Origin of the sequence: Zhenpiania hominis, from assembly GCF_014333425.1 — a bacterium.
Lineage (GTDB): Bacteria > Bacillota > Clostridia > Peptostreptococcales > Anaerovoracaceae > Hominibacterium > Hominibacterium hominis.
This window is the reverse complement of sequence record NZ_JACRYT010000018.1, coordinates 1-57,671: the sequence shown is the minus strand read 5'-3', so window position 1 is coordinate 57,671 and position 57,671 is coordinate 1. Positions and strand designations below refer to the sequence as shown.

The following is a 57,671-nucleotide window of genomic DNA, read 5'->3' as shown; positions in this document are numbered from 1 at the left end:
ATACGCCTCTTACTTTTCCCAAAATCCGTACATCCTGGACAATAATTGGACTCATGGACGCGTTTTCCGGCTGAAGGCGGATATGGCCGTCTTCTTTATAAAAGGTTTTTACTGTAGCTTCACTTTCGAAACCGTCAACCATAGCTACGACAATGTCCCCGTTTCTGGCTGTTTGCTGTTGCTGAACCAGTATGTAATCACCGTCCATGATTCCCGCTTCGATCATACTTTCTCCCTTTACAACCAGCATGAAGTTCGTGCTGCTGCCTAGAAAACGGGAAGGTATGGGAAAAGAGTCCTCGATGTTCTGCTCGGCCAAGATTGGCGTTCCGGCAGCGATGCGCCCGACAACCGGGATATCTACAATATCCGTGCGCCGCGCATTGTCAATGTGGGGTTCGGGAGTCAGGTTGGGTTCGTCCTGATCGACTAGCATCAAAGCGCGGGGCTTGGATGGGTCCTTTACGATGAATCCCTTTTTTACCAGACTGTCAATGTCCTTATGGGCAGTGGAAGTGGACTTTATATGAAGCGCGCTGCATATTTCGCGTACCGTTGGGGGATATCCCTTTTCCCTGATTTCCTCTTTCATATAATCCAGAATTTTCTGTTCGCGTTCTTTTAACATAACGGCGCCTCCAAAGTTCATTTATTTTTAATAGGATACCATAAAAAGAACAAAATGTAAACAAATGTTCACGATCAAAAAAAGAACGCCTCAAATATGAGACGCTCTTAAAAGGAGTACTTTTCATGATCAAGCTAACTCTAAAACTATTTAATCATGTTGTCAACTGAATCCATAACTCTATCCAGGATTCCCATAGCTTCTCTCAGTTCTTCTTCCGTAATAATGAGAGGCGGAGCCACGATAATCATATTTTCATGTGAATATGTATAGAATCCTTCTTTTTTCAGCATTCCTATAATTTTATTCATCAGCCCCTGTGGATCCTCGTTAAAGGCGACAATCGGCTCCCTGGTCTGCTTATCTTTGACAAGTTCAAAGGCGGAAAACAGTCCAATATATCTTACTTCACCCACGCAGGCGTGCTTTTCTTTCAGATCTTCCAGAAGCTGACCCAGAACTTTGCCCTGCTTTGCTACATTATCAGCGATATTCAGGTTCTTATATTCGTTCAGAGTGGCCACAGCGGCCGCGCAGCCGATGGGATGGGCGCTGTAGGTAAGACCGCACATCATTTTGTGATCATCGAAGTATTTAGCAATCTTTTCACACGCGATAACGCCGCCCAGAGGTACATAGCCGCAGGTGCAGCCTTTGGCAAAAGTGATCAGATCCGGCTCGATTTCAAACTGCTGAAAGGCGAAGCAGGTTCCTGTTCGATACCAGCCGGCCATTACCTCGTCACAGACAAGGAGAATTCCGTATTTTGTACAAAGCTCCCGAACACCTTTTACATATTTGGCGGGAGGAATCAGAATTCCATTAGAACCGACAACCGATTCCATAAAGATTGCAGCGATGCTTTCCGGGCCCTCATATTTTACCTGGTTCGTCAGAAGCTCCAGATAGAAATCCGCGACATCATCTTCATTTTCGAATTTGCACGCTTTCGGAGCGCGGTAGGCATAGGGACCGTCGTATTTTACAAATCCCGCAGGGCCCGGCTCGTTGGCGAAATGTCTCGGTTCGCCTGTCAGCATACCCGCGCCGGCAGAAGACCCATGATAGCAGCGGTACATGGAAAAGATCTTCCATCTTCCAGTGTATTGCTTTGCCATTTTTATCGCGTTTTCATTGGACTCCGCGCCGGCGTTTGTGAAGAACACTTTCGCCCCTTTCAGTCCGGATGCCTCGACAATCGCCTCAGCCGCGTCAGAACGCACATCAAGCGAAAATCCCGGTCCGATGAACGGAATCTTATCCGCCTGCTCTTTGATCGCGTTTACGATGGCTTTATTTCCATGCCCAAGATTGGAGTTTACCAGCTGAGCGGACATGTCGTAATATTTCTTTCCATCTTCATCCCAGAAATAAATGCCCTCGGCTTTTGTGATAACGGTCGGATCGATCGCACCCTGAGCGCTCCAGGAATGCAGATTATATTTTAAACTCTTTTCTTTAATTGCTGACATTTTTAATCTCCTTTTATGGGAAAGGAGATTAAAATAGGTCTCCTTTCCCTAACACTCAAATTATTTTCGCGAAATACCGCTCTTATTTGTCCACTTTTTCTCTGAGCTCTGCCGGGAACAATTCGTTCGGATCCGGTCTCCAGTTCAGAATCTGTCTGGATACATAAGTGAAGTTCAGCAGATCTTTCCAAGTCGCATTGTGGGAAACACTGTTTCCACCCCAGGTTCCGCAGCCCAGAGTCATGGATACCGGATATCCGCAGTTCCAGCCGCCGGAGTTCGTCAGACACTGAGGCTGATTTACAACTACCTTCGTAACTGGAACGACAGCAGCCAATTTTGCTACCAACTCGTTATTGGCTGTATGGATACCGCAGGAATGGCCTTTCCCCATGTAATCCAGAGTCTTCATTAACTTATCGACTGCGTCGTCAAAATCTTTCGCCTTCTGAATCCCGGATACTGGAGATAATTTTTCCCCTGTGAACGGATGATCCAGCCCGAAGCCATTCAGTTCTTCGGCCATCAGAACTTTTGTTCCTTCCGGAACGTCAATTTCTGCCAGCTTGGCGATTGATTCCGCGTTCTGCGCGACAATGGCTCTGTTCAGAACGTGATCGTTTGGCGTGTTTGGCCACATTGTTTTCTGTAATTTCGCTTTTTCTTCAGAACCTTCCTTAAAGAGAACCGCGCCGTGTTTTGCCATTTCTTCTACAAATTCGTCATAGCAGCTTTCGAAAACAATAATATTATTTTCTGTGGAACAGGAAGTGGCATTGTCATAAGCCTTAGAGCGTACAATCATTTCCGCTACCTTCGCCATATCCGTTGTGCCATCGACGATAGATACGGTGTTGCCGACGCCGACGCCGATAGCCGGAGTTCCGGAGGAATAGGCGGATTCTACCAGTGCTTCACCTCCGGTTGCCAGAATAAAGTCACACTGCGCCATTAATTCTTTAGAAGTTTCGATCTTTACCCATTCCGGTTCAACGGTTTGCACCAGATCTTCCGGATAGCCCAGTTTTTTTATAGTGGCGCGGATATCTTCAACGATTTCCCAGTTCGTTTTCTTTGCTTTCGGATGAGGGGCGAGGATAATCGCGTTTCTCGTCTTCAGCGCCATATTGGCTTTTACAACCGGTGTGGCTTCCCCGTTTGTTACAGGCATGATGCCGGCGACAACGCCCATTGGTTTTGCCCATTTTTCAATTCCCATAGCTCTGTTTTCTTCCACAAGGCCAACGGACTTTTCGTCTTTCATCTGGATATAGGCACCCCAGATTTTTCCGTACATTTTCTGTTCTTTATCTTCCGCAATGCCCATTCCGGATTCTTCTACCAGCATTTCGCCGTATTTCAGGGCTTTTCCACCCTTCGTAAGATTATAGGCAACCGCAGCAGTCAAAAGGTCAACATCTTCCTGCGTGAAGTTGTTGGCGACAGCCTGTGCCTTTCTTCCCTTTTCGACCAGAGAAGCTACATAATCATGTGCGTTCATTGACATTTTTAAGTCCTCCTTATACATTATTCTTTAAATCTATGCGAAGCGGCATCAATACCAATTGCTGCCACTTTATAAGTGAGCAATCAGCGTGCCAAATTTGAAAATAAAAGTAAGAATTTTCCGCAAAATTTGGGGAGGCGATGAAAACATAAGCGGAAACGTTGAAAAGACAAGCAGTTTGGATGGAAGTAAGGGAAAAATATAATGTATACATGAAAAGTAAGAGATGGGAATTTTGGAAAGCGAAAAAAAGGAAAGGAAAAAATCGATACAAAAAAGTATCAAAATGGAGAGAAAATAATGAAAATAAAGAAAAATATTGAAATTTAAATGAGGCTGAGTGTGATACAGAAAAGTATCGTTGATACAAAAATGTATCAATCGTCAAAAGAGGGTTAACCCTCTTTTGGCGTCAGCCCGTATTTATGGAGTTTTCGTACAATCGTAGGCTGGCTTACCTGCAAAGCTTTCGCGATTGCGCGGGTAGACTTATATTCTGCAAGAGCTCTTGTAAGAACTTCCTTTTCCGCCCGTTCCATGGAAGCACGCAGAGATGTATGCTCCATACTTTGGACAGGTTGTGCCTCAGCTGATGTTCGAATAAATACGGGAAGGTTTTCTTCTGTGATAAGATTGTCTCGGGTGGTGAGGATCAGTCGTTCCACAATGTTTTGCAGCTCACGGATATTACCGGGCCAGGAGTAGTGCAGCAGGACGGCCAACGCTGCCGGTTCCAGGGTTTTGTTTTCTCCCAGTTGATTGTTGTATTTTTCCAGATTAGATTGAATTAGCGGCAGGATATCCTCAGGGCGTTCCCGCAAAGGCGGTACGTTAATGGGTACTACATTTAAGCGATAATAGAGATCTTCCCGGAATTTTCCACTCTTAACAAGGAGGTGCAGATCCTTGTTTGTGGCAGAAATGATGCGTACGTCTACAGGGATCCGATTTACCCCTCCTACTCGGGTGAATTCTCGATCCTGGATCACTTGGAGGAGCTTGACCTGAAGGTTGAGAGGGAGCTCCGAAATCTCATCCAAAAAAATTGTTCCTTTCTGCGCGGCTTCAAAGAGCCCTTTTTTTCCTTCTATGCGGGATCCGGTGAAGGCTCCTCGTTCATAACCGAACAGTTCCGATTCGATCAGGCTCTCAGGAATTGCGCCACAATTTACAGTAATAAATGGAAATTCCTTTCTGGCGCCGTTTTCGTGCAGCAGCTTTGCGATAACTCCTTTCCCCACGCCGGACTCTCCGGTAATCAAAACGGTGGAATCTACCGAAGCAAGGCGGAGGGCAAGCTGCATTACATTCCGCATGGAACGGCTGCTGGCGATAATCGGTTCGCTAGAAGAAATTTCGATAGACTCAAATTGTTTGAGCGTATTCTGGACAAATTCAAGTTGTTTCTGAAGACTGGTTAGTTCTGTGATATCCCGGGATGTAGTAATGATTTTCGTCATTTGACCGTCGGGATCAAAGATTGGGGTTCCGGTTGAAAGTATTTTTTTTCCGTCCCTGTTCTCATGGATGATCGTTATCTCTTTTCTCTGTTCCATGACCTGCTTTGCGACAGAAGGGGTAAAGATACCCCTTTTTTCGAGTTCAGAAATATGGATACCGTGAATTTCTTCCGGAGTTACTTTATAGAGTTCCTGGCAAGCATCGTTACACCACAGGGAATAGCCATCGCTGCTGTCGATGAAGACGGCGTCTTTAACGCTGTTTAAAATAGGAATTAATTCACTGACCGAAAGAGTTTCCAAAAAACGTTCCATAGTTAGAATCTTCGTCCTTTCCAGAATTTGATACAAATATTATAGTATGAAGAAAATTTTTTCGCAAGAATGGAAAATCGGCTTGATTAGGAAACCATTTTGTGGGTATTATAGATAATAACGAAAGGTAAGGAGGACGGAGAAATGGCGGTTATAACAATAACAAATGATAATTTCGAACAAGAAGTTCTAAAATCGGACAAGCCGGTACTGATCGATTTCTGGGCGGCGTGGTGCGGACCCTGTAAAATGATGGGTCCTGTCTTTGAAAATGTGGCGGAAGAACATGCGGATGTAAAGATGGGAAAAATCAATATTGACGAGCAGCCTCAGCTTGCGCAGAAATACGGAGTTATGAGCATTCCGACGTTGATCCTCTTTGAAAAGGGACAGGTAAAGGATACTTCGATTGGGCTGGTTCCAAAAGAAAAGATCGAAATGATGTTAAAATAAAAATGCTGAGAAAAGAATGGAGGAATAAAAATGAAAGTGAAGTTTTTTAGATGTAATCATTGCGGGAATATTATTACTATGGTAATTGACAAGGGCGTGCCGGTAATGTGTTGCGGAGAAGCTATGGAAGAGCTGAAAGCGAACACCACTGACGCGGCGACAGAAAAGCATGTTCCGGTTGTAAAGACAGAAGGGCATAAGGTTTTCGTAGAAGTAGGCTCTACACTGCATCCGATGACAGAGGAACATCTGATTCAGTGGATTTACCTGGAAACAGAAAAAGGCGGACAGCTGAAAACGCTGACAGCGGCAGACGAGCCGAAAGCGATTTTCTGCCTGGGAGAAGACAAGCCGGTGGCTGTATACGAGTACTGCAACCTGCATGGTCTGTGGAAAACGGAGCTGTAAAAACAGTCAGCAGAAAATTTGATAAAGTTGCTTTTTTTAAAAGACAATTTGTATGTACGACGCATCTCACAGTCTGTGAGGTGCGTTTTTTAGGTTTTCTTAAAAGAGGGAGAAAAAATCTTAATTATGTGAATAATTTCTTAATAATAATATTTTGTCGAATAATCTTTAAAATTGTACTCAAATATGAGACGATAGACGAGTTTGGCAGGGGTCTGAGCCTTGAAACCCACATGTCACAATTAAAAAACATGCCCACGCCACTCGAAGCTGTGCATGGTTAATAAGAGAAAGGAATTTTGTATATGCAATTCTTAGATTACTCATTCTGGTCCATTATTCCACCTTTATTGACCATCTTTTTAGTTATCAAAACCAGAGAGGTTATCCTCTCCATGTCCATTGGCATCGCTTTGGGATGCTTTCTTCTCGCGGATCTGAATCCGCTGGGCGCCCTCGAAACGTTTGTTGAGATGCTGATTGGAGCGCCGGCGGAAAATGGTACGTTGACGCCGGGAGCGATTACGGAAACGGATAACATGCTGGTGTTATTGTCCATGGTGATGATCGGCGCGCTGATTGGCCTTCTGGTAAAATCCGGGGCGTCCCGGGCGTTTGCCAACTACCTGGGGCATCGCGTTAATACGAAAAAAAGAACCGGCATCATGGCAAGTGTCGTCGGAACTCTGCTTCTGATTGACGACTACTTTGACAGCCTGACAAACGGAGCGATTATGAAGGAGATTTCCGACAAGAATAAAGTTCCGAGAGAAAAACTGGCTTATTATCTGGATTCCACAACGTACGCGGTCTGCCAGATTTCTCCGATTTCAAGCTGGGTCGCCTTTATCGCGTCTCTGCTGGCGGCAGGTATGATGTCTGCCGGCATAGAGGGCAATGCCTATCAGATGCTGCTCCATTTGGCGGTGAAGAAGAGGACGCCTACGCGGGCATGAAGCTGGCAAACGGAAAGCCCAGAGATCTGATTATCCCGGTTGTGGTACTGATTTGCCTAGTGCTCGGATTTATGATGTATACCGGCGGATTCTTCGAGCATCATAATATTTCTCAGACCATCGGACAGATGGAAGGCATCCGGTCTATGTCTTACGGATTCGTTGTTACGATTCTCTTCACAATGGTTTATATGAGAATACGGAAAGTCGGAACCGCTCCGGAACTGGTTTCCGCGGCATTTGTGGGAGTGAAATCCGTTCTCTACGCGGTATTTGTTCTGTCACTGGGATGGACACTTGGAAATATAGCGGAAGGTCTTGGAACCGCGGATTTTATGATTTCCGTGTTCCAGGGAAATATTCCGCCTGCTGTAACTCCGGCGATTCTCTTCCTGATTTGCGCGGCGATGATTTTCGCCATCGGAGGCGGATGGACGACCTTCGCGATTATGATCCCGATTGTGGTTCCGTTTACTGTGGCAACCGGAGCGGATCTGTCCTTGTGTCTGACAGCGGTAATCGGCGGAAGCGGTCTGGGAGCTACCTGCTCGCCTCTTGCGGATACCTCCATTGTAGCGTCGACCGCTGCTGAAATCTCCATTATCGATCATATTAAGACGCAGCTTCCGTATTCTCTTGTCTGCGGAGCGATTGCCCTGATCGGATATCTGGTAACCGGGTTCAGCGGCAGCTTGCTTATCGGCTATGTTGTTGTCGCGGCTCTGTTTATCGCGGCGGTTATCGTGATGAAGAAAAAATGGGGAGCGTCAGAAAGAACAACAGAAAAAGAAAACTTGACATCGGCGGAGTCTTCTGATATAGTATTCGAGTAGTAAAGAAGAAGTTATCCGCTTCTCACCTCGTGGTAAAGGCGCTGCTGGGGTTCAATAGAGCGTATCACACATATGTATGTGTATTTTAGAGCGGATAACTGAGTTTATCCGCTTTTTTATTTATGGAGGTACGAGACAATTAGTAAGGAAAACCAGATCAACGAAGAAATTCGTGATAAAGAAGTCAGAGTGATTGACAGCGACGGAACCCAGGTGGGGATCGTAAGTCTGAACGAAGCGCTGGACCTGGCGGCGGAGCGCAAGCTGGACCTGGTCAAAATCGCGCCGAAAGCAAAGCCGCCGGTATGCAAAATCCTTGATTATGGAAAGTACAGATATGAACTCCAAAAAAAGGAAAAAGAAGCGCGCAAAAAACAGAAGACCATGCAGGTCAAGGAAATCCGGCTCAGCACATTTATTGAAGAACATGACGTAGAAGTAAAGGCGAAAAACGCGGCGAAGTTTCTGAAGGCTGGAGATAAGGTCAAGGTAAGTCTCCGGTTCAGAGGCAGAGAGCGGGACTACACCAGCAAAGGCATGGATGTTATGAAGCGTTTCGCGGAAGTTGTGGCGGAAACAGGTGAAATTGAAAAGAAGCCTTCTTTTGAAGGAAGGAGCCTTATTATGATTCTGGCACCAAAAACGGATAAGAAGTAAACACATTAAATTAACATAGGAGGATAATCACCATGGCAAAAAACAAGATGAAGTCTCACAGAGGCGCAAGCAAGAGATTCAAATTAACCGGTTCCGGTAAAGTGAAGAGAAACAAGGCCTATAAGAGCCATATTCTTACAAAAAAGAGCCCGAAAAGAAAAAGAGGTCTGAGAAAAGCGACAACTTTAACAGGCGCGGATCACAAGAGAATTAAATCTGTTTTGAGCAAGTAATTCAGGAGGTAGGAAAATGGCAAGAGTAAAAAAAGGTGTAAACGCACATAAGAGACATAAAAAAATCTTAAAGCTGGCAAAAGGTTATTATGGACAGAAGAGCAAGGTGTTCAGAGCCGCGAACCCGGCTGTCATGAGAGCGCTGCGTTCTGCGTATGTAGGAAGAAAGAACAAGAAAAGAGAATACAGAAAACTGTGGATCGCGAGAATCAACGCAGGCGCGAGAATGAACGGAATTTCTTACAGCAGACTGATGGATGGACTGAAGAAATCCGGAATTGAAATCAACAGAAAGATGCTTTCCGAGATGGCGATTCATGACGCTCCGGCTTTCGCCCAGCTTTGCGAAACTGCGAAAAACGCGGTAAACAAATAAAGAAAAACTTCGACAGTTCATTTTGACAAAAAATGACCTCCTTTAGGACTATAATCGAAAGAAAGAGTCCAAAAGGAGGTTTTTTCTTTGACCGTTTACGGCGAGCTTCTGTTTCTGGAAAACTTCATAACAGGCATGGTGATTTTGTATCTGACCGGGAAGCTTTGCGGGCGAAAACGGAGCAGATCCGGTATGGTTTTAGGGGGGCTGATGTGCGGATCCTATTCCTTTGTGCTTTTTGTGCCGATGGTCTGGCCGGCGGCGCTAGCGGGAAAGTTGGCCTTTTCTCTTATGGTAATTTTGGCGGCTTTTGGCTATGGCGGAAGAATTCAGTATTTAAAGACGGTCGCCGTTTTTTATATAGTCAGCTTTCTTATGGGAGGCGTCACGGTAGGGCTGATGTATGTGACCGGAGCGCCGGGGCTTGCTGCTAACGGCAGTGTTTATCTGCATCAGGCAACTTGGATGCAGGTGGCGGCAGGTGTTTTCGTTACATGGGTTCTGGGAAACTGGCTGGCTGACTTTATTCGTGGAAAGTTGCAGAAAGAAAAGGTTTTTACCAGTATGGAGGTGGAAATTTCCGGGAAAAAATGGGAAATGAGGGCTTTTGTCGATACAGGAAACTTCCTGAGGGATCCGGTTTCCGGAAAACCCGCGGCTGTGCTGTCCGCGTCCTGTGGGAAAAAGTTGATGGAGGAGGTAGCGGGAGCGGGGGAAGAATCCCTGAAAACACGGATCTGCGTGATTCCCTACAGTACGGTGGGGGAGAAAGGAATCCTGCAGGGGGTAAGGCCCGATCGGGTGATCGTGGAAGGAAAAACGATTGAAAAAATCGTACTGGCAATCAGCAAAGAGGACTTTAAGCGCTGGAACGGTCAGGAATCCTATGAGGTCCTGTTGCAGCAGCAGATTATAGAGGAAGGGGCACTGGAATATGCAAATTGACACATGGAAAAGAATGACGGCATGGGAACTGGTCAGAAGGCGAATCCGCAGACTTTTGGGAGCAGAGGAATCCTCTGATATACATTATATCGGAGGGAGCGACGTTCTGCCGCCGCCGCTTGATTCCGAAGAAGAGCATAAGGCGCTGATCGCGTTCATGGAAGGAAGCGAGGAAGCGAGAGCAATGCTGATTGAGCATAATCTTCGACTGGTAGTATACATAGCGAAAAAATTTGAAAATGCCGGGGTGAATGTGGAAGATCTGATTTCTATCGGAACCATTGGGCTGATTAAGGCGGTTAATACCTTCAAAATGGATAAAAAAATTAAATTAGCGACGTATGCTTCTCGCTGTATTGAAAACGAAATTTTGATGTATCTGAGGCGCAATAGCAAGACGAAAAGCGATGTTTCGCTAGATGAGCCTTTAAATGTGGACTGGGACGGAAATGAACTGCTGCTTTCCGATATTCTGGGGACGGATACGGATGAAGTGTATACCCATATTGAGGAAGAAGTGAATAAAAGCTTGCTGGCCTATGCTATGAACAAACTTTCAAACAGAGAAAAAGAAATTATGGAGATGCGTTTTGGACTAAAGGGAGGAAAAGAGATGACGCAGAAAGAGGTTGCCGATGAAATGGGAATTTCCCAGTCATATATTTCTCGGCTGGAAAAAAAGATCATAGGCCGACTGCAGAGGGAAATCAAAAAACTGGGATAATCAAGGGAACTTTAGAATAATAGCAAACAAAAACCGGCAGAGCCTACTGCCGGAAAAGAGTTACTTTCTTTTTCATCAAAATCATATTAACGAATTGTTCCCTGCTGAACACATTCATCGATCAGTTCCGCGCAAGTTTCCAACTCATGCTTAATGGCTTTGATCGCATTGATGATTGTGTTTTTGGTAGCAGTACTCATAATATCCCTCTTTTCTTTTTTTGTCTGCTCTAAGTTTTCTTACAATTCTATTATATTGCTTGTTTTGCGCAGTGTCAAAGGGCAAATGAAGATTAATTTGCGAACATATAAAAATTAGTTTGTTTGAAAAAAGGATTTATTTGCGTTTGTATGCTGTTATAACAAATGACGTACAATATCCCGGCTATAAAAATACTGACCGGCAGGCGCGGCGCTGTTGATAGCGACAAGGGGGACGGTACGTTCATAAAGAGAACCGTGGGTCCTGACCTGATTTGTATGAAGCTGGCGTCCCTCCACTTCTCCGAAAGCACAGTCTTTTGCGGCGAAAACCATATAATCACCAATTTCACCTTCTGGCAGGCGATAGAGCCGCGCGGCTTCTTCGGAGGAAAGTGTCCGCTCAACCACGGGCAGATCGGCCAGCAGCTTTAGAACCGAACCTTCCTTCTTTCTGTTTGAAAGGTACAGATACAAAGCGCCGCCTTCTTGGTAAATATGGTTTTCGATATAGCGGTCCTTTAACGGTGGGACGCAGACTACAGGGAGGCATGCCTCGTCAAAGATATTCTGCAGATTGATGATTGTTGTTTTTTGATTCATTCCATGATCCGCGGTAATGTAGATCTCCCGATCCGGATCCAGATTATGGATTTTTTGTACATAATGATTCAGTGTACAAATTTGCTCCTTGGCTTGAGGCGCGTCAGGTCCATAGTGGTGCATAACGAAGTCGTTGGTGGTACAGTAGACCAGATCCGGACTTTCTTTTTTTATGCATTGGTAAGCGGCGTGAAAAATCCACCTGCTGCTGTCCGGGCTTTGAACCTGCGGAGGGGGAGCCAGTTCCAGTTTTTCCAGAAGGGAAGGATCTGGATTCTGCACGCTGAGCCCGAGATGAACGCCTTCTCCGAATACCTCCAGTACTTTTCCTTTTACAGTAAGCAGGGCCGTTTTTCCTCCGGCGGCCTGATAGCGCTGTAAAATTGTAGGTGCTTTCATAAAACCGTGAGATTCAATAAAGCCCTGTTCCCCGGTTTGCCGATTGTAATAGTAATTTCCGATTACATGTGTATCCTCGGGAAAAGCGCCGGAAAGAATACAGGCATGATTGACATTGGTCACAGTCGGAACTGCGGCCTGAACTGTTTTGACAAAACCTCCGTCCTGCTTCGCCAGCCGAAAAATATCTGGCGCAGTCTTTTCTGTTAGATACTCCGGAGCACAGCCGTCAATAACGAAAATTAAAACCTTTCTCATAAAGCACCAACCTTTCTTTTTGTTCAGTTTACCGCAGAATTAACGGATTGTAAAGAAGGCTAGGAAGCAGGGCAATTCGGAAAAAGGAGATTCACTTTCTTGCGGGAACGTGTTAAAATGGAGCGTGGAAAGGGAGGGTTACAAGAGAATGTTTGAATTGATACAGGCCGGTGAGAAAACTTATTATATTAACAATCGCAATATTATGGGGCTTTATTGCCTTAACGATAAAGAAGTGTGCCTTATTGACACGGGGGACGGGGAAAAAGCGGCGGCAGCTATTCAGGAAATTCTGGAGGAAAAGGGATGGAGCCTAAAGTTTATTATTAATACCCATACGCACATTGATCATTTGGGAGGGAATGCTTATCTGATGGATAAGTGGAAATGTCCGGCTTATGCCACTAATGTGGACAACGCGTTCGCGAATCATAAGATTCTCGAAGCGTCCTATATGTTTGGAGGATATCCTTGCGAAGAACTGCGTCGGATTTTCGCGCATCCCGGACCGCTGGGATTTCGGGATATTGAAAATTTTGAACTCCCCCAGGGATTGGATATGATCCATCTTCCGGGGCATAGTTTTGGCATGATTGGGATTAAAACCTCTGACGATGTGTGGTTTATTGGGGACAGCGTTCTCAATTGGAAGTCTCTGGAGAAATATCAGTTCGGGTATCTGGTAGATGTGGAAGGCTATCTGAATACTCTGGCGCTTTTGAAGACCCTGGAAGGGAACCTTTTTATTCCCACACATGGCAAGGCTGAGACCGATATACGTCCTCTGGCGGATGGAAATCAGAACAATATTAAAAATAACATGGACGTAATTCTTGAAATCTGCAGAGGGGGGAAAAATTTTGATTTGATTCTGCGGGAGATTTTTACCCACTATAGAATTGCGCCGCGCATGTCTCAGTATGTTTTGATTGGCTCGACACTTCGATGCTATCTGACCTGCCTGCAGGAAAGGGGAAAGCTGAGGTTTCGTTTTGAAAACAATATTCTTATATGGGAGACATTATAAAAAAAGAACAGGCTCGCTCATTCTGCAAGGACCAGGATAAACGCAGCCTGTTTTATCAACCGATTATTTTAAAGATTCCATGATCGCGGCGGAGGCGCTGCATCCGATGCGGCTTGCGCCGAGACGCAACATCTCTCTGGCGGTGAGAATATCTCGTATTCCTCCGGAAGCTTTTATCTGCGCTTTGTCTCCTACCGTTTCTTTTATCAGAGAGACTGCGTGGGGAGTTGCGCCTGCCTTTCCAAATCCGGTGGAGGTTTTGATATAAGCGGCGCCTGCTTCGATGGCCAGATGACAGGCTTTTACGATTTCCTCATCTTTAAGCTCGCAGGTTTCCAGTATGGTTTTCACAATTCCCTTGTGCCTGCCGGTGGTTTTTACCACTTCCAAAATCTCTTGTCGGACATAATCATAGAGGCCTTCTTTTAAAGCACCGATGTTGATCACCATATCGATTTCCTGGGCGCCATTTTCACAGGCCCATTCGGCTTCGTACTTTTTTGTCTGGGAAGAGTTCATGCCAAGAGGGAATCCTGCTACAGTAACGACTTTAATTCCTGTTCCCGCTAGTTCTTTCGCGGCCAGAGGAACGTAGCAGCTGTGGACACACACACCATAGAAATCGTACTTTTTCGCTTCTTCGCATAGGCGCAAAATATCCGTGTGAGGAGCATCCGGTTTGAGATTTGTGTGATCAAAGTATTTATTCAATGGCTTCATCGCTTCGTCTCCTTTTATTCTCGTTTTCACTGTCCGTATATTTCTATTATATCATACTTTCGCTGCCGGATTACGGAAAAATCTTTACAAAAGACGGAGTGGGACCTTCCATACCTCCCTTTCAGCCCTGTATTGACTTTTTTTGCCAGGGTTGCTATACTTACAATTAGAATATTCTCGATTATCGTTTTTCAGGAAAAGGGGGATTTTTTGTGCCTGTTGGGCTAAGTTTGATTTTAGTCGTTTTCTTTTTATTTATGAACGCGTTTTTCGTAGTGGCAGAGTTCGCGCTTGTAAGGGTCCGCAAGTCGCAACTTCAAATTGCGGAAGAAGAGGGCAGAAGCGGGGCAAAAGCGGCCCTTCGGGTAGCGAATAATGTAAACGCGTATCTTTCCGCGTGTCAGTTGGGTATCACATTGGCGTCTTTGGCTTTAGGATGGCTCGGGGAACCGGCTGTCTCGGAATTGATTCATCCGGCCCTGGGTCTCTTAAACCTTCCCAAATCAGTAATTTCCGCCATTGCAGTCGCGATCGGATTCGCGTTAATCACAGCTCTGCATATTGTAGTGGGGGAATTGATCCCCAAATCACTGGCGATCTTTTCCACGGATCGTTACGCGCGTATGACCGCTCCGCTTCTCGTCTGGTTTTATCGGCTGACCGCCCCGATTATGTGGCTGTTTAACTCCATTACAAACGGAGTGATGAAGCTCCTGGGGCACGATATCGCTAATGAGCATGAAGTGTACACAGGTGAAGAAATTCAGATTCTCATTGATGAAAGCACGCAGAGCGGGCTGATTGATCCTAAGCAAAATGAGCTGGTTGATAATATTTTTGAGCTGTATGACAAAGAGGTCTATTCGATTATGACTCCGAGGACCGATATGGAGTGTTTTGATTTAACCGTTCCGTATGAGGAAAATCTGGAGATGATCAAACGCTGTAAATATACCAGGTATCCGGTGTGCAGAGAAGATAAAGATCATATCGAAGGATTTATTCATATAAAAGATCTCTACTGGAATGATGAAACCATCAGCGGGACCAATTACGAAAAACTGTCTATAAGGGAAATTACAGCGGTATCGGAGTCTCTCTCCGTGGATCGCCTTTTACAGATTATGCAGGACAAGGAAACAAAATTCATGCTGGTGGTGGATGAATATGGCGGCACAGCCGGTATTGTGACATCGTCGGACGTGATGTCGCAGATTTTGGGAAATGATGATGATGAATATATTCAGAACGAAGAGTCGGAAGTGGTTGCTCTCAGTTATGATTGTTTTCTCATAGATGGTTCCCTTCCGGTTTCGGAAACAGTGGAATTGATCGGATTTGAGCCCGAAAAAATTGAGGAATGTGAGACTGCCGCGGGACTGATGCTGAATGTTTTTGGAAGGATTCCAAGTGAGGGCGATCAGATGTCTGTGGAACACAAAAATACGAAAGTAACCTTTACGATTGTAAAAATGGACAGGCATCGAATTGATAAGATCAGTGTGAAAATTGAAAGAACGCAGCAAGAGGAAGAAGAGTCCTAGTCTGGGAATGGGCGGGACAGGCAGAAAAAGCAACCGCTGCTTAAAGCGGCCGGATGGGAGAGACGCTGCCTTGCTGATATTGCTTTAATACCCGTTCGATCCGCAGATTTAAGGATTCTACGACACTATGAATATCGCGATCTGTTCGCTTGATCCAGAGATGAAGATTCTGGTATCTTGCGGCAGTTCGCTTTTTCTTTTGGGGCTGCTTTTCTGAGGCCTGGATTTTGACCAGCGCCATCTTATGCTCGAAGAGGGGAATGGCAATGTAATACAGGCGATCATCAGGAAAGGAAAGGTATCCCAGTACCCGTCCCGCTTGGTTTTTCAGATATAGTCGATGATTTTTGACTCCGGCGGGAGAAAGCTGTTCTCCCGGTTTCAGGCAGGTGGGGCTGCCTGAAAACTCCAACATGGCGGGCATGTAAAAAATCGGATTGCCCTGGGAATCCGGAGTTTCGGATCTCGCAAATTCTTTCAGCAACGCGGTGCCGTCTATAAATTGCTGCGCCAAAAGATAAGTCAGTTCACCGTGAATCTGCCGGCGATTCGTGGGAGGTTCTTTTCTGCGGAACTCCAGGTCGATTTCATCCAGCAGTTCTTTGCCGCACTGGTAAACGCTGAGCAGGAATAACGGAAAATCCTCATCTGTTTTCCACAGATACTTTCCGTGGGCAATCGGAAAGGAGCCCAGCGCCGATCCATTGGAGTCTTCCGCGTAATGGAGGATTTCGCGCTCCGTATAGGCATGGGAATTAATTGGCGCGCTCCAGGCGCCGGTTTCTTTTTTCGCGGGGGATTGGGAGGAAGTTTTTCCGCGGGCCTGTGGTGTATCGGCATTTCCGGCAAACCTTTTTTTCAATACGGCATAAGCATGGTTGATTCGCTGAGCATGGCGGGTATAGCGTTCCTCGGAAGAGCCGTGAATGTCCGGATGTACCTGCCGGATCAGCTGGCGGTATTTTGTTTTGATTTCCCTCTCCCCGGCATCGGGAGAAAGCTCTAGAATTTTTAAGGCTTCTCTTTCTGTCATAATGGGCTGTGTCTCCTTTACAGACAGTATAGATCATTTTGCAAAAAAAGAATAGAGACCCTCCGTGAAAAAAGGAAAACTTCATTGCTGAATCGGACAGTGTAGATTATAATAGGTATGGAAATTCCGGCAGAGACCGGAACCGTATCTGCTTTGGAAAGGAACCTGTTTTATGGGAATTCTGGAACTGATTTCAGCCTTAATCAAAACCTTTATCATTATTTTCCCCGGATATATCCTGAAAAAGAAAGGAATTTTAACAAAACAATATACCGAAGGACTGTCGTCTATTATTACTTATATTACATATCCTTGTCTGGTAATTAACGCCATGCAGAGAGAGTTCTCCATGGAAGTGCTGAATAACTGCAAATATGTAGTGCTGATTTTCATGGGCGTAGTCCTTGTGTCCATGCTTCTTTCCAGGATTCTCACGCGTTTTATCCGGCTGCCGCTTTCACAGGTCGGGATCCTTTCGTTTATGATGGTATTTGGGAATACCGGCTTTATCGGACTTCCGGTACTAAACGGAATTTTCGGTTCAGAAGCCGTTTTTTACGGAGCTCTCTGCGACGCGTCCTACGATGTATTCATGTTTACCATCGGAATTTCTTTGATTCAGAGTTCTGCCGCAGGTGGAGAAAAGAGGAAAATCGGAGAGATTCTGAAGGGAATTTTAAATCCATGCTTTTTCGGTGTGATGATTGGACTGATTTTGTTTGTTTGCAGGATCGATCTTCCGGATCTTATCGGAAGCCCGATCGAGTCTGTAGGCGCTATGACCAGTCCTATGGCCATGCTCATCGTCGGATCTCATCTGGCGGATATGAAGCTGAAAGAGTTGTTTGCGAGCAAGTCTGTGTACCTGGTTTGTTTCCTGAAGCTGATGATTTCGCCGTTGATCGCGCTGCTTTTAGTGAAGATGTTTATCGGAACCGGTTCTCTTATCGCTTCGGTTTTGATCTTGCAGGCAGCGATGCCGGTGGCAATGTGCAGTGTCATTTTCTCAGAGCAGTATCGGGCGGATGTGAATTTCGCGGCAAAGGGCGTGCTTCTGTCCTCACTGCTGTGCATCTTTACAATTCCAGCTTTTGCTATTCTGCTGCAGTATAGTTAAAAGGAGTATATGTTATGATTGAGATAAAAAAATGGACAGAGCAGTTCCTGGCCGCGTTGGAGGAAACCTTTGGCGGACGGATCTGGTTTTTCGGGCTTCAGGGCAGCTATGGACGGGGAGAAGCGACAGAGGACAGCGATATCGATTTGGTGGTGATTCTGGACGAGCTTTCCCCTGCGGATATACAGGCATACAGCCGCATGCTGGAACGGTTTGCCGAAAGACCTTTCCTCTGCGGTTTCCTCGCGGGAAAAGAAGAGCTGCTCAGTTGGGATGCCGCCGATCTGTTCCAGTTTTATTATGATACCCAGCCGATCAAAGGCAGCTTGGAACAACTGCTTTGCCGAATTGATCCGGAGGCGGCAAATCGAGCGGTTCAAACGGGAGTCTGCGGTATTTATCATGCCTGTGTTCATAATATGCTCTATGAAAAGGATGAAGCGATGCTGCGGGGCCTGTACAAATCCGCGTCTTTTGTCATCCAGGCGGTTGTTTATCTGCAGACCGGGCGGTATGTCAGAAAGCGGGAAGAGCTGATGGAAGCCGCCGGTGAAGAGGAGAGGCGTATCCTCCGCACGTTTGCCCATTTGAAGCAGGGCGGGGCGATAGAGTTCGGGGAAATGTCGGAAACGCTTTTTCTGTGGACAAAGAAATGGATTGGGAAGGAAAAATTATCATAGAAAGAGAGGAAGGAAAGAATGGAATGCAGTAAAAAGAGAAAACATGGTGTGAGGGCAGTTGCCTTCATTTTATGCGCAGTTTTTATGGCAGGGCTGCTGAGCCCGCTGAACGCAAGACAGGCGCAGGCAGCTTCCAAGCAAAACTGGAGGAGTGCATATAAGGGCATTCTCGCGGATTGGAGGAAGGTAGAACGCTATCAGGATACCAGCTATCTGAAACAGTACTTTGGTGAAGGCTACCGGTTCGATCGCTATTATCTTTATGATCTGGATAAGAACGGAACGCCGGAGCTGTTTCTCAATTCAAGAGGTATGGGGCTTACCGTTGTGCTGACTTATAAGAATGGCTTGAAATCTCTGGGGTATGAGGCGCTGGATCGAATACACAAAGGTAAAAAAGAACTGATTGTTCACGGGCACTGGCACGGAGCAGGCGGTTCCGGAACGGATGAATGGAGCATTTACCGGGTTTCCGGAAATAAGTTGAGCCTGACCTACTATATCGATCACATGGCCGGGTATTACTATGTCTATGATTATCGGAAAAATACGTCTTCGGACAGCCGCGGCGCTTATAAGAAAATCTATAAAGAACATGTAAAACCGGCGTCGAGCATCTCCGGATTTAAAAAATATAAGTTGTCCGATCAGACCGGTCTTGCCGTTTACGGAAAGAAACCGGCAAAGACCACAGTCCGCGGCCTGACTGCCAAAAAGAAGGGATTTCGCGTAAAATGGAAAAAGAGAAAAGTCAATACAAAGGGCTATGAAATCCAGTACGCGGGAAACCGCAAGTTCAAAAACGCGAAAAAAGTTACAGTCCGGAAAAAAGGGTCCACCGCAAAAACGATCCGCGGACTTAAAGGAAAAAAACGTTATTATGTGCGGGTTCGTGTATACAACACCGTAAAGGTGAACGGAAAGACAAAGAACGTTTACTCCGGATGGTCGGCGAGAAAAAGCGTAGTGACAAAGAAGTAGATAAAAACTACTGGTAGGAAGTAGAGCGCAAGTGAGAAAGTTTTATATAAATGTAATGAATAAGTGAAAAATGTGAAGAAATGATATGAAATTTTTTGCTATAAATTCACATATGTGATAAACTTTAAATATCATACTAATTGAATTTACGGAGGGAAACGGATGAAAGGAAAAAGAAGAATTGTGATTCTGACTGCGCTCATAATGTGTATAGGCACTATTTTTGTGCCAGTGAGCGGATATGCCGCTACTGCGGAGAAAAAGGGATACGATAATGTGGCTCCAACAATTAATAATGTTACGTTTGCGCAGTCTGTAACAAAGCCGGATGTACTGAAAGTTAGTTTTGACTTGAAAGAAGAAGATACGGGTGCAGTTGGGGTAAGTTTTTATTTTCATAACAGGGAAAACCTAAATTATATGTATTCTAATGTTGGTATCTGGAATAATGGGAGTGAGGGGAATTGGTCTAAAAATCCTAAATTTACCGGACGATATACAGTAAATGTGCGAATACCATCAACAGCTCCAGAGGGAGAATATTTTCTAAGACAGATAGATGTTGCAGATCAGGCAGGAAATCAACGACAATATTTTGAAACTAATCTAGGCGATGAAAATGATATCCAAAATGTGAACATCAACAATGGGCGGAATTCAGTAACTGTAAAAAATGAGTTTGATGTTGCTTTTCAGACATATATTACAAACAGCACGATTCTTTCCAGATTAAAGTCCATGCCGACCGGGACATGTGCGATGATTAATTTCGACAAATACAATCATACCGCGAAAAAAGCATGGTTTGATGCCATTAGAGGGCAGAATAAAACAATCGTCTTTTCTGATGACGGGATTCAGTGGATGATTAATGGGCGAGACATTAAAAAGAAAACCAAGGATGTGGACTTAAATGTGAAGGTAAAGCGGGAGCTTGGGACCTCATATGGGACAAAGGATAATATTGTATCTTTAGACTTTGCATCGAACGGCATTCTTCCGGGAAGCATGACGGTAAGAGTAAAGACTAATTATGTTCTGGGAACTGGCCAGAAGCTTTACTACTATGATGACAACAATTTGAAACTGGAGTCAACGAAAGTGTTGGGATATCAAGATGGGGACAGTACATGGAGTGAACTAAAATTAACACATAACTCGAAGTTCCTATTAAGTAAAAAGGACTTGGTTAATTCGCCTAAGAAATTGAAAACCATACGAAAAAAGGGAAGAAAGCTCCAGGTGAAATGGGGAAAAATAAAAGGTGTAAAGAAGTATCAGGTTCAGTATTCGACCAGCAAAAAGTTCGCGAAAAAGAAAACCAAGACAAAAGTCGTAAAAGGAAATAAAGTAACTTTAAAAAGACTTAAAGCCAAAAAACGTTACTATGTAAGAGTAAGGGCAGTAAAAAGTTCAAAGGTATATGGAATTTACAGTAAGAGCAAAAGAACTGGAAAAATAAAGAGATAGCTTGAAGTGCTCCCGTCCTTCTGAATGTGTATTTTCAGAAGGACGGGAGTTTTGGTTTTCGATTCCCTATTTCCCGAAAATATTTCCCTGATTCAGGAGCATCTCCGGATCTAAACATTGTTTTACTTGTTTCATAGCGCGAAGTTGTTCCTCCGAATAAAGCGTTTTCAGAAGGCCGGCTTTCAGCTTGCCGACGCCGTGCTCTGCCGAAACTGTGCCGCCCATTTGGACGATCGCTTTGGCCCAGGTCTCAAACAGCGTTTTGCCGCGGCTGTATTGAGCCATATCATGGGGAATCAGATTGACATGTACATGGTTATTGCCAATGTGTCCGAAGACAGCGGACTCAAATCCGCCCACCTGAATCCCTTCCCGGTACAGGGAGAAAACGTCTTCCAGACGTGAGTCCGGGACAGACATATCGGTTCCAAGTTTCGTAATCTGGGGAACCGATTTTTTAATTTCGCGGATCTTCCTGTTGACACATTCCGGCGCGGCGTGGCGAAACTCCCGCAGTTTTTCGATATGGGAGGCATTAATCGCGGCCCAGGAGCGTGCCGGATCGCCGCCTGCCGCGGAGAGCTCCCGGCAGACCGTGGAAAAGGCATCCATGAGCAATGCGCGGTCGTCTGCTGTAAATTCCACATAGACCGCGCAGTCCGCATCCTCGCGGATTAATTCGGATTCCCGCAGGACAAGACCGCGGCGCTGATCGTGGCGGAGGAGATTCAGAGTATCACTTCCAAAGAATTCTAAAGCCTCCAGAGGAAAAGCGGAGTCATCCGTTTTGTTTCGCAGCGTTTTAACAAGGGAAAGGGCGCAATCCTCTTTCGGAAGAAACAGAACCGCTCCCCAGCGAAGTTTTTTCCGTGGCAGCAGTCGGAGGCGCGCCGACGTGATAACCCCAAGGGTTCCTTCCGCGCCGATAAAGAGATCGATCAGATCCATGTTCGGCTTGATAAAATAGCCGGCGGTGTGTTTTTTTACCTTTGGCATAGAAAGAGCGGGAAGGGCTCCGCTGATCAGGCGTCCGCCGCGGGTTTTAAATTGAAATTGCAGACCGGACGCATGTTTTTTTCCGCGTACCAGATGAAGCTTGTCTCCGTCCGGAAGAATGAGATCCAGGGCGAGCACATAATCGCGTACCGCCCCATAGCGAAAGCTGCGCGCTCCCGAAGAATTGCAGGAAATCATTCCCCCCAGAGAAGCGGTGGATTCCGTGGGATCCGGCGGAAAAAAGAGGGGGAGGGGATGCGGATGCCGCTGGAGATACTGGCGCAGGGTCTGCAAAAGAATTCCGGGCTGAACCGTAATGCTGCCACCGTTTTCAGAGGGCTGAAAATCCAGAATTTGATTCATGCGTTCCAGGTTGACGGTAAGGCCGCCTTCCGGGACACAGCCGGCGGTCAGGCCGGTTCTTGCGCCTTGGAGTGTCACAGGGGTGTGGGGATTTTTCCGAAAGACAGCGCAGACATCCGATTCGTTTTCCGGAAAAAAGATGCGGGTGGATGTGCCGGTTTTACGGGATTCATCCTGTAAATAGCTTTCCAGAATTGATGTTTCACTGGTTGATTTCAAAAGAGACACCTCCCGATTCAAAGTATATTCTTATCCGGATTGCGCAGGCAGAGCCGGATCTCTTCCTGAACCTGCTGCAGAAACTTTTCCGCTGCCTTTGAAAATACCTGATATTTTTTCCAAACGAGATTCAGATTCGCTTTCAGAGGCGGGGAAAGGGGGCGGAAGCAGAGCGGACTGTCTCCGGTGGTGTTGACAAGTTTGTCCAGAGCCAAAGCGTATCCTACGCCCTCCTCTACCATGAGTGCCGCGTTGTAAATTAAATTGTAAGTCGCGCGGATATTCAGCTTTTCATAGTCGAAACCCAGCCAGCCGGCCATGGTATTCTCTACAAGCGTCTGGCGGGAGCACAGGAGAGGCAGACTGGCGAGATCCTCTGGATGTATGAGACGGCGCTCAGCAAGAGGGCTGTCCTTTCGCATTAAAAGTCCCCAGGTATCCTGGCGGGGAAGCTTCAGATAATCATACTTTTGGATATCCGCGGGCTCAATGAGCACGCCGAAATCCAAAAGCCCCATGTCCAGTTTTTCTTTAACCTCATCTCCGTTTCCACTGAAAATATGGTACTGAATATGAGGGTATTTCCCCTCCATTTTTTTTACCGCGCCGGCAATGAGACGCATGGCGTCTGTTTCACCGCCGCCGATATGGACGGAGCCGCTGATAAAGTCATCGTCAGCATGAAAGTCGTTTGCGGTTTTATCGACGAGCTCAATGATCTCCTGGGCTCGTTTTCGGAAAAAGACCCCTTCTTCCGTCAGTGTGATTTTTCGGTTCCCGCGGATCAGGAGCTTTTTGCCGAGCTCTTTCTCCAGATCCATCAGCTGGCGGGAAAGAGTCGGCTGTGTAACGTGCAGAGCCTCCGCCGCGCCGGAGATGGTTTCTTCTCTGGCGACAGCGAGAAAATAGCGCAGAACCCGGATTTCCATAACGGTTGTCCTCCCTGTATGTTCAGAATGAATTTTGCCTGTGTCGGCAAACAGCTACCTGTGGATCACTATAGCACGGAAAAACTATGCCTGTAAAGCATATATTGATATTTTTTATAGGTATTTGCTATTTATCTGAACCTATATTAAGATGAGAAGAGAAAACTGATTCAGGGGAGGATGAAAATGAATTTACAGGAATATCTCGCGCGTTTAAATCGGGGAGAAAGCGTGCGGGGAGGCTCGGAAATGCACGCGTTTATGACAGAGATGAGTCATGAAGCTATGAAAATTACCGCGGAGCTGAATGGCAGCTACCATACCGCGGAGGAAATACGGCAGTTGTTTTCCGAACTGATCGGTAAACCGGTGGACGCGTCTTTCGGTATGTTCCCGCCGTTTTATACGGACTGCGGAAAAAATATTACCGTAGGAAAAAATGTATTTATTAATACAGGCTGCCGTTTTCAGGATCAGGGAGGTATCCGCATCGGTGATCATGTTCTGATTGGGCATAATGTTGTACTGGCGACTTTGAACCATGATTTCGCGCCGTATAACAGGGCAACCATGCATCCGGCTCCGATTCATATCGAAGACCGGGTTTGGATTGGCGCTAACGCGACGGTTGTCCCGGGGGTCACCATTGGTGAGAATTCCATCGTCGCGGCCGGCGCGGTCGTAACAAAAGACGTGCCTCCGAACACCATTGTAGGCGGCGTGCCGGCGAAGGTATTAAAGCGGATTGACGAAAACGGAAATCCGGTATAAAATTGTCTTATGAACAAATTAAAAATTATTTGCCAATTATGATGAATAATCAGTTAAGGCTCCATACTTTCGAGTATGTGGGCCTTTTTTCATCGGACGCCACAAAAAATCAAGACTGAAAAACTTAGAAAAGTTTTTATTTTTTTGAACCGATCACGCACCTTTCTTCGTCTTAATATTATAGAAGACTATATAGAATATGCAAAAGAACAGGAATCCCCATGGTGAATCAAAAGAAAGACTGGTTAGAAGAAAAAGCGATCTTACTTTATGGACAAATCTATCAATACGCATTGGCAAAAGTAAAAGAGGTTGAGATTGCGGAGGAAATCGCGCAGACAGTCATGGAAGTGGTCATCCGGAAAAGGAATACATTAAAACATCCGGAAGCATTCAAACGATGGGTCAAAGTGATTACCACCAATAAAATCCGGGATCATTTCCGAAAGCTGAAAAGAGAGCGGGCAATCTATATTTGGGAAACGGACACCACAGAGTGGATTGCCGATATTCAGGATTTTTCAGTAGTGGGATACTTGTCAAAAGAAGAAGGGACGAGAGTAATTGAAGGAATCGTCGAACAAAAATGATGTGAACCAGGGCAATATAGGAAAGCCTCCGGAGCAATGATGCTTTTGGAGTTTTTTTTGTTTCTGTCCGAAACAGGATGAAAAACAAGGATTTCGTACGAATTTGGTGGGCTGGAGGGATTGAGAACCGAAGGCACAGGAGGATCCAGACGGCTTGTCGGATTGGAGAGCCGGTAAACGGGAAAGTTTCGTCCCAAACCTTGAAGATTCATCTGGTTTAGGACGGAAACCAGAAGTGGGAAGATGGAAACTGGAAAAGATGCCGGGTACTCGGAAGAAAAGGCTCTCCGCACGTTGGCAGAAGCGGAGCACGCGCTGATTTTGAACCGATCAGCTGCTTTGGATCGTCTTTTATAGAAGGGTAAATTGAATGAAAGCTTTCCGGGTAATCTTTATCAACCGAAACTTATGATACAGGGAGGAAATGTGAAAACCCTATGTCCGGCAGCTGTTGGAAGAGTTTGTTCTGCAGCCGGAACGGATTCTTCTTTTATTTTAAATTGCGCTTTTATTGCCGGGTGTTTATAATATCAGTAACAGATCCGTTCCGCGGACGGAGCGGAGTCTGCCTGCGAATGAAAAGGAAAGGAGAGCTTTGATGTTCAGAGAAGTAAGGAGAAACAAAAAACAGATTCTATCAGAGGCAGAAAGCCGCGGCATCCTTAATAAGGCAACTTCCGGCGTGCTGTGCGTGCTGGGAGATGAAGCGTATCCCTACGGCGTTCCGATGAGCTATAGGTTGGAAGGGAATCGGTTGTATTTTCACTGTATGCCGGTCGGCCATAAAGTGGACGCGATGAAACGGCATGATAAAGTGTCCTTTACCGTGATTGAGACCGATCAGATTGTTCCGGAAGAATATACGACTTATTTTCGCAGCGTGATTGCCTTCGGTAAAGTAACGTTTATAGAGGAACCGGATGAAAAGCGCAGGGCGCTCCGGATTTTAGCAGAAAAGTATTCGGCAGAGTTCCTGGAAGGCGCGGAAAAAGAGATCGAGGACAAGCTGAGCGCGGTCTGTATCTTTTGCCTGGAAATCGAGCATCTTTCTGGAAAAGAAGCGATTGAGTTCGCGGAAGCCAGGTAGGGAAACGACAGACCGGGAGTCTGCGTGTTTGGATGGAAAAAAGAAAGGGGCTGTTCGCGGCGCTGCCTGACAGGAATATCAGGGGAAGCGCAGCGAGACAGTCCCTTTTTCACGGAGCGGATTTTCAACCGTTCAGAATGGCGTCTTTTCGATCCAGCAGATCGTCAGAAAGAAGCTGTTTTTCTACATTCTCAAATCCCAGGCGTTCAACGGTCTGGGCAAAACGTTCTCCAGGCTGACCTTGTTCTTTGAATAGGAGGATCGCCTTTTCGATAATGGCAAGAGCCTCCTTTCGTTCGGTGAACTTCTTTGACAGAGGCTTTCCGATGGCGATTTGTTTCCCCCATCTTCCGCCAATGTAAATCTTGTAGCCGCTGATACCCGTTTCCACCGCTTTGAAAGGACATTTGCCGACACAACGTCCGCAGCTGGTACACCGATCCGGATTAATACGGGCAAGTCCGTCGATCACAGTCGGGATATGAAGAGGACAGGCGGTTTCGATGCTGCATTTTTTACATCCTTTGCAGAGGGCTTCATCGAGAACCGGCGTGTACTGGCCGATAATTCCCACATCATTGAGGTTCGGTTTAACGCAGTTATTAGGACATCCACCCACCGCGATTTTGAATTTATGGGGAAGTTTTACATCCTGATAACCTTCAAAAAATCGTTTATGGATTTCCTCGGACACGTCAAACGTATCAATTCGGCCGTACTGGCAGGTCGTTCCTTTGCAGCTTACCACAGGACGAACCTTCGCTCCGGTGCCGCCGGTTGTCAGGCCGGCTTTGGCGATATAGCGGCGAAAGTCCTCGATTTTATCATAAGGAACTCCCTGACACTCTATCGTGAGCCGGGTTGTCATGGTCACGATTCCATTTCCATAACGCTTTGCGGCTTCCGCGATACAGATACTCTGATCCGCGGTGATTTTTCCGTTTACAGTAATAACACGGGCGGAAAAGCAATCCGTACCCTTGTTTCTGAGAAAGCCCAGAGCTTTTACTCTTTTTTCCTCACTTGCAGTAATTGTCATGTTGATTCTCCTTCTGTCTTTCTTTTAATTTCTCAGCAATATCGGTCTCTCTTTGCGGATCTGTTAGAATTTTAACCAGAAACACAATTATTCTACTTCCTATTATACACATAAATACGGGAAACAAAAGGAGAATGCAGATGGAAAGGAGCGATTCACATAAAATAGAGGCAGTGGACGCAATACCCTAAGGGGCAGGCGGTTTGAAAAAAGGCGGGAATAATTGTTAAAAAATAAACAAAAAAGACAAATTAATAAGAAAATAAAGCAAAATAGTTTCAAGAAAAGAAAATGGAATTACTGGAATGAAAAGGACAAAGAACGCATAAATACGACAATTTCTCTTATAAATATAGAAAAAGACTGTCTATATTAGAATTTTTTGCATATTTAAAAACGTATTGCAAAAACCTTGCCAATAAAGTAAAATATTCATTGTGAAAAAGAAACGTATAGAAAAACAGCTTGATAAAGCGGAAAGGCAGAGGAGTATGGACGTAAAGAAAGTATTTGTAATCGGTGCCGGATTTATGGGTTCCGGTATTGTGGAGAATGTAGCCGCGAAAGGACTGGAAGCAGTCGCTTATGATATTTCTGAACAGCAGAGAGAAAGAAGCCGCAAGAGCATTGCCAAAAACCTGGAGAAGCAGGTTGCCAAGGGCAGACTGAAAGCGGAAGAAAAAGATGCCGTTCTCGACAGGATTGAGTACGTATCCGAGATTTCCGCCTGCAAGGACGCGGATGTCGTGATCGAAGCGGTTGCCGAAAATAAAGATATCAAGGTCAGCATCATGAAGGAAATTGAAAAATACGCGAAAGAAGAGGCGGTGATCGCCAGCAATACTTCGTCGATTTCCATTACATCTCTCGGCAGCGTGTTTCAAAACCCGGAACGTTTTATAGGAATGCACTTTTTCAGTCCGGTTCCGAGAATTCCGCTGATGGAAATTGTAAGAGGATACCAGACCGGAGAACGGGCAATTAAAATCGCCAGCGATCTGGGAGAATATATGGGAAAGACCTGCATTCTGGCGCAGGATGAACCCGGTTTTATCGTGAACCGTATGCTGATTCCGATGCTCAATGAAGCGTGCTTCCTGGTAGAACGGAAAATCGGGAGCATCGAAGAGATCGATATGGGTATGAAAATGGGTCTGAATCATCCAATGGGCCCGTTGGAACTGATGGATATGATCGGGATAGATGTCGAACTTGCGGTAATGGAAGTGCTCCATGAAGAGATCGGTGACTCCAAGTACAGACCCGCGATTTCCCTCAAGCGTATGGTGGATTCCGGATTCCTGGGAAGGAAAGTGGGAGTCGGATTTTATGTTTACCATGAAGACGGAACAAAAGAGCCGAATCCGAAGCTTCTGGAAATCCGCTAGGCCGGTACAACAGCGGAACCGGCGCCGGAGAAACAGAATTTAAGCAACAGCGAAAGCCCTCCTTTTATCAGAAATTCTTCTGAAAAGGGAGGGCTCTTTTATTGTCCTGATCGTTAAAAAATGATATACTTTACAAAAAGACAGAAAAAGAGGGAAGCGGGTAGATGGATTTAAAAGATTTTACAGATTTGGGAAACGATATCGGAAGGCGTGTCAACGACGCCATTTACCATATGAATTTTGACCAGCTTAACAGGGACATCCGGAATAAAGTCGATCAGGCTTTCGGAGATCCGTGGGCGAACGGCGGGTTCGGCGGGTTGGATGGGAAATTGTACCATGGGGAAGAATTCGACGGAACTGAAACCGGATCCGAGGACGATGGGGTCCGCGGGCGGCCCGGAAGGCACAGTGAAAAAGCGGCAGATACGATCCGGCCTTCAGCAGCCGGAGTTCCGGTTATTTCAAAAATCCCGGGGAAGGCTGGGAGCCTTGTCATGCTCATCACAGGCTGTCTGATGATGGGGATTTTCGGGATTGCGGTGGTGACTCTGGGAATCCTGAGCGTGACCATGACATCGGTGGGAACGATCCCCTCCGCTGTGCTGGGAGCTGTGGCAGGGGGCATGGTGATTCCATTTCTTGCGGGAGCGTTTCTTGCGGTTTCGGGCGGAAAAAAACGCGGTCTGACTCGCCGGTTTTACGCCTATTTATCGGTTCTCAAGGGAAGTAAATTCTGCGAGCTTCAGAAACTGGCGAAAAAAACCGGAAAAAGCCTGCGCTTTACGGCAAAGGATCTTCAGAAGATGATCGATAAAGGATTTTTCCCGGAGGGGCATCTGGATGACCACAGAACATGCTTTATCGGAACAGAAGAAATGTACCAACAGTATCTTCAGGCAAGAGACAGCGCCGCCCGCAGCAGTGACGCGGGGATGCGGGAAAGCGCGGAAGCGGACAGCGCGGCGCGGGAGCCGGACAGTCGACTGGAGCAGATTATTCGTGAAGGAGAATCCTATATACAGACCATTCGGGAGGCGAATGACGCGATTTACAACAAAGAAATTTCAGAGAAGTTGTACCGGATGGAACGCATTGTAAAGAAAATATTCGAGTATGTGAGAGAAAACCCGGAACAGGCCGATCAGCTGAGACGGTTTACGAGCTATTATATGCCGACGACGGAAAAGCTGGTAAATGCCTACCGGGAGATGGACGAGCAGCTTGTACAGGGAGAAAACATGAAAGCGGCAAAACGGGAAATCGCGCAGACGCTGGATACAATCAATGAAGCTTACGAAAAGCTGTACGACAGTATGTACGCGGAGGTGGCGATGGACGTTTCCAGCGACATCGCGGTACTAAAGAGCCTGTTTGCCCAGGAAGGACTGACAAACGACGAATGGAACGGAGGGAAAAAGAGATGAGTGATTTTAGCACAGATTTTAACATAGGAAATACACCGACGCCGGAACCGGAGCAGCCGGCGGCAGCGCCGCAGACAACGCAGACGCTGACCGCGGAACAAGAATACGCCAAATACCCCCTCAGCGACACGGAAAAGCAGCAGGTGGAGGAGTTCGCGAAAAAAATCGATCTGTATGACAGCCAGACGGTGCTGCAGTACGCGTCGGGGACGCAAAAGCAGATCGCGGATTTTTCGGAGCAGGCATTGGAAAATGTGAAAACCAAGGACTTCGGAGAAGTCGGAGAAACGTTGACGCGGGTAATCGGCGAACTGAAAAGCTTTGATGTAAAAGAAGAGCCGAAGGGGATTTTCGGCTTTTTCAAAAAGAACGCCAACAAGTTGGCTGCTATGAAAACCAGATATGAAAAAGCGGAAACCAATATCGAGAGTATCTGCAAGGTACTGGAGGAACATCAGATCCGCCTGATGAAAGACGCTGCCATGCTGGATAAGATGTACGAGATCAATCAGGAATATTTCAAGCAGCTGACCATGTATATCATAGCGGGAAAACGCAGGCTGGAATACGCCAAAGACGCGGAGCTTCCGACCATGATGTCCCGGGCAAAGGCCACAAAATCCAGTGAGGATCTGAACGCGGCCAATGATTACGCTTCTCTTATCGCGCGATTTGAGAAAAAGATTTACGATTTGGAACTTACCAGAACCATCGCCATGCAGACGGCTCCACAGATTCGCCTGATCCAGAATAACGATGTTCAGATGTCTGAGAAGATTCAGTCCATGCTGGTAAACACCGTACCTCTTTGGAAGAGCCAGATGGTGATCGCTCTCGGTATTGAGCATTCCAATAAAGCGGCGCAGGCGCAGAAAGCGGTAACGGACATGACCAACGAACTGCTGCGAAAGAACGCGGAGACCTTAAAGACCGCCACTGTGGAAACGGCAAAGCAGATGGAGCGGGGTGTTGTCGATGTGGAGACTCTGGAACATACTAATGAACTCTTGCTTTCTACCATTGATGAAGTGATGCAGATTCAGGAAGAAGGCAGACAGAAGCGCGAAGCCGCGGAAAGCTCTCTGCAGAAAATGGAAAATGATCTGAAGCAAAAGCTGCTGGAAATTAACAGTTAAAAAGAGCAAGGAGGAGCATGAATGAACCAGCAACCCGTATATATTGTCGGACACAAGAATCCGGATACCGATTCCATCGCGTCCGCAATCGCTTACGCGGATATTAAAAATAGAACCGAGGAACGGACCTACATAGCGGCCAGAGCCGGGCAGCTCAATGAAGAAACCGAATATGTCCTGAAGCGTTTTCAGGTAGAGCCTCCGGTATACCTTTCGAATGTAGGCACCCAAGTGAAGGAAATGGAAATCAGAAGAACGCCCGGAGTGAGCCGGGAAATTTCCATTCGGAACGCCTGGCGGATTATGAAGGAAACGGAAGCTGTTACCCTTCCGGTTACAACCGAAGACGGGCATCTGGAAGGAATCGTAACTACAGGCGATATTGCCAAATCCTATATGGACGTTCACGACAGCATGTTTTTATCAAGGGCCAAGACCCGTTTCCGCAGTATCGCCGATACGGTAGGCGGAAAAGTAATCGTAGGAGATGAGAATGGAATCTTCTGCAAGGGCAAAGTAATCATCGGAGCGGCCCATCCGGATAAAATGGAAACCTATCTGGAACCGGGGGATCTCATCCTCTTGGGAGATCGTTACGAAGACCATCTGCGGGCGGCCGAACAGGGCGCGGGATGTATGATTATCTGTGTCAACGCGAGAGTAGGTCCCAGTATCCGTACTATTGCCGAGCGCAACGGATGCGTGATCATCAGCGCGCCTTACGACACCTTTACGGTGGCGCGGCTGATCAATCAGAGTATTCCTCTCAGCCACATCATGAAAAAGGAAAATCTGATTACCTTTAAAACAGAAGATTACACGGAAAGCATCAAGGAAGTAATGGCGAACACCAGACACAGGGCCTTTCCGGTGCTGAACAAAAACGGCCTTTATGAGGGAACGATTTCCAGGCGTAATTTCCTGGGAATCAAGAAAAAGCAGCTGATTCTCGTGGATCACAATGAAAAGAGCCAGGCGGTGGATAACATCGAAGACGCTCAGGTGCTGGAAATTATTGACCATCATAGATTAGGCTCCCTGGAAACCATTGAGCCGATCTTTTTCCGCAACCAGCCGGTGGGGTGTACGGCCACCATTTTGTATCAGATCTATCAGGAGAGAAATCTGGAGATTGAAGAAACCATCGCGGGGATTCTCTGCGCGTCGATTATTTCGGATACACTGATGTTCCGCTCCCCGACCTGCACAGAAACAGATCGGCAGGCGGCCATATCTTTGGCGGCAAAGGCGGGAATTGAAATTGAGCCTTTTGCCCGGGAAATGTTTCACGCGGGGAGCAATCTGGCGGATAAATCCACGGAGGAAGTCTTTTTTCAGGACTTTAAAAAATTCATTGCCGGAGAAGAAAGCTTTGGTGTCGGACAAATCAGTTCCTTTGATGAACAGGAACTGGAGGAACTGGAGCAGCGCCTGCAGCCATTTATGGAGAGTCAGTGCGGAAAGAGCGGTATGAACATGGTATTTTATATGCTGACGAATATTCTGGAAGAAAGTACCCGCCTTCTGTGCTGCGGCAAAGGAAGCTCTTATCTGGTGCGGGAAGCCTTTGAGCTTGAGGGAGACGCGGATGTCTATGAGCTGAGGGGGGTTGTTTCCAGAAAAAAACAGCTGATTCCCGCGTTTATGAGTACCCTGCAGGAAAACGAGTAATTTCCCTGGTGAAAACCCCTTGCAGGTTGCTCTGGATCCGGCATCTGTGCTATAATAAAATGCCACGTTTAAATGTGGTCTGCGCAAAAAAATAAAGGAGAATTAGATGGAAGCGAAATATAAAAGAGTCCTTTTGAAGATCAGCGGCGAAGCGCTGGCGGGAACCGGAAAATTCGGGTTGAATGAGGAAATGCTGAAAAAAGTCGCGCTTCAGGTAAAGGAAGTCCACGATATGGGCGTGGAAGTAGCGGTAGTGGTTGGCGGCGGCAACTTCTGGAGGGGAAGGAGCAGTAAAAGTATGGACCGCGCGACTGCGGACTACATCGGAATGCTGGCGACCGTTATGAACGCCATGGCTCTGCAGGATGCCTGTGAAGCCGAGGGCCTTCCCACCAGAGTACAGACGGCGATTGAAATGCGCGAAGTGGCGGAGCCCTATGTACGGCGCAAGGCAATCAGCCATCTGGAACACGGGAAAGTCGTGATTTTTGGCGCGGGAACGGGAAATCCGTTTTTCTCCACCGATACGACAGCGGCTCTCCGGGCGGCGGAAATTGATGCGGAAGTCATCCTGCTGGCAAAGAAGGTGGACGCTGTATATTCCGATGATCCGGAACAGAATCCGGAAGCGGTGAAATACGATGAACTGACCCATCAGGAAGTTCTGGAAAAGGGCCTGAAGGTGATGGACTCGACGGCGGCATCCCTTTGCAGGGATAATCACATCAATATTCATGTGTTCGGAATCGCGACAGACGGTAATGTGATGCGGGCGATCTGCGGCGAACCAATCGGAACGATTATAAGATAAGAAAACCAGGAGGTAGCGAAATGGCGATTAATGTTGAGGAAATTTTACAAACGAAAATTGAAAAAAGCAAACATCATTTAAAAGAGGAATTGACGACTGTAAGAGCGGGAAAGGCTAACGCGGCCTTAGTTGATCGGGTGATGGTCGATTATTACGGCTCCCCGACTCCACTGAAAAGCCTGGCGAATATTTCGGTACCGGATCCAAGGACGCTGATGATCTCGCCGTTTGATCCAAAGTCCATTCCGGAAATTGAAAAAGGAATTAACAAGGCGGATATCGGGATCACACCGGCAAATGACGGAAAGGTAATTCGGCTGACCATTCCGCAGGTGACCGAGGAGCGGAGAAAAGAACTGAATAAAACCGTTAAAAAAATGGGAGAAGAAACAAAAGTCGCAATCCGCAATTTGAGAAGAGAGGCCAACGACGAGCTGAAGAAGGAAGAGAAAAACGGAGAACTGACCGAAGATGATTTGAAGGGCGAAATGGAAGAAGTGCAGAAGATCATCGACAAGGCGGTAAAAGACGTGGACGCCATGATCGCGGATAAAGAAAAGGAAATCATGGAAGTATAAGTAACGAAGGAATTGACAGAATCAACAGACAGGATGTGGTTAAATTTAGCCACATCCCTTTAATAGGGGAACTTTATGTTAGACAAAGAGCGGATGCCGCGGCATGTGGCGATCATTATGGACGGCAACGGAAGATGGGCGAAAAAACGGGGTCTCCCGCGGGTAGCGGGTCATAACGCGGGAATGAAGACCATGAAAAAAATTGTGGATCACTCCGACAAGCTGGGAATTGAATATCTGACGGTTTATGCCTTTTCCACAGAAAACTGGAAGCGTTCCATAGCGGAAGTGTCCGGAATCTTTAAGCTGCTGGTGACGTATGTGAACAGCGAGCTAAAAGAACTGGTGGAAAACAACGTTAAGGTAACGGTGCTGGGTGATTACAGGCAGATCCCTTCCGATGCGGAGAAGAGTCTGGAAAAGACACTGGAAGCAACGAAAAATAATACAGGGCTGCGTTTCAATATTGCCCTCAATTACGGCAGCCGGGATGAAATCCGCAGAGCGGTGGAGGAAATCGCCCGCGGTGTACAGGCAGGAAACCTGAATCCGGAGGATATTACGGAAGATACCATCAGCGCGCATCTGTTTACGGGAAAACTGCACCTGGATATTCCGGATCCGGAGCTGGTGATCCGCACCAGCGGAGAACTGCGCCTGTCCAATTATCTTCTGTGGCAGACTGCTTACAGCGAACTGGTTTTTTCCGATGTCCTGTGGCCGGACTTTTCACCGGAGGAATACGAAAAAGCGATTGAAGAATATCAGAGCCGGGATCGGCGTTTCGGCGGGAGGTAAATGTCAAAATGAAAACGAGAATTTTATCAGGCCTGATCATGGCGCCTCTGCTGATTGTCCTTTTTTTGGGCGGGTATGTGCTGCTGGCGGCCTGCTTTGTCATCGGAGTGATGGCGGTAAAAGAATTCTATGACGGATTCGGGAACATGGGAATCCGGCCCAGTTATGTTACCGCCTATGCGGCGATTTTGGGTCTTTATGCCATCAATATGTTTACAAGCGATTACCATTGGTATATGGTGTGGTTTTTCGGGTGCGTAGTCGCCAGCCTGCTGTATCTGTTCCGTATTGAGGAACGCAGGCTGGAGGACGCTATGGCCACGATTACGGGAATTTTTTATGTAATCTTCTTCTCCTATCATGTTCTTTTAGTAGAGCAGACAGGAGAATATTCGCTGATGCTGTGGCTGATTGTACTGACGGCTTTCGGCACAGATATCATGGCGTATTTTGCAGGCGTTTTCTTTGGAAAACACAAATTATGTCCGAAGATCAGCCCGAAAAAAACAATCGAAGGATCCATCGGAGGAATTCTGGGCAGCGTGATTCTCTGCGGCGTATTCGGGTGGATTTTCATTCCGAGGCTGTTTATTCACTGCCTGATTATCGGAGTCCTGGGCGGCGTGATTTCTCAGTTCGGGGATTTGACCGCTTCCATTTTCAAGAGAAAAATGGGAATCAAGGATTATGGAAATCTGATTCCGGGACATGGCGGAATTTTAGATCGGTTTGACAGCGTGCTGTTTACCGCGCCCATGGTATACTACTATATTTTGCTGATATTAGGATAGAAATGATGAAAACGATTGCAATACTGGGAAGTACCGGCTCCATCGGAACCCAGGCGCTGGATCTGGTGCGGAGAAATCCGGAAAAGTTTTCGGTCTCCGTACTCTCCTGCGGCCGGAGGATCGAAAGGCTGAAAGAACAAATTGAAGAATTTCATCCGCGGATGGTTGTCGTTCAGCGGGAAGAAGACGCCGCGACGCTGGCAATGGAATATCCGAAGCTCCAGGTGGAATACGGGGACAAGGGATTGATTGCGGCAGCGGAAAGCAGCTGCGATCTGGTACTGAATTCCCTGGTGGGAATCCGGGGGATGATTCCGACTTATTACGCGCTGCGGGCAGGAAACGACATTGCCTTCGCCAACAAGGAAACCCTGGTAGCGGGGGGCGAGCTTATCATGCGTACTTCCGAAGAAACCGGCAGGAAGCTTCTTCCTGTGGACAGTGAACACAGCGCGATTTTCCAGTGCCTGCAGCAGAATTCCGGGCAGGCGGTAAGACGGATCCTGCTGACGGCTTCCGGCGGGCCGTTCCGGGGGTATACTCTGGAGCAGCTCCGGGGCGTGACGCTGGATCAAGCGCTGCGGCATCCAAAATGGGATATGGGAAATAAGATCACCATCGACTCCGCGACCATGATGAACAAAGGGCTGGAGATTATCGAGGCAAAATGGCTGTTTGATGTGGATCCGGATCGGATTCAGGTGGTGGTCCATCCTCAGAGCATCGTGCATTCAGCGGTGGAATACTGGGACGGATCGGTTCTGGCTCAGATGGGAAATCCGGATATGCGGATTCCCATCAGCTATGCCTTTTCCTGGCCCGAGCGTCTGGAAAACGATTTTAAGCCGCTGGATTTATTCGCGGAAGGAACGCTGACTTTTGAGCGGCCGGACCCGGAGGTTTTTAAAACGCTGCGCCTGGCGCGGCAGGCATGCAGCCAGGGGGGAACATATCCGGCGGCTCTCAACGGAGCCAACGAAGTATTGGTGCAGATGTTCCTGGAGAAGAAGATCGGGTTTACGGATATTCAGGATACCATTGAAAAGGTGCTGGAAGTACATAAGCCGGAAAATCATCTTACGTTAGAGGGGATACTGGAGGCAGACCGAAAAGCCAGGGAAGCGGCGGTTCGCCTGCTTTCAAAGAATTAAAAGAGAAAGGGAAAAGAGAAAATGACAATCATCTACGCGATTATCATGTTTTGCCTGCTGATTTTCATTCACGAACTGGGGCATTTTATGGCGGCAAAAGCATGCGGGGTCAAAGTCAATGAATTCGCGCTGGGCATGGGACCGGCGATTTTTAAAAAACAAAAAGGGGAGACCCTTTACGCGCTGCGAGCCATTCCTATCGGCGGCTACTGCGCTATGGAGGGAGAAGACGAAGAATCGGAGGACGCGCGGGCTTTTAATAACAAACCGGCCTGGAAGAAAGCGATTATTGTGGTAGCGGGAGCCGCGATGAATCTGATTTTATGTATTCTGTTTCTGATTATTATCGCTCTTTATACCGGGACGGTGACAACGACCATCGATCAGGTGACGGCGGGAAGCCCGGCGGAGGCCGCGGGAATCCAAAGTGGGGATAAGATCGTCGCGGTGGATCAGAAAAAGACAGACGACTGGGCCTCTCTTGTCACCGCCATCGGAACCGCTAAGGAAGAGGTCACTCTTGAGGTTGAGCGTGACGGACAGAATCTGACGCTGACTTCGGAACTGACGGAGGCGGAAGACGGAAGAATGGTGATTGGAATTGTTCCGGTCCGGGAGCATAACGTGCTGACCGCGATAAAAGATGGTACCGTCAATACCTGGAATATGACAAAGATGATGGTGGACACCTTCCGGCAGCTCTTTACAGGAGACGTATCCGTAAAAGAACTGTCCGGGCCTGTGGGAATCGTTTACGCGGTAAACGATACGGCGCAGTACGGATTTGTCTACCTGCTGTATCTGACGGCGCTCATCAGTCTGAATCTGGCGATTGTCAATATGCTGCCCCTGCCGGCTCTGGACGGGGGAAGGCTTTTGTTTATCATCGTGCGTAAAATCACAGGGAAGGCCATTACCGATGAAATGGAAGGAAAGGTTCACTTTATCGGAATTATGCTTCTGTTCGCACTGATGATTTATGTAACCTGGAACGATATTGTCCGGTTTATTGTACCGATATTTAATTAAGTGAGGAAACAGATGACAAAACAAGTGTTTTGCGGAGATGTGAAAATCGGCGGAGGCGCGCCGATCTCCATACAGTCTATGACCAATGTGAATACCGCGGATAAGGCCGCGGCAGGGGCGCAGATTCGTCGTCTTGAGGAGGCGGGCTGCCAGATTGTGCGCCTTGCTGTTCCGGATATGGAGGCGGCGGAAGCGCTGAAGGATCTGAAAAAGCTGGCAAAGGTACCGCTGGTGGCGGATATTCATTTTGACTATCGTCTCGCGCTGGCGGCGATTTCCGCAGGGGCGGATAAGATTCGCATTAATCCGGGAAATATCGGCGGAAAGGAAAAGGTGCGCCGGGTGGCGGACGCGGCAAAAGCGGCGGGAATTCCCATCCGGGTGGGCGTGAATTCCGGTTCTCTTGAAAAGGACATCCTTGAAAAAAACGGGGGGCCTACGGCAGTCGGCCTTGTGGAGAGCGCTCTGCGAAACACCGAGCTTTTGGAGGATCTGAACTTCCATGATATTGTTATTTCCCTGAAATCTTCCGATGTAAAGATGAATTACGACGCTTACCGGATGCTCGCCGCTAAGACGGACTATCCCCTTCATATCGGCGTAACCGAAGCGGGGACCTTATCCAGGGGCAAAGTAAAATCCGCGGCCGGGATCGGCGCGCTGCTGCTTGCCGGAATCGGCGATACCATGCGGGTTTCCCTGACTGCTGATCCGGTGGAGGAAGTGCTGTTTGCCAAAGAGCTTCTGAAGGCTACGGGAATCCGGGAAAGCGGATTTGATCTGGTATCCTGTCCCACCTGCGGAAGAACAAAGGTGGATCTGGAGGCGATTACGCTGCGGATCGAGAAAGCGCTTTCTGCCTGCAAAGAGCCGGCGGACGGAAAAAAGCGGAAAATCGCGGTGATGGGATGCGCGGTCAATGGCCCGGGAGAAGCAAGGGACGCGGATCTGGGAGTGGCCTGCGGCGACGGCAAAGGCGTAATTTTCGCCAGGGGCGAGATCCTCAAAACCGTAGAGGAAGAGGCAATCGCCGAAGAAATGATTCGAATGATACAGGAGGGGAACTTTTTCAGCAAGGTATGAAGACTCTGATAGAAAACAGCATTACATGGGCGCGCCTTTCCGGGCACCCGAAAGAAAATTATACATTCAGCATCGAACGAGCGGTACTGGGCCGTCAGGACAATATCCTGACGATCCGGATACGGCTCAATTTTGTTGTGCCTTTTTCGGATGTGGAAAAGATCGAAGCCATCTGTAAAAGCGAGGTGGAAGGGCTTTCCGGAGTCCGGCTGGAGTTTATTTATGAAGACGTTATTTTAACTCCGAAGGAGGTTATCGCCCTCTTCATCGAGCATATGATCCGGATTGTCAACGGCAGCTACGCGCCGATTACCAAGACGATTTTTCCGGAAAAATTTCAGTTTGAGGACGGCCGTTTAACGATTTACGCGGTAGGGGAGACTTCCGTCGCCCTGTTAAACGAACAGGTAGCCTCCAAATTCCGCCATCTTCTGATGGAGAATTTCGGGATTGAGGCGGATGTTCTCTTTCAAAATCATAAAGAAAGCTGCGAAAAAACCTATCGGGAGATCGAAGAAAAAGAGAAAAAAGACGCGGAGGAAAACAGAAGGCAGCAGCTGAAAGCGGCTCAGAACGCTCCTAAAGAAAGCAGCGGGGGAGGCTTTCGGGAAAACGGCGGCGGAGCTCCCTGGGGCGAGAAAAAACAGTGGAGCCGGAAAAAAGACAGATACGAACCGGTTTCCGGCAACCGGATTATGGGGAAAGCCATTTTCGGCGAGCCGACGCCCCTCGGTGAAATTACAACTGAAAGCGGACAGGTGGTTGTGGAAGGAGTTCTGTTCAAAAAGGCGGAGCGGACCATTAAGAGCGGTTCCAAGCTGATTACCCTTCTGATTACCGATAAGAAAACCTCTCTGTGCGTCAAGTTTTTCGCGCCGGAGCAGAAGTGGATCGATATCGACACTCATCTTGATTCCGGGGATATTGTCAAAATCCAGGGAGACGCGGAGTGGGACACCTTTGATAATGTCCTGACCGTAAAGGCAAAGAGCATTGAAAAAGGCGAAAAACAGTTCCGTCAGGATAACAGTCCGGAAAAGCGGGTAGAACTGCATGTACATACGAAAATGAGCGCCATGGACGGGCTCAACGATGTGAAAAATCTGGTGAAAACCGCGGAAAGCTGGGGGCATAAAGCCATCGCCATCACGGACCACGGCGTGGTACAGGCCTTCCCCGACGCTTCCCATGCCGGAAAGGACATCAAGATCCTCTATGGGGTAGAAGGCTATCTGCTGGAGGACCGGGACTGCATTCGCGAGGACGGAACCATTGACTACAAGAAAAAGGGAACCAACCACGTTATTATTCTGGCTCAGAACCGGGCAGGACTGAAAAATCTGTACAAACTGGTTTCCTATTCCCACCTGGACTATTTTTATAAAAAGCCGCGGATGCCTAAATCCGTGATTGAAAAGCACAGAGAAGGCCTTATTATCGGATCGGCCTGCGAGGCGGGAGAGCTTTACCAGGCGGTGCTCCATAAGGAAAGCGAAGAGGAAATCAAACGCCTTGTGGATTTTTACGATTATCTGGAGATTCAGCCTCTGATTAACAACCAGTTCCTGATTAACAACGGAACCGTTAAAAATATGGAACAGCTGATGGAAATCAACCGGGAAATCGTAGCCCTGGGGGAAAAATACGGAAAACCGGTCGTTGCCACCTGCGATTCCCATTATTTTGACGAGGAAGAAGCCCTGTACCGCCGGATTCTCATGGCAGGCCAGGGGTTTAAGGATGTAGAGGGAGACAAGGGCCTGTATTTCCGGACCACTGAGGAAATGCTGGAAGAATTTCAATACCTGGGTGAGGAGACGGCCCGCAAGGTGGTCATCGAAGCGCCCAACGCTATTGCCGACCGGATTGAGCGCATGATGCCGGTGCCGGAAGGAAAGTTTCCTCCCAAGATCGATCATTCGGATGAAATTCTGCGGGAAAAATGCGAGAAGCGGGTTGTCGCCATGTACGGCGATCCGGTGCCGCAGGAGATCCGCGCGCGGCTGGATAAGGAACTGAATTCCATTATTAATAACGGTTATTCGGTTATGTACATGGCGGCGGAGATGCTGGTACAGAAATCCATGGAGGACGGCTATCTGGTAGGCTCCAGAGGGTCAGTCGGATCCTCTTTTGTCGCCACCATGTCCGGGATTACGGAAGTAAACCCCCTGGAGCCCCATTATCTGTGCCCCAACTGTAAACACCTGGAATGGGGCGATAAGGAAAAATATGACTGCGGAGTCGATATGCCGGAAAAATACTGTCCGGTCTGCGGAACCAAATACAATCAGGAGGGGTTTTCCATTCCTTTCGAGACCTTCCTGGGATTTGAAGCGGACAAAGAGCCGGATATTGACCTGAACTTCGCCGGAGAATACCAGGCCACCGCCCACAAATTCGTAGACGAGATTTTCGGCGCGGAGAATGTCTATAAGGCGGGAACTATCGGCACGATTCAGGGCAAGACCGCTTACGGTTATGTAATGAAATACTTTGAGGAGCGCCAGCTCCCCATCAACAAGTTTGAAGCGGATCGGCTGACAAGCTGCTGCGAAGGTGTGCGGAGGACTTCCGGCCAGCATCCGGGAGGCATCATCATCGTGCCCCGGGGCCATGAGATTTATGAGTTCTGTCCGGTCCAGCATCCGGCAAACGATGTGAATTCGGACATTGTCACCACTCACTTTGATTACCATTCCATCGATCAGAACCTTTTGAAACTGGATATTCTGGGTCACGATGTGCCGTCCATGATCCGTCAGCTCCAGGATATGACCGGAGTGGATCCCCTGAAAGTACCGCTGAAAGACGAAAAGGTCAACAGTATTTTCAATGGGATTGACGGACTGGACATCAAAGACCCGGATTACAAATTTACCCATGGAAGCTACGGGATCCCGGAATTCGGCACCAGCTTTACCCGCAAGATGCTGGATGATACCAAGCCGACAAAATTCGCGGATCTGGTACGGATTTCCGGATTTTCCCACGGTACGGACGTGTGGCTGAACAACGCTCAGGAGCTGATTGTCAGCGGAACCGCGACTATGAAGGACGCCATTTCCACCCGTGACGACATTATGAACTATCTGCGCCTGAAGGGACTCCCCAATAAAGACGCCTTTACCATTATGGAAAAGGTCAGAAAGGGAAAAGGCCTGACTCAGGAGCAGGAGGATCTGATGCGGGAGCATCATGTGCCGGACTGGTATATCGGTTCCTGTAAAAAGATTAAATACATGTTCCCACGGGCTCACGCGGTGGCCTATGTAATGATGTCCTACCGGATTGCCTATTATAAAGTATATTACCCGCCGGAATTCTACGCGGTTTACTTTACCACCAAGGCGGCGGACTTTGATGAAAAGACGATCCTGCGGGGTTCTCTTGCGGTTCAGGAAAAAATGGACGATATCATAACCAAGGGAAACAACGCTTCCAAAAAAGAAGAGGCGGAGATGATCGTTTTGGAGGTGGCTTACGAAATGTACGCGAGAGGTTATGAGTTTCTTCCCGCGCGCCTTGGAATCTCCGATGGAATCAAGTTCGGCACAAAGGATGGAAAGGTCGTGCTCCCCTTTGTGGCGGTTTCCGGCGTGGGAGAGACGGCCGCCAGATCCCTTGCCGATGAATACAAGGTGCGTCCGTACGAGACCGTGGATGAAATTCGGGAACGGGCGAAAATCAATAAAACCGCAATCGAAGAGCTGCGGGAACACGGTGTGCTGGAAGGACTTCCGGAGACGGATCAGCTGAGTTTGTTTTAAGTTGAGACGATAATATTCAAAAAAATATAAATAATCAGAAAGTGTGTGTTATAATAAATGAAACGTGGGTAGGAAGTAAAAGAAAGGAACAGACTTATGAAAAAAATTTTAAGAGGAATGCGATTCGCGATTCTGCTGGGATGTATCCTTTTTTGTACGGCAGGAGTCGCGTCAGCAGAGGACAGCGGCTTTGAAGGCGGCGATGGTTCCAGAGAAAATCCATATCAGATTGCGACCAAGGAACAACTTTGGCGCGCGCTGGAAAACAAACAACGGGACGATTCTTATATTTTGCTGAATGATCTGTTTTTTACAGAAGAAGAGTTTCAGGAAGGCGGCGCGTTTTATAATGGAGGAAGATTTTGGGATGGAATTGGAGGATTCAATTACTACCAAGGGGATTTCAACGGAAATGGACACACGATTAAGGGGCTGAAGATGAAAGAAGAGTATGGGTTTATTAATGACCTTGATTCTAAGGCTTCTGTAAGAAACCTTTATTTGGAAGACGTATACAAAATGAAGGCAAGCGGTGGTGTGATCACGCATTCCAACAGGGGAACGATCCAAAATTGTTATGTGAGCGGGGTGATTGATGGCACACAGAGAGGAGGGAACCTAGGCGCAATCGCGGGCGTGAATAAAGAAAGCGGGAGAATTGGAGAATGTTATAATTCAGCAGATATTCAGGCGGGATCGAGTACTGTTGGTGGAATCGCGGCTAGGAATTCAGGTGGAAAAATTGAAAATTGCTATAATATAGGAAATGTTCTCCTCAAATGTTCAGAATCCGATGTTTGGGTCGAAAATGGTGGAATTGTAGGAGCAACGAAGAATGGAACCATTAAAAATTGCATGAATCTTGGTTTTTTAAATCTGTCTCACAATGTTCTGCCGGGCGGAATTGCAGGGGAGTCAGATGGAACTCAAATTATTAACTGCTATTCAATCTCTAATTTTACGTCAAATGAGCTGGGGGAAGAGCTGGATCTGGAACAGCTGCGAGAAAAAGACGTTTATAAAGGCTTTGACTTTACGGATGTGTGGTGTATGGATTCAGAGAGTACATATCCTTTTCCATATTTAAAACAGCAGGGGCAGCCGGTCATCAGCAGAGGCTTGGAATGGGAGAGCGGAGGAAACGGGACCAATATTGATCCATATATAATTAAGACGACTTCCGATCTTGACAGAGTACGGGAAGCGCTAACTTCCTGTTTTGTTTTGGAACGAGATCTTAATTTCTCAGACTCTGATTTCCAAGAGGGCGGCGCTTTTTTTAATGACGGGAAGAAATGGATTGCGATAGGGGACGGTAATCCGAACTATACACCTGAAAATTATCCCTTTGTCGGTAAACTGGATGGAAATGGGAAAACGATAAGAGGAATTCATAATCAACGTGGAGGAGGAGTTTTTGCGGTAAGCGAGGGTACGATTCAAAATCTGTCAATCGAAGAATTTCACATAGAGGGAGTATCCAACGCTGTTGGATGTTTTGCCGGAGCAAATAGAGGGCTCATTGAGTTCTGTAATAGCAAAAGTGACTTAAGTGTAACCTGTGAGAGCAATTATTGGGATGATGTAGGAGGAATCGCAAGTTATAATTATGGAACGATTCGAAACTGTACAAATACTGGAGATATCACAAATCTTGACGGAGACACAGCAGGCGGAATTGTAGGAACGAATTATGAAGGCAAAATAGAAAACTGTTGGAATTCAGGAAAGATATCCGCAGCGATCGCAGGAGGCATCATCGGATATGAACGCGCGAAACATTCCGTGCAAAATGTTTTTAACTGTGGAAATGTCGGAGGCGGCAGACAGGCAGGAGGGATTATCGGTGATCTTTTTGTAGATAATGAAGAGGCACATCTTTTAAATGCGTATAACATTGGGTGTGTTGGCGCCTCGGAACGGTCAGGTGCAGTGACAGTTACAGATAATAGAGCAACGAACTATGTGGAGAAAAATTCCGTGTATGTACTGGAAGAACAGTTTTGGGAAGGCGCAAGTCTGATGTCCGAAAGGGAAGCAAAGCTACAAAAAAACTATGAAGGTTTTGATTTTGGGCAGACCTGGATTCTGGACACAGAATGTGGATATCCGTATCCTTATTTAAAAGGTATGGAACTTCCGGATCCGGGAAATACAAGTGATCTATTCGAGAAAGGAAAAGGCACCCTAGATGATCCATATTGTATTTCTTCAAAAGAGGAATTGAATCATATTCGGGAAGATTCGGCAAATTATTTTCTGCTGACCGAAAATCTGGAGTTCACGAATGCGGATTTTGAAGAAGGCGGGGATTATTATAATGATGGAAGCGGATGGATTCCAATTAGCAACGAGCGGACCAAATTGATGAAAGCTTATCATTGCGGATTTAATGGGGTGATGAATGGAAACAATAAGGTAATTGCGGGGATTCGGATCAATGCAGCGCAATATGGAGGCGTTTTTTACCACAATGATGGAGTGATTCATAACCTGGATTTCTATAACATTGAGACCACAGGGAGTTGTCAGACGCTGGGAACGATCGCGGGGACAAACAGCGGAAGAATCAGCGACTGCAGCGCCTATGGCACAATTATTGCGAATAAGAGCGAGAACAGTATTGGGATGGGAGGAATTACGGGAAATAATTCTGGAGAAATCGTAAGGTGTTCCTTTACAGGGACGATAAAATTCTATAATGAGCCAGCTTATTCACGAGTGATAGGGGGGATCGTGGATTATAACGCTGTGGAAGGCCTTATTAAGGACTGCTATGCTCAGCTGGAAGTAAAAGCTCTTGAAACATATGATAGGAATCATTACTGGATCGGCGGGATAGCAAGAAAAAATGTCGGAGCAATCGACTGTGTCTATAGCGCATGCGATTTCAGTGAAGCGGATTCCGCTAAAAATTCATGGGGAATTTCTGGCGGGGCAGGAAGCATAGAACACGCGTATTTTCTGTATGGAGAGCCATCCGGAACGAATAGGGATAAACAATTAACTTCTGAGGAAATGAAACAGAAAGAATCTTATCAAGGGTTTGATTTTGAAAATACCTGGGATATGCTAAAATCGTACAAGTATCCCAAATTACGGGGAAGGAGTACTCTGCAGCTTCAGGGATTAAAGTTTTCAGAGGAATCTTACCTTGTTTCGGTTAATAATGATGTGACAACCAAAATAGAAAAGCAGCCAGCATGCAGTGAAGTAAATATTCAATATACCGTTTCAGATGAAAGCAAAATAACCGTTAATGAAGACGGAGTCCTTACTGGGAAAGCAGAGGGAGAGGCAGTACTTACTGCGACCGATCGGATAAGCGGGAACTCGAACTCTGTCAAAGTAACAATAGAAAGGATTCCCCTAACGGACTTCTATATTTCTTATGACAATATAAATAGTTCAGGTGAGATCGAACTGGAAAATACAGCAAAGATCAACACCAGATATTCTCCGGAGAATGCTTCCGATAAAGAGCTTTCCTATGGTACACTTGATGAAGCTATTGCGGTTACGCAGAGAAATACGGTAATTCCGGTTTCTCCGGGGGAAACGAAAATCACAGCCAGACATGAATCTCTTGCAAAAGAAAAGACACTGCCACTAAAAGTGTATAAAAAGACGGAAGATGTGAAAGCATTCCTCAATGGAAGAGATGTGACCGAATTTTATACGGACAGAAATACGCCGGTTACTTTGACGGCGAAGGTGGCGCCGGAGGATGGAAATCGTAATTTTCAGTTTACCACGAGCGACTGGTATTACGCGGGGATTAACAAGTTTGGTGAGGTCAATCCAAAGCAGACAGGAAAAGTGACACTTTCCGTAAAAAATACGACCAGTGAGAAGAAGGATACCATAGAGCTTCAAATTATAGATTCTCTGCCGGAAACGTTGGAAGCAGATGATATTCAGATGAAGAAAGGAGAATCTCAGAAACTGGAATATACATTTTTGCCGAAGACGCCTCCAATTGCGCCAGATATAGAATCTTCGGATCCGGATATCGCAGTAGTTGATAAAGAGGGAAATATAGAAGCGGTTAATACGGGAACGACCACAATCACCATACGGTCAAACGGCGCGGATCAGTTACAGAAAAAAGTTAAAGTTACAGTGACGGAGGATATTCCTTACTCCATACGGTTTCATCCTAATGGAGGCAGCGGAACAATGCCCGACATGAATATGATTTGCGGCCAAGAAGAGACATTGATAAAAAACCGTTTTACAAGAGCAGGGCATACATTCCGAGGATGGTCCTTTACGCCTAACGGGAAGGCGACAATGGCAGATGGCGAAACGGTAAAGGATCTTGCGGCGGATAAGGGTAAGATCGTTATATTATACGCTCAGTGGGATGTGAAATCTTATAGAGTAAAAGCAGTGAGCGAGGGAAGCAAAAAAGGTCGAATTAGCGGTACTGGGACAAAAGCTTATGAGACAAAAGCAGTTCTGACGGCAAAGCCTCAAAAAGGGCATCGATTTGTTAAATGGGTGGAAGGAGACAGGACCGTATCAACAAATTATCAGTACTCTTTTTATGTAACAGAGGATCGCACGTTGAAAGCTGTTTTCGCAGAGATAAAACGACCAAAGGTTACGTTAAAACCGATAGGCAGATCCAAGATTAAGGTAAAGTATACATCGGTCAGCGGCGCGTATCAATATCAGATTTACCGCTCTGCGAAAAGAAACAAAGGGTATAAACTGGTGAAAACCGTTTCTTCCTCCCAAAAGTCCTGGACAAATAAAAAACTGAAAAGGAACAAAAAGTATTATTATAAAGTAAGGGTAAAGTGTAAAGCAGGTAATATTTATACCTACAGTGAATTCAGCCGCATAAAAAGCAAGCGTGTAAAAAAGTATTGAGTGGAAATAAAGTCAAACAAAAAAGAGGCAAAAAACAGCCTCTTTTTTGTTTGCAGAGAATAATTGAAATACAGGTACTAAATAGAACCTGTATTATAGACTAAAAAAGAAAGAGGGTTTAGGATAAAATATAGGTATAGAAATGAGGTTATCTGTTGTGAATTATGCACTCGAGAAAATAGAAGCTATATGCTGTAAAAAAGGAATCACAAAATACAAGCTGGCAAAGCAGGCGCAGATTCCATATACAACACTTACAAATATGTTCAAAAAGGATACGATGCCGACTCTTCCGACGCTACAGAAGATTTGTGAGGGTTTGGATATTACCATGTCGCAGTTCTTTTTAGAGGATGAATCCAGAGTGGATTTAACCGAAAAGCAGAAAGAATTGCTCCTGTTATGGGATGATCTTCCCGGGGATCTGCAGTCCAGGGTGATCGGCTATCTGGAAGGGTTGAAGGAAAGATAAAAGGGAGTTTGGGTTGCCTGGGGGATCTTGCGGCCTGAACTCCCTCTGAATTAATCATCAAAATAAAACACGTTCTGTTTTTTCATCTGATCTAGTTGGGCCAGTTCTTCGGCACGTTCCAGCAGCCTGCCCTTTGAAAATTCAGAGAGTGAATTATAAAGCATCAGGAGTTTTGTCGTGTCCTGTGTATACTCTTGAAACAGAAAGTATTCTTGAAGAACCGTACGAACGTCATACCTTAGCATGGTATCCATATTGACATGATAAAATTTGCATAATGTATATAGTGTAGCGACATCGGGGAGTCGATCCCCGTGTTCATACTGACAGTACGTTGAACGGCAGATCGAAATTTTTGCGGCCAGCTCGCTCTGACTTAGTTTCGCGTTTTGTCGAAGGATGGATAAATTGTGCGCGACTCGCTGCTGCAGTTCGGTTTTCATGCAGGTCCTCCTTAATTGTGCGTATTCAATGTTCTCTCTTTATAGAGTACAAAATGAGGGAAAAAGGTGCGAAAATACTCTGTTTTTTTTCTTATTTAGACAAATTCCGCTGAAAGGTATGGAAGAATCCTCTTTAAGAGTATTTCGGGAGGCGGAGAAATCAATAAACTATATAAGTAGATAAGAATTATTATTACAGATCAGAGAGGGAGCAACATTGGATATAAAAGAAAAAGAAGCACTACTATGCAGCAAATATAACAATATAAATCGGCTTCTGGCTATTATGAATGTGGAAAAACAGGATCGGGAAGATCTTCTTCAGGATATTTTCATCAAAGCGCTGCGCTCTCTGAAGCAGTTAAAAGATGTGGAGAAGATGGACGCGTGGCTCTGGAGCATTACCAGAAACGAAGTGAATCGTCATTGGCGTCAGGTCATGAAAAACAGGGAATCCCTGCGTTTTCTGGATGCGGAAGAAATTGAAATCAACGTGGCAAGGCGGGATGGAAGCTATTATTTGCGCTTGGCGGACGAACTGGAGCAAATCGGTGATAGGGAACAACTGGCCCGGCTTTTGCGAAAACTTCCGGAAGACGCAATTATCCTTCTGCGGTTGTATTACTATGAAGGTTACAATCTTTCAGAAATTGCGCAGATTACCGGAGAAAGTGAGAATACCGTTAAAAGCAGGCACAGGAGAGCGCTGGAAAAGCTGCGGGATTTCGCCGCGAAGGAAACGGTTATTGAGAATCGGCAGCAGGGAAAACGTTAAAGTTTCAGGCGGACGGCCCTCAGCCTATAAGTATTGCTTGTTTTTTCCAGGTAAGTTCGCTATAATAACAATATGGTGAACATAGGAAATGACTGGGACACGATCCTAGATGGAGAATTTGAAAAAGATTATTATCAGAGATTAAGAACATTTTTGATTAAAGAATACAAGACCCAAACGGTTTATCCGAATATGTATGATATTTTCAATGCGCTGAAATTTACGTCTTATAAGGAGGTAAAAGCGGTTATTTTGGGGCAGGATCCATACCATCAGCCGGGACAGGCTCATGGTCTTTGTTTTTCTGTGCAGAAACCGGTGCCTCCGCCGCCATCGCTTGTAAATATCTTTCAGGAACTGAAAGACGATTTGGGAATCGAACCTCCGAATCACGGATGTTTGGAAAGCTGGGCTAAAAACGGGGTACTTCTTTTAAATACGGTGCTAACCGTTCGGAGAGGGCAATCAAATTCTCATAAAGGGAAGGGATGGGAGATTTTCACGGATCGGGTGATTAAACTTTTGAACGATCGAGAGGATCCCATGGTGTTCATCTTATGGGGAGGAAACGCGAGAGCAAAGAAAGCTCTTATTACGAATAACCGCCATCTGATCCTTGAAGGAGCGCATCCAAGCCCTCTGGGAGCAGGGAGAGGTTTTTGGGGTAAACAATACTTTTCGAAAACCAACGCCTTTCTGCGGCGCTTTGGAAAAGATCCGGTAGAGTGGAAAATTCCGGAGTAAGGGAGGCTGTGTTTATGTCATCAATAAGTATCGTGGCTGCGATTTTTCTGCTGGCGGCTGTATTTGCTTTCTGGCTGATCATGTCCTATAAGGGCTTTGTTCGTTTGCGAAACAGCGCGGAGGAAGCTTTTTTGACTACTGAGGTCTACATGAAAAGAAGGCGGGAGCTTTTGAGCCGATTTGTGAAGCTGGCGGAAAAAAGTCCCGGGGGAGATGATTGGAGAGATATCCTGCGGAATGTTTCCGATGCCGTACAGCTTGCGGAAGCAGCTCAAAGCGCGGACGAACGAATTCTTTGTGAAAGCGCAGTGGCGGAGACCATTGAGACTCTTTTTTTCGCGTTGGATATGGATGAGAAGAGAAAGAAGGATAAAAGCTATCTTCGGCTGAGGCGGCAGATTGAAGAGGCGGATCGGAATATTGCTCATGTGGGCTCTTTTTACAATCGGATTGCGGGCACAATGAATAAAAGGATTCATATGTTTCCAAGTAGTGTGGTTGCAAAGATGTTCCATTTTACTAGTTATCCGCTGATCGGATGATTAGAATACGGAGAATCTGAAAGATATAGAAATGAGGAGCGGATTATGAAAAGACGCGGCTGGGCCCTGCTGCCCTTTATTGTATTTATTGTACTATTTGCCGGAGTAGGAATTATAAGCGGGGATTTCTATGGAATGCCCGCGCTGGTGGCTTTTGTAGCTGCCTTGTTTGTGGGAATGCTGCAGAATAGAAAGCTGACCTTTGACGAGAAACTGTCTATCATAGCGAAAGGCGCGGGAGATGTGAATATCATTACGATGATTCTGATTTTCATTGTTGCGGGAGCTTTTTCCGGAGTGGTGACTGCCGCGGGTGGTGTGGACAGCACCGTTAATTTTGGTCTGTCTGTAATGCCTCCCCAGTTTATGGTTCCGGGGCTATTTGTGATCGGGTGCTTTATTTCTCTCTCCATGGGGACATCGATGGGAACGATTACCGCGCTGGCCCCCATTGCTCTAGGTGTCTCACAGCAGACAGGATTCCCTTTGGCCATCTGCATTGGAGCTGTAGTATGTGGCGCCATGTTTGGAGATAATCTGTCTATGATTTCGGATACAACGATCGCTGCTGTACGGACGCAGGGCTGTGAAATGAAAGATAAGTTTAAGCAGAATTTTTTCATTGTTCTTCCTGCTGCGGTTGTGACGGTGATTCTATTTTTCATTCAGACCCTGGGAATGAGTTATAATTCCCAGGCATCTTACGATTACAACTTTGTCCAGGTGATTCCGTACCTGGTGGTTCTAATCGGCGCGCTGATTGGATTCAATGTATTCCTGGTGCTGATTTCTGGAATTATTCTATCTATGATTGTGGGAGTCGCTTACGGAGAATTTACTTTGCTGGAAAGCTTTACCGCGATCGGTGACGGAATGACTGGTTTGTTTGAAATTTCGATTATTTCTCTGATTGTGGCTTGTATTGTTTCCTTAATTAAGGAGAATGGCGGAATCAATTTGATTATCGATACGATTAAAAAGCGTACAAAAGGAAAACGGGGAGCTGAGTTCGGAATCGCTCTCCTGGTTCTGTTGGTGGATCTTTGCACAGCCAATAATACAGTGGCCATTGTGATGGCAGGTCCAATCGCAAAGGAAATCGGTGATGAGTTTGGCGTGGAACCAAAGAGGGTGGCATCGCTTCTGGATATTTTTGCTTCCGTAGGCCAGGGTTTAATTCCTTATGGCGCGCAGCTTCTGACAGCCGCCGCCCTGGTGGGACTGACTCCGCTGAATATTATTCCAAACCTGTACTATCCGGCGCTGATGGCTGTGTGCGCGATTTTGTTCATCATCTTCAGACCGCAGAATTTTACTCCAAAAGGAAAGAAAGAGGAGGAAAAGGAAATACAGGAAGAGCTTGCGGAAAGAATTAAGCTTTAAAACTAAGAATATGAAAACAGCCGGACAGAAAACATGAGCTTCTGCCCGGCTGTTTTTTATTTTATCACTACAGACTGTCGATGGTGGGGTGCACGCGGTAAAATTCCTTCAGCCGTTCGTATTCCGCTGCCGCCCGGCTGTTTTCTTTTCCATTTTTGACCGCGCGGATCATAATATTTTTTGAAGTGTGTTCCAGGCTGGTAAATTCAATCATTGCCACATCATATCCGCAGGCCTCCAATTTCAGGCCCCGGAGACCGTCAGTAAGAATCTCTGTAAATCGATCTTTGAGAATGCCGTGTTTGAACATGGGTTCGTGAATCTCATTTCGGATCTGTCCAAACAATTCATGCTGGCAGCATGGGACAGAAAGGATGACCTTTGTATTCCATTTCACGGCGTTGATTAAGGCAAAATCTGTGGCTGTATCACAGGCATGGAGGGTGACAACCATGTCAGCGTGATCATTTGTATAGTCCGCGATATCACCCATGAGAAACTTGAGATCGGTGTAATGAAGATCTGCAGCCACCTGATTACAAAAGCGGATGACATCTTCTTTTAGATCCAGCCCGACAATTTCCACATTGCGATTTTGGATGGTCCTAAGGTAGTGGTAAAGCGCGAAGGTCAGATATGCTTTTCCACAGCCAAAATCGATGATACGGAGAGGGCGGGTTTTGTCCTGGGAAAGGCTGGGAAACACATCCTGCAGGATTTCCAGGAACCGGTTGATCTGGCGAAATTTCGAATAGTGCCTGGGAAAGACCTTCCCCTGCGGATTCATAACACCCAGACGGATCAGAAAGTCGCAGGGCGTTCCCTCAGCGATGGTATAATTTTTGATGTGGTTATGGGACAAACTTTCCTGCCGGAGAGTCGCGGGCTTGCGGATGATTCTCGGTCGGTCCGGCTTTGCCGCAAGGAGTTGGACATCCTCCTCCTCGGTAAAAATATTGATCTGCTTGAAATCACGCAGAATAAAGGCGGCGCAGGCTTCCAACGCCTCATCTTCCGCTAGATTTTCATGAATCGCTTTTTTTTCGTAATGAAATTCTGCCTGAAACATCGGTTTGTCCTGCAACAGGACCGGCCGGAGGGTCACTTTTTTATAAGGCAGAGATTTTTTGCGAGGGCTGCTGAATATCATTTTTACCAGAGTGTGCTCAAAAAGAGCAGAATACAGAACCTTTTCCAATTCTTCCATGCTAATTCGCTTCCTTTATCTAAAATGTGATGACATTAGTTTACCACATATGATGGCGGGAGACCAGCTTCATCGGTTGAGTTCTATACTGGAAACCGCGGTATTCTGAATTCTCTTAACGCATATTTAACATGGATTCACGGGATTTTAACAAACAGCTGCTTGTATTTAACAGGGCAGGCGCATACACTTTTATATAAGATGAAACTGAATAAATACAGCGAAAGTGGGGGATTTTATGAAAAAGACGTATGTGCTGGATACGAATGTACTGGTGCAGGCGCCGCATGCGCTCTGGTCCTTTGAAAACAACGATGTGGTTTTGCCGGTCGCGGCACTGGAAGAGCTGGACGGGCTGAAGAAAGCAGAGGGAGAGAAAGGAGCTAACGCAAGACAGGCTATCCGGTTTTTAGAACAGCTCCGCCAGATAGGAGACTTGTCCCGGGGTGTAGAGCTTCCTGACGGCGGTATGCTGAGGCTGGAATTAAACTGTGTAGATATTGAGCTTCCGGACAGCCTGAAAAAAGACAGCCCCGACAATCGAATTCTAAAAGTTTGCAGAGGTTTGGAAAATCAGGGAATTGCCAATATTTTAGTTACAAAGGATATCGTGGTCCGAATCAAAGCGCAGATGATGGGGCTGAAGGCTGAGGATTTTACGACAGAACAGGTTCCGGAATCAAAGCGGCAGTATACGGGCAGAGCGGAGGCCTATGTCGCCGATGAGAAAATGGAAGAATTCAAGGAAAAAGGACTGCTTCCTGAAGATTTGTATGTTATGGGAGAGGACGGAACGCATAAGCCAGTGGAACCGATAGAAAATCAGTTTTTTATTCTGCGCTCGGAACTTTTTGAAAAGAAAACGATGCTTGGAAAATACCAAAAGGGAAAAATTGTCCCCCTTGCTTATGCGAAAGCGCAGCCTTACGGTGTTAAGCCGAGAAACGCGGGGCAGTATTTTCTGCAGGAAGCTCTTATGATGGATGCGGAAGAAGCGCCGCTGGTTATTGTAAAAGGTATGGCGGGAACAGCGAAAACTTTTTACACGATGGCAGTAGGGCTTTCAAAAGTTCTGGAAAATATTCCTCCGGAATATCGGAAGATTTTGGTATGCAGATCAAACGCCCAGTTTGACAAAGAGATCGGGTTCCTTCCTGGAACGGAACAGGAAAAAATTTCTCCTTTGCTGCGGCCGGTAATCGACAACTTGGAAGTGCTGTTGAGCCAGGAGGACAAAACCGGCACGTCTATGCTCGAAGACGAAAAGGAACTGCGAGGAAAAATTGATTATCTCTTTGACGCGGGGATTGTAACGGCAGAGGCGATTAATTTTATCAGAGGGCGTTCTATCTCTCATACTTGGCTTGTAATAGACGAGGCGCAGAATCTGAGCCCGATTCAGGCGAAGGGTATTATTACCCGCGTGGGAAAAGGTACAAAGGTGATACTTCTAGGAGATCCGGAACAAATCGATCAGCCTTTCTTAGATGAGAGGACAAACGGGCTCAGCTTTGCGGCAGAAAAGATGAAGGGTAGTCCGCTGTGCGTTCAAATTACGATGAACGCCAATGAGTGTGAGCGCTCTGACCTGGCATGGGACGCCGCCCAGAGAATGTAGATAAATTTGACTTGGCGCCTTTTCTACAGTATACTCGAAGAAAAAAGTTGTATTTACAACAGAAGTGGGGAGTTTATGGAAACATCCAGATTATTTGAAGGTATACAGGAAGCGGAGATAAAGGCGCTTTTAAACTGTCTTTCTGCGAAAGAGCAGTGCTTTTCTAAACATGATTTTGTTCTGAACGCGGGTATCTCAAACCCTGTGACCGGAATGGTGGAGACAGGGACTCTTCAGATTATAAAGGAAGATTACTGGGGAAACCGGGCGATTATTGAAGTTATAGGGCCAGGCGATATTTTCGGAGAAGCCTTTGCCTGCGCGGAAATCGTACCGGTACCCATCAGTGTCGTTGCCGCGGAGCAGACCAGAGTACTTCTTTTTGATTACCAGAAGCTTTTAACAACTTGCCCTTCTTCCTGTGAATTCCATTCAAAAGTGATCAAAAATATGACAAGAATCCTCGCGGAGAAAAATATTATGTTGATGCAGAAGATGGAGCATATTACAAAGCGCTCAACTAGGGAAAAGCTTTTATCTTATTTGTCAACACAGGCTTTTATGAAAAAAAGCAGCAGCTTTGATATCCCTTTTAACCGCCAGGAACTGGCTGATTATCTGTCCGTAGATCGGAGCGCTATGTCTGCGGAACTTTCCCGGATGCGGGGCGAAGGTATGATCGACTTTAAAAAGAATCATTTCACACTCCTCCAGTGAAACAGAGTTCGCTTTTATGAAATTTTAAGAAAACCTCTATACAAAAAAGAGGGATTTTAGTGTACAATAATTATAATTGTGTAATTACTGAGAACTAAGACAGGAGAACGAAAACAAAATGATCATTGAAAAAAAAGATAATTTTCATTTAGATGAAGATGTGGTTCCGGGAGCTTTAAAACCGCTGATGGAAGAATTTCAGGATTTTATTCTGCTCAGAAACACATATCATGCGGCGATACGGGAGGTCAGTACAAAGCTGGAAATTTTGGACGATGAGTTTCAAGTGCGCTATGATTATAACCCGATCCATCATATGGAGTGCAGATTGAAATCCCCCCGGAGCCTTTTTGAAAAATTGGAGAGGAAAGGGCTGGAGATTGAGATCGCGTCCATTTATCAAATCACGGATATGGCTGGAATTCGGGTAATCTGCAACTATATTGATGATGTATACGCGGTAGCTTCCTTGCTGCTCAAACAGGACGACATCAAATTGATCCGGCGGAGAGACTACATAAAAGAACCGAAGGAAAGCGGATATCGCAGTCTTCATCTGGTGGTGGAAATTCCGGTCTTTCTGTCGGATAAAACAGAGATGGTGCCGGTGGAGATTCAGCTGCGGACCATTGCTATGGACACTTGGGCCAGTCTGGAGCATGAACTGAAATATAAGCGCAGCGGTGGAATTACGCCGGAAATGGAAGAAGAATTGAAAGACTGCGCCAATGCTATGGCGGAAGTAGACCGGAGGATGGAAGAGATCCACAAAGCGCTCTGATACAAAAGTATTGTGGCGGCTGTGTGAAGAATAGGAACAGGTTCTTTTCAATGTGTGCAAGATGTGTTAGAATCTGATAAATTATGAAAAAAGGAAAGAGGATATTATGAAAAAAAGAATCATTCCGTTTGTGTTAATGATGTGTTTGGCTGTCAGTCTGGGGCTTACCGGATGCGGCAGCGATAATCCTTACAGCGGGTACGATTTATCCGAGTATGTGAAAACGGCAAACTATAAGGGCTTGGAAATGGAGAAAATCGAAGTGTCGGTTTCCGATGAGGAGGTCAGCACGCAGGTAGAAGCGAATGTGGAAGATACGAAGACAACGGAAGAAGTAAAAGAAGGAACCGTCGCTAAAAACGATACCGTCAATATTGATTATGAAGGAAAAATTGACGGAGAGACCTTTTCCGGCGGCAGCGCGGAAGACACGGATTTGACCATCGGATCCGGACAATTCATTGACGGATTCGAGGACGGGCTTATCGGAAAACCGGTAGGATCCACCCAGACCCTGAACCTGAAGTTCCCGGATGACTATAACAGCTCGGAAGTAGCCGGTAAGGATGTGGTATTTACAGTAACGATTAACCACATTGTCAAAGAAACGATTCCGGAGTATAATGACGCGTGGGTAGCGGACAACAGCGATGTGGAGACAACTGCCGAATATGAACAGCAGGTCAGAGACGAACTTTACAAGGAAAAAGAAGACCAGGCCAAAAGTGATGCCATCAGCGATCTCTGGAGCCAGGTGGTGGAAAGCTCCGAAGTCATCAAATATCCGGAAGACGAAGTAAACAAATATGTGGAAGAGATCGAGACCCAGTATCAGGCTATGGCGGATAACAATGGCATGGAACTCAAAGATCTCTGGGAGCAGTACGGAATTGAATCCGAAGAGGAGTACAATACTGAGAATAAAGAAACGGCCCAGGCCTATGTGAAAGAGCAGATGGTCATGTATGATATCGCGGAAAAGGAAGATCTGAGCTATACCGATGAAGAAGAGGACGAACTCAGAACACAGCTGGAAGACGCGGGTTATCAGGACGATGAGACGTTTGTGGAGACATTTGGGCAGGATATGGATACCTATATTGAACTTGCGCTGACCTTTAACAAAGTCGGCGAGTTTATCTATGACAACGCGAAGGTTGCGGGAGAAGAAACAGAGTCCACGCAGGAAACTCAGTCTGAGCAGACGACAGAGGCAACTGAGGCAACTCAGGCTGAACCCTCACCGGAGGAAGATATGAGCCAGCAGGATGACGCGGGTGCGGATGACGCCACATCGAATGATCAGCCTGGCGGAGCGGACGCTTAATGAAGGGATGAAACCTGAAAAACGGCAGAAAAATCGGAAGGTGACTTGTAAAAATAACGTCCAGTTTGTAAGAGTAAAATCCATGTTGTAAGAGTTAAGTCTACAGGATGGATTTTACTTTTACAAAAATAGAGAATTATGGATGGATTTGTGCCGGT

52 protein-coding genes, 1 pseudogene and 1 other annotated feature (1 of these 54 running past the window's edge) are annotated in these 57,671 nt (G+C 46.5%); of the genes and pseudogenes, 41 read left to right on the top strand and 12 right to left on the bottom strand.

The genetic code is table 11. The features are described 5' to 3' along the window. From lexA to H9L42_RS13215, 3 genes and pseudogenes are all read right to left on the bottom strand, one after another. Positions 1 to 628: the 5' portion of a transcriptional repressor LexA gene (gene lexA / locus H9L42_RS13225; RefSeq protein ID WP_243235787.1), read on the bottom strand. It extends 14 nt beyond the left edge of the window; only the first 628 of its 642 coding nucleotides appear in the window; its start codon is at positions 626 to 628; its stop codon lies beyond the left edge, outside the window. Positions 629 to 774: 146 nt separating this feature from the next. Next, positions 775 to 2,103, bottom strand: a pseudogene (locus tag H9L42_RS13220) (aminotransferase class III-fold pyridoxal phosphate-dependent enzyme); the annotation flags it as partial. 79 nt (positions 2,104 to 2,182) lie between these two features. Further along, positions 2,183 to 3,607, bottom strand: coding sequence for an aldehyde dehydrogenase family protein (locus H9L42_RS13215; protein WP_187303880.1), 1,425 nt, complete (start codon positions 3,605 to 3,607; stop codon positions 2,183 to 2,185). Between the two features lie 161 nt (positions 3,608 to 3,768). Here H9L42_RS13215 and H9L42_RS13210 point away from each other — a divergent pair, with 161 nt between their 5' ends. Continuing rightward, positions 3,769 to 3,930, top strand: a complete 162-nt coding sequence (locus tag H9L42_RS13210) for a hypothetical protein (protein WP_187303879.1) — start codon at positions 3,769 to 3,771, stop codon at positions 3,928 to 3,930. A 72-nt stretch (positions 3,931 to 4,002) separates the two neighbouring features. Here the strand turns inward: H9L42_RS13210 and H9L42_RS13205 are convergent, their stop codons facing one another. Next, complete coding sequence (locus H9L42_RS13205; RefSeq protein WP_187303878.1) at positions 4,003 to 5,382, bottom strand: sigma-54 interaction domain-containing protein; 1,380 nt, start codon at positions 5,380 to 5,382, stop codon at positions 4,003 to 4,005. A 144-nt stretch (positions 5,383 to 5,526) separates the two neighbouring features. Here H9L42_RS13205 and trxA point away from each other — a divergent pair, with 144 nt between their 5' ends. The 9 genes from trxA to sigE all read left to right on the top strand — a co-directional run bounded on the left by trxA (position 5,527) and on the right by sigE (position 10,967). Further along, positions 5,527 to 5,835 carry a thioredoxin gene (gene trxA, locus H9L42_RS13200; protein ID WP_187303877.1) on the top strand — a complete coding sequence of 103 codons (309 nt, stop codon included), beginning with the start codon at positions 5,527 to 5,529 and terminating at the stop codon, positions 5,833 to 5,835. Positions 5,836 to 5,865: 30 nt separating this feature from the next. Beyond that, entirely contained in the window at positions 5,866 to 6,243 is a 378-nt protein-coding gene (locus H9L42_RS13195) for a desulfoferrodoxin family protein (protein ID WP_187303876.1), read from the top strand. A gap of 305 nt (positions 6,244 to 6,548) precedes the next feature. Next, positions 6,549 to 7,199, top strand: a complete 651-nt coding sequence (locus tag H9L42_RS13190; RefSeq protein ID WP_187303875.1) for a Na+/H+ antiporter NhaC family protein — start codon at positions 6,549 to 6,551, stop codon at positions 7,197 to 7,199. Next, positions 7,196 to 8,032: a Na+/H+ antiporter NhaC family protein gene (locus tag H9L42_RS13185; RefSeq protein WP_187303874.1), complete on the top strand. Its 837-nt coding sequence runs from the start codon at positions 7,196 to 7,198 to the stop codon at positions 8,030 to 8,032. The genes H9L42_RS13190 and H9L42_RS13185 overlap by 4 nt, the downstream gene beginning before the upstream one ends. Then, positions 8,029 to 8,158 (top strand) — a sequence feature (ribosomal protein L20 leader region). (Overlaps the previous gene by 4 nt.) Positions 8,159 to 8,221: 63 nt before the next feature. Beyond that, positions 8,222 to 8,689, top strand: a complete 468-nt coding sequence (gene infC / locus H9L42_RS13180; protein ID WP_346726321.1) for a translation initiation factor IF-3 — start codon at positions 8,222 to 8,224, stop codon at positions 8,687 to 8,689. Between the two features lie 32 nt (positions 8,690 to 8,721). Beyond that, a complete protein-coding gene (gene rpmI, locus H9L42_RS13175; RefSeq protein WP_187303873.1) occupies positions 8,722 to 8,922 on the top strand; it encodes a 50S ribosomal protein L35 in 201 nt (66 codons plus the stop codon). Positions 8,923 to 8,938: 16 nt separating this feature from the next. Beyond that, entirely contained in the window at positions 8,939 to 9,298 is a 360-nt protein-coding gene (gene rplT / locus H9L42_RS13170; RefSeq protein ID WP_187303872.1) for a 50S ribosomal protein L20, read from the top strand. Between the two features lie 87 nt (positions 9,299 to 9,385). Then, on the top strand, positions 9,386 to 10,243 hold the full coding sequence (locus H9L42_RS13165) for a sigma-E processing peptidase SpoIIGA (RefSeq protein ID WP_187303871.1): 858 nt from the start codon (positions 9,386 to 9,388) through the stop codon (positions 10,241 to 10,243). Beyond that, on the top strand, positions 10,233 to 10,967 hold the full coding sequence (sigE, locus tag H9L42_RS13160) for an RNA polymerase sporulation sigma factor SigE (RefSeq protein WP_187303870.1): 735 nt from the start codon (positions 10,233 to 10,235) through the stop codon (positions 10,965 to 10,967). The genes H9L42_RS13165 and sigE overlap by 11 nt, the downstream gene beginning before the upstream one ends. 356 nt (positions 10,968 to 11,323) lie before the next feature. Here sigE and H9L42_RS13155 read toward each other — a convergent pair whose 3' ends face one another. Further along, positions 11,324 to 12,427: an alkaline phosphatase family protein gene (locus H9L42_RS13155; protein ID WP_187303869.1), complete on the bottom strand. Its 1,104-nt coding sequence runs from the start codon at positions 12,425 to 12,427 to the stop codon at positions 11,324 to 11,326. 148 nt (positions 12,428 to 12,575) lie between these two features. Here H9L42_RS13155 and H9L42_RS13150 point away from each other — a divergent pair, with 148 nt between their 5' ends. Continuing rightward, on the top strand, positions 12,576 to 13,454 hold the full coding sequence (locus H9L42_RS13150; protein ID WP_187303868.1) for an MBL fold metallo-hydrolase: 879 nt from the start codon (positions 12,576 to 12,578) through the stop codon (positions 13,452 to 13,454). A 63-nt stretch (positions 13,455 to 13,517) separates the two neighbouring features. Here H9L42_RS13150 and deoC read toward each other — a convergent pair whose 3' ends face one another. After that, complete coding sequence (deoC, locus tag H9L42_RS13145) at positions 13,518 to 14,174, bottom strand: deoxyribose-phosphate aldolase (RefSeq protein ID WP_187303867.1); 657 nt, start codon at positions 14,172 to 14,174, stop codon at positions 13,518 to 13,520. A 212-nt stretch (positions 14,175 to 14,386) separates the two neighbouring features. On the opposite strand from deoC, the gene H9L42_RS13140 reads away from it, so the two are divergent. Continuing rightward, positions 14,387 to 15,718 carry a CNNM domain-containing protein gene (locus H9L42_RS13140; protein WP_187303866.1) on the top strand — a complete coding sequence of 444 codons (1,332 nt, stop codon included), beginning with the start codon at positions 14,387 to 14,389 and terminating at the stop codon, positions 15,716 to 15,718. Between the two features lie 40 nt (positions 15,719 to 15,758). On the opposite strand, the gene H9L42_RS13135 is transcribed toward H9L42_RS13140, so the two are convergent. Then, positions 15,759 to 16,751, bottom strand: a complete 993-nt coding sequence (locus H9L42_RS13135; protein ID WP_187303865.1) for a J domain-containing protein — start codon at positions 16,749 to 16,751, stop codon at positions 15,759 to 15,761. Positions 16,752 to 16,923: 172 nt separating this feature from the next. On the opposite strand from H9L42_RS13135, the gene H9L42_RS13130 reads away from it, so the two are divergent. The 4 genes from H9L42_RS13130 to H9L42_RS13115 all read left to right on the top strand — a co-directional run bounded on the left by H9L42_RS13130 (position 16,924) and on the right by H9L42_RS13115 (position 20,999). After that, positions 16,924 to 17,868, top strand: coding sequence for an AEC family transporter (locus H9L42_RS13130; RefSeq protein ID WP_187303864.1), 945 nt, complete (start codon positions 16,924 to 16,926; stop codon positions 17,866 to 17,868). 14 nt (positions 17,869 to 17,882) lie between these two features. Further along, the gene (locus tag H9L42_RS13125; protein WP_187303863.1) at positions 17,883 to 18,548 is read left to right on the top strand and encodes a nucleotidyltransferase domain-containing protein; all 666 of its coding nucleotides are present in this window, start codon (positions 17,883 to 17,885) and stop codon (positions 18,546 to 18,548) included. A gap of 18 nt (positions 18,549 to 18,566) precedes the next feature. Then, positions 18,567 to 19,529: a fibronectin type III domain-containing protein gene (locus H9L42_RS13120; protein ID WP_187303862.1), complete on the top strand. Its 963-nt coding sequence runs from the start codon at positions 18,567 to 18,569 to the stop codon at positions 19,527 to 19,529. A 162-nt stretch (positions 19,530 to 19,691) separates the two neighbouring features. Continuing rightward, complete coding sequence (locus H9L42_RS13115) at positions 19,692 to 20,999, top strand: fibronectin type III domain-containing protein (RefSeq protein WP_187303861.1); 1,308 nt, start codon at positions 19,692 to 19,694, stop codon at positions 20,997 to 20,999. Between the two features lie 66 nt (positions 21,000 to 21,065). Here the strand turns inward: H9L42_RS13115 and H9L42_RS13110 are convergent, their stop codons facing one another. Both H9L42_RS13110 and H9L42_RS13105 read right to left on the bottom strand, forming a co-directional pair. Continuing rightward, the gene (locus H9L42_RS13110) at positions 21,066 to 22,577 is read right to left on the bottom strand and encodes an FAD-binding oxidoreductase (protein WP_187303860.1); all 1,512 of its coding nucleotides are present in this window, start codon (positions 22,575 to 22,577) and stop codon (positions 21,066 to 21,068) included. Between the two features lie 17 nt (positions 22,578 to 22,594). Next, positions 22,595 to 23,506 carry a LysR family transcriptional regulator gene (locus H9L42_RS13105; protein WP_187303859.1) on the bottom strand — a complete coding sequence of 304 codons (912 nt, stop codon included), beginning with the start codon at positions 23,504 to 23,506 and terminating at the stop codon, positions 22,595 to 22,597. Positions 23,507 to 23,692: 186 nt separating this feature from the next. On the opposite strand from H9L42_RS13105, the gene H9L42_RS13100 reads away from it, so the two are divergent. The 3 genes from H9L42_RS13100 to H9L42_RS13090 all read left to right on the top strand — a co-directional run bounded on the left by H9L42_RS13100 (position 23,693) and on the right by H9L42_RS13090 (position 25,954). Beyond that, positions 23,693 to 24,277 carry a sugar O-acetyltransferase gene (locus tag H9L42_RS13100; protein ID WP_187303858.1) on the top strand — a complete coding sequence of 195 codons (585 nt, stop codon included), beginning with the start codon at positions 23,693 to 23,695 and terminating at the stop codon, positions 24,275 to 24,277. Between the two features lie 221 nt (positions 24,278 to 24,498). Further along, positions 24,499 to 24,867, top strand: a complete 369-nt coding sequence (locus H9L42_RS13095; protein ID WP_187303857.1) for an RNA polymerase sigma factor — start codon at positions 24,499 to 24,501, stop codon at positions 24,865 to 24,867. Positions 24,868 to 25,465: 598 nt separating this feature from the next. After that, positions 25,466 to 25,954, top strand: a complete 489-nt coding sequence (locus tag H9L42_RS13090; protein WP_187303856.1) for a pyridoxamine 5'-phosphate oxidase family protein — start codon at positions 25,466 to 25,468, stop codon at positions 25,952 to 25,954. Positions 25,955 to 26,078: 124 nt separating this feature from the next. Here the strand turns inward: H9L42_RS13090 and H9L42_RS13085 are convergent, their stop codons facing one another. Next, positions 26,079 to 26,993 carry a 4Fe-4S dicluster domain-containing protein gene (locus H9L42_RS13085; protein WP_187303855.1) on the bottom strand — a complete coding sequence of 305 codons (915 nt, stop codon included), beginning with the start codon at positions 26,991 to 26,993 and terminating at the stop codon, positions 26,079 to 26,081. A gap of 491 nt (positions 26,994 to 27,484) precedes the next feature. Between H9L42_RS13085 and H9L42_RS13080 the strand changes: the two genes are divergently transcribed. The 14 genes from H9L42_RS13080 (at position 27,485) to H9L42_RS13015 (ending at position 47,976) form a co-directional block, all read left to right on the top strand. Then, on the top strand, positions 27,485 to 28,381 hold the full coding sequence (locus H9L42_RS13080) for a 3-hydroxyacyl-CoA dehydrogenase family protein (RefSeq protein ID WP_187303854.1): 897 nt from the start codon (positions 27,485 to 27,487) through the stop codon (positions 28,379 to 28,381). 164 nt (positions 28,382 to 28,545) lie between these two features. Continuing rightward, on the top strand, positions 28,546 to 29,808 hold the full coding sequence (locus H9L42_RS13075; protein WP_187303853.1) for a 5-bromo-4-chloroindolyl phosphate hydrolysis family protein: 1,263 nt from the start codon (positions 28,546 to 28,548) through the stop codon (positions 29,806 to 29,808). Then, positions 29,805 to 30,944: a toxic anion resistance protein gene (locus H9L42_RS13070; protein ID WP_187303852.1), complete on the top strand. Its 1,140-nt coding sequence runs from the start codon at positions 29,805 to 29,807 to the stop codon at positions 30,942 to 30,944. Before H9L42_RS13075 ends, H9L42_RS13070 begins: the two co-directional genes overlap by 4 nt. A gap of 21 nt (positions 30,945 to 30,965) precedes the next feature. Next, positions 30,966 to 32,615, top strand: coding sequence for a putative manganese-dependent inorganic diphosphatase (locus H9L42_RS13065; RefSeq protein ID WP_187303851.1), 1,650 nt, complete (start codon positions 30,966 to 30,968; stop codon positions 32,613 to 32,615). Between the two features lie 106 nt (positions 32,616 to 32,721). Next, entirely contained in the window at positions 32,722 to 33,426 is a 705-nt protein-coding gene (gene pyrH / locus H9L42_RS13060) for a UMP kinase (RefSeq protein ID WP_187303850.1), read from the top strand. A gap of 20 nt (positions 33,427 to 33,446) precedes the next feature. After that, positions 33,447 to 34,004, top strand: a complete 558-nt coding sequence (gene frr, locus H9L42_RS13055; protein WP_187303849.1) for a ribosome recycling factor — start codon at positions 33,447 to 33,449, stop codon at positions 34,002 to 34,004. 75 nt (positions 34,005 to 34,079) lie between these two features. Beyond that, positions 34,080 to 34,802 (top strand): isoprenyl transferase, encoded by a 723-nt coding sequence (locus tag H9L42_RS13050; RefSeq protein ID WP_187303848.1) that lies wholly within the window; start codon positions 34,080 to 34,082, stop codon positions 34,800 to 34,802. A gap of 8 nt (positions 34,803 to 34,810) precedes the next feature. After that, positions 34,811 to 35,593, top strand: a complete 783-nt coding sequence (locus H9L42_RS13045) for a phosphatidate cytidylyltransferase (RefSeq protein ID WP_187303847.1) — start codon at positions 34,811 to 34,813, stop codon at positions 35,591 to 35,593. 5 nt (positions 35,594 to 35,598) lie between these two features. Beyond that, positions 35,599 to 36,744, top strand: coding sequence for a 1-deoxy-D-xylulose-5-phosphate reductoisomerase (locus tag H9L42_RS13040; RefSeq protein WP_187303846.1), 1,146 nt, complete (start codon positions 35,599 to 35,601; stop codon positions 36,742 to 36,744). 21 nt (positions 36,745 to 36,765) lie between these two features. After that, positions 36,766 to 37,773: an RIP metalloprotease RseP gene (gene rseP, locus H9L42_RS13035; RefSeq protein ID WP_187303845.1), complete on the top strand. Its 1,008-nt coding sequence runs from the start codon at positions 36,766 to 36,768 to the stop codon at positions 37,771 to 37,773. Between the two features lie 12 nt (positions 37,774 to 37,785). Further along, entirely contained in the window at positions 37,786 to 38,856 is a 1,071-nt protein-coding gene (gene ispG, locus H9L42_RS13030; RefSeq protein ID WP_187303844.1) for a flavodoxin-dependent (E)-4-hydroxy-3-methylbut-2-enyl-diphosphate synthase, read from the top strand. Next, the gene (locus H9L42_RS13025) at positions 38,853 to 42,626 is read left to right on the top strand and encodes a PolC-type DNA polymerase III (protein ID WP_187303843.1); all 3,774 of its coding nucleotides are present in this window, start codon (positions 38,853 to 38,855) and stop codon (positions 42,624 to 42,626) included. Before ispG ends, H9L42_RS13025 begins: the two co-directional genes overlap by 4 nt. A gap of 96 nt (positions 42,627 to 42,722) precedes the next feature. After that, positions 42,723 to 47,504, top strand: coding sequence for an Ig-like domain-containing protein (locus H9L42_RS13020; protein WP_187303842.1), 4,782 nt, complete (start codon positions 42,723 to 42,725; stop codon positions 47,502 to 47,504). A 157-nt stretch (positions 47,505 to 47,661) separates the two neighbouring features. Then, positions 47,662 to 47,976: a helix-turn-helix domain-containing protein gene (locus H9L42_RS13015; protein ID WP_346726320.1), complete on the top strand. Its 315-nt coding sequence runs from the start codon at positions 47,662 to 47,664 to the stop codon at positions 47,974 to 47,976. Positions 47,977 to 48,026: 50 nt separating this feature from the next. Here the strand turns inward: H9L42_RS13015 and H9L42_RS13010 are convergent, their stop codons facing one another. After that, positions 48,027 to 48,419, bottom strand: a complete 393-nt coding sequence (locus H9L42_RS13010; protein WP_187303840.1) for a helix-turn-helix domain-containing protein — start codon at positions 48,417 to 48,419, stop codon at positions 48,027 to 48,029. Between the two features lie 217 nt (positions 48,420 to 48,636). Between H9L42_RS13010 and H9L42_RS13005 the strand changes: the two genes are divergently transcribed. The 4 genes from H9L42_RS13005 (at position 48,637) to H9L42_RS12990 (ending at position 51,863) form a co-directional block, all read left to right on the top strand. Continuing rightward, a complete protein-coding gene (locus tag H9L42_RS13005) occupies positions 48,637 to 49,194 on the top strand; it encodes an RNA polymerase sigma factor (protein WP_187303839.1) in 558 nt (185 codons plus the stop codon). A 72-nt stretch (positions 49,195 to 49,266) separates the two neighbouring features. Beyond that, a complete protein-coding gene (locus H9L42_RS13000; RefSeq protein ID WP_187303838.1) occupies positions 49,267 to 49,938 on the top strand; it encodes a uracil-DNA glycosylase in 672 nt (223 codons plus the stop codon). A 14-nt stretch (positions 49,939 to 49,952) separates the two neighbouring features. Then, positions 49,953 to 50,480, top strand: coding sequence for a LemA family protein (locus H9L42_RS12995; RefSeq protein WP_187303837.1), 528 nt, complete (start codon positions 49,953 to 49,955; stop codon positions 50,478 to 50,480). A 45-nt stretch (positions 50,481 to 50,525) separates the two neighbouring features. Next, a complete protein-coding gene (locus tag H9L42_RS12990) occupies positions 50,526 to 51,863 on the top strand; it encodes a Na+/H+ antiporter NhaC family protein (protein ID WP_187303836.1) in 1,338 nt (445 codons plus the stop codon). Positions 51,864 to 51,930: 67 nt separating this feature from the next. On the opposite strand, the gene H9L42_RS12985 is transcribed toward H9L42_RS12990, so the two are convergent. Next, on the bottom strand, positions 51,931 to 53,070 hold the full coding sequence (locus H9L42_RS12985; protein ID WP_187303835.1) for a class I SAM-dependent methyltransferase: 1,140 nt from the start codon (positions 53,068 to 53,070) through the stop codon (positions 51,931 to 51,933). Positions 53,071 to 53,308: 238 nt separating this feature from the next. Here H9L42_RS12985 and H9L42_RS12980 point away from each other — a divergent pair, with 238 nt between their 5' ends. The 4 genes from H9L42_RS12980 (at position 53,309) to tig (ending at position 57,513) form a co-directional block, all read left to right on the top strand. Next, positions 53,309 to 54,688 (top strand): PhoH family protein, encoded by a 1,380-nt coding sequence (locus H9L42_RS12980; RefSeq protein ID WP_187303834.1) that lies wholly within the window; start codon positions 53,309 to 53,311, stop codon positions 54,686 to 54,688. 75 nt (positions 54,689 to 54,763) lie between these two features. Next, positions 54,764 to 55,405, top strand: coding sequence for a Crp/Fnr family transcriptional regulator (locus H9L42_RS12975; RefSeq protein ID WP_187303833.1), 642 nt, complete (start codon positions 54,764 to 54,766; stop codon positions 55,403 to 55,405). Positions 55,406 to 55,523: 118 nt separating this feature from the next. Continuing rightward, positions 55,524 to 56,186, top strand: a complete 663-nt coding sequence (locus H9L42_RS12970; protein ID WP_187303832.1) for a GTP pyrophosphokinase — start codon at positions 55,524 to 55,526, stop codon at positions 56,184 to 56,186. Positions 56,187 to 56,292: 106 nt separating this feature from the next. Next, a complete protein-coding gene (gene tig / locus H9L42_RS12965; RefSeq protein WP_187303831.1) occupies positions 56,293 to 57,513 on the top strand; it encodes a trigger factor in 1,221 nt (406 codons plus the stop codon). Positions 57,514 to 57,671: the final 158 nt, after the last annotated feature.

Excerpts from the sequence above, each read along its gene's own strand:
- H9L42_RS13215 (WP_187303880.1), bottom strand. The coding sequence starts at position 3,607 with ATGTCAATGAACGCACATGATTATGTAGCTTCTCTGGTCGAAAAGGGA.
- H9L42_RS13205 (WP_187303878.1), bottom strand. The coding sequence starts at position 5,382 with ATGGAACGTTTTTTGGAAACTCTTTCGGTCAGTGAATTAATTCCTATT.
- trxA (WP_187303877.1), top strand. The coding sequence starts at position 5,527 with ATGGCGGTTATAACAATAACAAATGATAATTTCGAACAAGAAGTTCTA.
- H9L42_RS13195 (WP_187303876.1), top strand. The coding sequence starts at position 5,866 with ATGAAAGTGAAGTTTTTTAGATGTAATCATTGCGGGAATATTATTACT.
- H9L42_RS13190 (WP_187303875.1), top strand. The coding sequence starts at position 6,549 with ATGCAATTCTTAGATTACTCATTCTGGTCCATTATTCCACCTTTATTG.
- H9L42_RS13185 (WP_187303874.1), top strand. The coding sequence starts at position 7,196 with ATGAAGCTGGCAAACGGAAAGCCCAGAGATCTGATTATCCCGGTTGTG.
- rpmI (WP_187303873.1), top strand. The coding sequence starts at position 8,722 with ATGGCAAAAAACAAGATGAAGTCTCACAGAGGCGCAAGCAAGAGATTC.
- rplT (WP_187303872.1), top strand. The coding sequence starts at position 8,939 with ATGGCAAGAGTAAAAAAAGGTGTAAACGCACATAAGAGACATAAAAAA.
- sigE (WP_187303870.1), top strand. The coding sequence starts at position 10,233 with ATGCAAATTGACACATGGAAAAGAATGACGGCATGGGAACTGGTCAGA.
- H9L42_RS13155 (WP_187303869.1), bottom strand. The coding sequence starts at position 12,427 with ATGAGAAAGGTTTTAATTTTCGTTATTGACGGCTGTGCTCCGGAGTAT.
- H9L42_RS13150 (WP_187303868.1), top strand. The coding sequence starts at position 12,576 with ATGTTTGAATTGATACAGGCCGGTGAGAAAACTTATTATATTAACAAT.
- deoC (WP_187303867.1), bottom strand. The coding sequence starts at position 14,174 with ATGAAGCCATTGAATAAATACTTTGATCACACAAATCTCAAACCGGAT.
- H9L42_RS13135 (WP_187303865.1), bottom strand. The coding sequence starts at position 16,751 with ATGACAGAAAGAGAAGCCTTAAAAATTCTAGAGCTTTCTCCCGATGCC.
- H9L42_RS13130 (WP_187303864.1), top strand. The coding sequence starts at position 16,924 with ATGGGAATTCTGGAACTGATTTCAGCCTTAATCAAAACCTTTATCATT.
- H9L42_RS13125 (WP_187303863.1), top strand. The coding sequence starts at position 17,883 with ATGATTGAGATAAAAAAATGGACAGAGCAGTTCCTGGCCGCGTTGGAG.
- H9L42_RS13120 (WP_187303862.1), top strand. The coding sequence starts at position 18,567 with ATGGAATGCAGTAAAAAGAGAAAACATGGTGTGAGGGCAGTTGCCTTC.
- H9L42_RS13115 (WP_187303861.1), top strand. The coding sequence starts at position 19,692 with ATGAAAGGAAAAAGAAGAATTGTGATTCTGACTGCGCTCATAATGTGT.
- H9L42_RS13105 (WP_187303859.1), bottom strand. The coding sequence starts at position 23,506 with ATGGAAATCCGGGTTCTGCGCTATTTTCTCGCTGTCGCCAGAGAAGAA.
- H9L42_RS13100 (WP_187303858.1), top strand. The coding sequence starts at position 23,693 with ATGAATTTACAGGAATATCTCGCGCGTTTAAATCGGGGAGAAAGCGTG.
- H9L42_RS13095 (WP_187303857.1), top strand. The coding sequence starts at position 24,499 with ATGGTGAATCAAAAGAAAGACTGGTTAGAAGAAAAAGCGATCTTACTT.
- H9L42_RS13090 (WP_187303856.1), top strand. The coding sequence starts at position 25,466 with ATGTTCAGAGAAGTAAGGAGAAACAAAAAACAGATTCTATCAGAGGCA.
- H9L42_RS13085 (WP_187303855.1), bottom strand. The coding sequence starts at position 26,993 with ATGACAATTACTGCAAGTGAGGAAAAAAGAGTAAAAGCTCTGGGCTTT.
- H9L42_RS13080 (WP_187303854.1), top strand. The coding sequence starts at position 27,485 with ATGGACGTAAAGAAAGTATTTGTAATCGGTGCCGGATTTATGGGTTCC.
- H9L42_RS13075 (WP_187303853.1), top strand. The coding sequence starts at position 28,546 with ATGGATTTAAAAGATTTTACAGATTTGGGAAACGATATCGGAAGGCGT.
- H9L42_RS13070 (WP_187303852.1), top strand. The coding sequence starts at position 29,805 with ATGAGTGATTTTAGCACAGATTTTAACATAGGAAATACACCGACGCCG.
- H9L42_RS13065 (WP_187303851.1), top strand. The coding sequence starts at position 30,966 with ATGAACCAGCAACCCGTATATATTGTCGGACACAAGAATCCGGATACC.
- pyrH (WP_187303850.1), top strand. The coding sequence starts at position 32,722 with ATGGAAGCGAAATATAAAAGAGTCCTTTTGAAGATCAGCGGCGAAGCG.
- frr (WP_187303849.1), top strand. The coding sequence starts at position 33,447 with ATGGCGATTAATGTTGAGGAAATTTTACAAACGAAAATTGAAAAAAGC.
- H9L42_RS13050 (WP_187303848.1), top strand. The coding sequence starts at position 34,080 with ATGTTAGACAAAGAGCGGATGCCGCGGCATGTGGCGATCATTATGGAC.
- H9L42_RS13045 (WP_187303847.1), top strand. The coding sequence starts at position 34,811 with ATGAAAACGAGAATTTTATCAGGCCTGATCATGGCGCCTCTGCTGATT.
- H9L42_RS13040 (WP_187303846.1), top strand. The coding sequence starts at position 35,599 with ATGAAAACGATTGCAATACTGGGAAGTACCGGCTCCATCGGAACCCAG.
- rseP (WP_187303845.1), top strand. The coding sequence starts at position 36,766 with ATGACAATCATCTACGCGATTATCATGTTTTGCCTGCTGATTTTCATT.
- ispG (WP_187303844.1), top strand. The coding sequence starts at position 37,786 with ATGACAAAACAAGTGTTTTGCGGAGATGTGAAAATCGGCGGAGGCGCG.
- H9L42_RS13025 (WP_187303843.1), top strand. The coding sequence starts at position 38,853 with ATGAAGACTCTGATAGAAAACAGCATTACATGGGCGCGCCTTTCCGGG.
- H9L42_RS13020 (WP_187303842.1), top strand. The coding sequence starts at position 42,723 with ATGAAAAAAATTTTAAGAGGAATGCGATTCGCGATTCTGCTGGGATGT.
- H9L42_RS13010 (WP_187303840.1), bottom strand. The coding sequence starts at position 48,419 with ATGAAAACCGAACTGCAGCAGCGAGTCGCGCACAATTTATCCATCCTT.
- H9L42_RS13000 (WP_187303838.1), top strand. The coding sequence starts at position 49,267 with ATGGTGAACATAGGAAATGACTGGGACACGATCCTAGATGGAGAATTT.
- H9L42_RS12995 (WP_187303837.1), top strand. The coding sequence starts at position 49,953 with ATGTCATCAATAAGTATCGTGGCTGCGATTTTTCTGCTGGCGGCTGTA.
- H9L42_RS12990 (WP_187303836.1), top strand. The coding sequence starts at position 50,526 with ATGAAAAGACGCGGCTGGGCCCTGCTGCCCTTTATTGTATTTATTGTA.
- H9L42_RS12985 (WP_187303835.1), bottom strand. The coding sequence starts at position 53,070 with ATGGAAGAATTGGAAAAGGTTCTGTATTCTGCTCTTTTTGAGCACACT.
- H9L42_RS12980 (WP_187303834.1), top strand. The coding sequence starts at position 53,309 with ATGAAAAAGACGTATGTGCTGGATACGAATGTACTGGTGCAGGCGCCG.
- H9L42_RS12975 (WP_187303833.1), top strand. The coding sequence starts at position 54,764 with ATGGAAACATCCAGATTATTTGAAGGTATACAGGAAGCGGAGATAAAG.
- H9L42_RS12970 (WP_187303832.1), top strand. The coding sequence starts at position 55,524 with ATGATCATTGAAAAAAAAGATAATTTTCATTTAGATGAAGATGTGGTT.
- tig (WP_187303831.1), top strand. The coding sequence starts at position 56,293 with ATGAAAAAAAGAATCATTCCGTTTGTGTTAATGATGTGTTTGGCTGTC.